Origin of the sequence: Oligoflexus tunisiensis, assembly GCF_001748245.1 — a bacterium.
Lineage (GTDB): Bacteria > Bdellovibrionota_B > Oligoflexia > Oligoflexales > Oligoflexaceae > Oligoflexus > Oligoflexus tunisiensis.
In genome coordinates this window covers 4,284,867-4,341,209 of record NZ_BDFO01000001.1, presented here as the reverse complement: position 1 = coordinate 4,341,209, position 56,343 = coordinate 4,284,867, and the positions used below count along the sequence as shown (strand labels likewise).

At 55.2% G+C, this 56,343-nt stretch carries 56 protein-coding genes (2 of these 56 running past the window's edge); 37 read left to right on the top strand and 19 right to left on the bottom strand.

Features of this window, described 5'->3' with window-relative positions; translation table 11 throughout:
- Positions 1–261 carry the 5' end (the start) of a Hint domain-containing protein gene (locus OLTU_RS17955; RefSeq protein WP_141734141.1) on the bottom strand. Its footprint begins 792 nt before the window's first position, so 261 of the gene's 1,053 nt are visible here — the first part of the coding sequence; it begins with the start codon at positions 259–261; the stop codon falls past the left edge of the window.
- Positions 262–281: 20 nt separating this feature from the next.
- Positions 282–1,730: an internalin gene (locus tag OLTU_RS17950; protein WP_141734140.1), complete on the bottom strand. Its 1,449-nt coding sequence runs from the start codon at positions 1,728–1,730 to the stop codon at positions 282–284.
- A gap of 161 nt (positions 1,731–1,891) precedes the next feature.
- Here OLTU_RS17950 and OLTU_RS31975 point away from each other — a divergent pair, with 161 nt between their 5' ends.
- The 3 genes from OLTU_RS31975 to OLTU_RS17940 all read left to right on the top strand — a co-directional run bounded on the left by OLTU_RS31975 (position 1,892) and on the right by OLTU_RS17940 (position 3,725).
- Complete coding sequence (locus OLTU_RS31975; protein ID WP_176736738.1) at positions 1,892–2,032, top strand: hypothetical protein; 141 nt, start codon at positions 1,892–1,894, stop codon at positions 2,030–2,032.
- 301 nt (positions 2,033–2,333) lie between these two features.
- Complete coding sequence (locus OLTU_RS17945; RefSeq protein ID WP_141734139.1) at positions 2,334–2,681, top strand: hypothetical protein; 348 nt, start codon at positions 2,334–2,336, stop codon at positions 2,679–2,681.
- A 48-nt stretch (positions 2,682–2,729) separates the two neighbouring features.
- Positions 2,730–3,725, top strand: coding sequence for a BON domain-containing protein (locus OLTU_RS17940; protein WP_141734138.1), 996 nt, complete (start codon positions 2,730–2,732; stop codon positions 3,723–3,725).
- 103 nt (positions 3,726–3,828) lie between these two features.
- Here the strand turns inward: OLTU_RS17940 and OLTU_RS17935 are convergent, their stop codons facing one another.
- A complete protein-coding gene (locus tag OLTU_RS17935) occupies positions 3,829–4,446 on the bottom strand; it encodes a hypothetical protein (protein ID WP_141734137.1) in 618 nt (205 codons plus the stop codon).
- Between the two features lie 29 nt (positions 4,447–4,475).
- The gene (locus OLTU_RS17930) at positions 4,476–5,108 is read right to left on the bottom strand and encodes an outer membrane beta-barrel protein (protein WP_176736737.1); all 633 of its coding nucleotides are present in this window, start codon (positions 5,106–5,108) and stop codon (positions 4,476–4,478) included.
- Positions 5,109–5,252: 144 nt separating this feature from the next.
- On the opposite strand from OLTU_RS17930, the gene OLTU_RS17925 reads away from it, so the two are divergent.
- Entirely contained in the window at positions 5,253–6,137 is an 885-nt protein-coding gene (locus tag OLTU_RS17925) for a phospholipase A (RefSeq protein ID WP_176736736.1), read from the top strand.
- Positions 6,138–6,258: 121 nt separating this feature from the next.
- Here the strand turns inward: OLTU_RS17925 and OLTU_RS17920 are convergent, their stop codons facing one another.
- Both OLTU_RS17920 and OLTU_RS17915 read right to left on the bottom strand, forming a co-directional pair.
- Positions 6,259–6,879, bottom strand: a complete 621-nt coding sequence (locus tag OLTU_RS17920; protein WP_218110106.1) for a hypothetical protein — start codon at positions 6,877–6,879, stop codon at positions 6,259–6,261.
- Between the two features lie 27 nt (positions 6,880–6,906).
- Complete coding sequence (locus tag OLTU_RS17915) at positions 6,907–7,437, bottom strand: BON domain-containing protein (RefSeq protein WP_218110105.1); 531 nt, start codon at positions 7,435–7,437, stop codon at positions 6,907–6,909.
- Between the two features lie 229 nt (positions 7,438–7,666).
- On the opposite strand from OLTU_RS17915, the gene OLTU_RS17910 reads away from it, so the two are divergent.
- Positions 7,667–9,091: a sigma-54-dependent transcriptional regulator gene (locus OLTU_RS17910; protein WP_141734134.1), complete on the top strand. Its 1,425-nt coding sequence runs from the start codon at positions 7,667–7,669 to the stop codon at positions 9,089–9,091.
- Positions 9,092–9,196: 105 nt separating this feature from the next.
- Positions 9,197–10,000, top strand: a complete 804-nt coding sequence (locus OLTU_RS17905; RefSeq protein ID WP_141734133.1) for an Hpt domain-containing response regulator — start codon at positions 9,197–9,199, stop codon at positions 9,998–10,000.
- 53 nt (positions 10,001–10,053) lie between these two features.
- Here OLTU_RS17905 and OLTU_RS17900 read toward each other — a convergent pair whose 3' ends face one another.
- Positions 10,054–10,947 (bottom strand): OmpA family protein, encoded by an 894-nt coding sequence (locus tag OLTU_RS17900; protein WP_176736735.1) that lies wholly within the window; start codon positions 10,945–10,947, stop codon positions 10,054–10,056.
- A gap of 267 nt (positions 10,948–11,214) precedes the next feature.
- On the opposite strand from OLTU_RS17900, the gene OLTU_RS17895 reads away from it, so the two are divergent.
- The 5 genes from OLTU_RS17895 to OLTU_RS17880 all read left to right on the top strand — a co-directional run bounded on the left by OLTU_RS17895 (position 11,215) and on the right by OLTU_RS17880 (position 12,782).
- Positions 11,215–11,520 (top strand): hypothetical protein, encoded by a 306-nt coding sequence (locus tag OLTU_RS17895; protein WP_141734131.1) that lies wholly within the window; start codon positions 11,215–11,217, stop codon positions 11,518–11,520.
- A gap of 225 nt (positions 11,521–11,745) precedes the next feature.
- A complete protein-coding gene (locus tag OLTU_RS17890) occupies positions 11,746–11,946 on the top strand; it encodes a hypothetical protein (RefSeq protein ID WP_141734130.1) in 201 nt (66 codons plus the stop codon).
- A 19-nt stretch (positions 11,947–11,965) separates the two neighbouring features.
- The gene (locus OLTU_RS17885; RefSeq protein ID WP_141734129.1) at positions 11,966–12,199 is read left to right on the top strand and encodes a hypothetical protein; all 234 of its coding nucleotides are present in this window, start codon (positions 11,966–11,968) and stop codon (positions 12,197–12,199) included.
- 41 nt (positions 12,200–12,240) lie between these two features.
- Positions 12,241–12,426 carry a hypothetical protein gene (locus tag OLTU_RS32390; RefSeq protein ID WP_218110104.1) on the top strand — a complete coding sequence of 62 codons (186 nt, stop codon included), beginning with the start codon at positions 12,241–12,243 and terminating at the stop codon, positions 12,424–12,426.
- A gap of 212 nt (positions 12,427–12,638) precedes the next feature.
- On the top strand, positions 12,639–12,782 hold the full coding sequence (locus OLTU_RS17880) for a hypothetical protein (RefSeq protein ID WP_218110103.1): 144 nt from the start codon (positions 12,639–12,641) through the stop codon (positions 12,780–12,782).
- A gap of 18 nt (positions 12,783–12,800) precedes the next feature.
- Here the strand turns inward: OLTU_RS17880 and OLTU_RS17875 are convergent, their stop codons facing one another.
- Both OLTU_RS17875 and OLTU_RS17870 read right to left on the bottom strand, forming a co-directional pair.
- Positions 12,801–13,985, bottom strand: coding sequence for a zinc-dependent alcohol dehydrogenase (locus OLTU_RS17875; RefSeq protein ID WP_141734127.1), 1,185 nt, complete (start codon positions 13,983–13,985; stop codon positions 12,801–12,803).
- The gene (locus OLTU_RS17870) at positions 13,982–14,908 is read right to left on the bottom strand and encodes an SRPBCC family protein (RefSeq protein WP_141734126.1); all 927 of its coding nucleotides are present in this window, start codon (positions 14,906–14,908) and stop codon (positions 13,982–13,984) included. The genes OLTU_RS17875 and OLTU_RS17870 overlap by 4 nt, the downstream gene beginning before the upstream one ends.
- Before the next feature lie 223 nt (positions 14,909–15,131).
- On the opposite strand from OLTU_RS17870, the gene fumC reads away from it, so the two are divergent.
- The 6 genes from fumC to OLTU_RS17840 all read left to right on the top strand — a co-directional run bounded on the left by fumC (position 15,132) and on the right by OLTU_RS17840 (position 21,232).
- Positions 15,132–16,523, top strand: coding sequence for a class II fumarate hydratase (fumC, locus tag OLTU_RS17865; RefSeq protein ID WP_141734125.1), 1,392 nt, complete (start codon positions 15,132–15,134; stop codon positions 16,521–16,523).
- Between the two features lie 339 nt (positions 16,524–16,862).
- Positions 16,863–17,081 (top strand): hypothetical protein, encoded by a 219-nt coding sequence (locus tag OLTU_RS17860; protein WP_141734124.1) that lies wholly within the window; start codon positions 16,863–16,865, stop codon positions 17,079–17,081.
- On the top strand, positions 17,078–17,440 hold the full coding sequence (locus OLTU_RS17855) for a phage holin family protein (protein ID WP_141734123.1): 363 nt from the start codon (positions 17,078–17,080) through the stop codon (positions 17,438–17,440). Before OLTU_RS17860 ends, OLTU_RS17855 begins: the two co-directional genes overlap by 4 nt.
- The gene (locus tag OLTU_RS17850) at positions 17,419–17,925 is read left to right on the top strand and encodes a hypothetical protein (protein WP_141734122.1); all 507 of its coding nucleotides are present in this window, start codon (positions 17,419–17,421) and stop codon (positions 17,923–17,925) included. The genes OLTU_RS17855 and OLTU_RS17850 overlap by 22 nt, the downstream gene beginning before the upstream one ends.
- A gap of 133 nt (positions 17,926–18,058) precedes the next feature.
- Positions 18,059–19,849, top strand: a complete 1,791-nt coding sequence (locus OLTU_RS17845; RefSeq protein ID WP_141734121.1) for a methyl-accepting chemotaxis protein — start codon at positions 18,059–18,061, stop codon at positions 19,847–19,849.
- Between the two features lie 159 nt (positions 19,850–20,008).
- A complete protein-coding gene (locus tag OLTU_RS17840) occupies positions 20,009–21,232 on the top strand; it encodes a hypothetical protein (RefSeq protein WP_141734120.1) in 1,224 nt (407 codons plus the stop codon).
- A 3-nt stretch (positions 21,233–21,235) separates the two neighbouring features.
- On the opposite strand, the gene OLTU_RS17835 is transcribed toward OLTU_RS17840, so the two are convergent.
- A complete protein-coding gene (locus OLTU_RS17835; RefSeq protein WP_141734119.1) occupies positions 21,236–21,844 on the bottom strand; it encodes a TetR/AcrR family transcriptional regulator in 609 nt (202 codons plus the stop codon).
- A gap of 188 nt (positions 21,845–22,032) precedes the next feature.
- Between OLTU_RS17835 and OLTU_RS17830 the strand changes: the two genes are divergently transcribed.
- The 8 genes from OLTU_RS17830 (at position 22,033) to OLTU_RS17795 (ending at position 29,626) form a co-directional block, all read left to right on the top strand.
- Complete coding sequence (locus OLTU_RS17830) at positions 22,033–22,854, top strand: metal-dependent hydrolase (protein ID WP_141734118.1); 822 nt, start codon at positions 22,033–22,035, stop codon at positions 22,852–22,854.
- 83 nt (positions 22,855–22,937) lie between these two features.
- Positions 22,938–23,648 (top strand): polysaccharide deacetylase family protein, encoded by a 711-nt coding sequence (locus OLTU_RS17825; protein ID WP_141734117.1) that lies wholly within the window; start codon positions 22,938–22,940, stop codon positions 23,646–23,648.
- 66 nt (positions 23,649–23,714) lie between these two features.
- Positions 23,715–24,314 (top strand): type 1 glutamine amidotransferase domain-containing protein, encoded by a 600-nt coding sequence (locus tag OLTU_RS17820; protein ID WP_141734116.1) that lies wholly within the window; start codon positions 23,715–23,717, stop codon positions 24,312–24,314.
- A 23-nt stretch (positions 24,315–24,337) separates the two neighbouring features.
- Positions 24,338–24,814 carry a YybH family protein gene (locus tag OLTU_RS17815; RefSeq protein WP_141734115.1) on the top strand — a complete coding sequence of 159 codons (477 nt, stop codon included), beginning with the start codon at positions 24,338–24,340 and terminating at the stop codon, positions 24,812–24,814.
- A gap of 203 nt (positions 24,815–25,017) precedes the next feature.
- On the top strand, positions 25,018–25,746 hold the full coding sequence (locus OLTU_RS17810) for a hypothetical protein (RefSeq protein WP_141734114.1): 729 nt from the start codon (positions 25,018–25,020) through the stop codon (positions 25,744–25,746).
- A 180-nt stretch (positions 25,747–25,926) separates the two neighbouring features.
- The gene (locus tag OLTU_RS17805) at positions 25,927–27,510 is read left to right on the top strand and encodes a hypothetical protein (RefSeq protein WP_141734113.1); all 1,584 of its coding nucleotides are present in this window, start codon (positions 25,927–25,929) and stop codon (positions 27,508–27,510) included.
- 55 nt (positions 27,511–27,565) lie between these two features.
- Complete coding sequence (locus OLTU_RS17800; RefSeq protein ID WP_141734112.1) at positions 27,566–28,231, top strand: HAD family hydrolase; 666 nt, start codon at positions 27,566–27,568, stop codon at positions 28,229–28,231.
- 141 nt (positions 28,232–28,372) lie between these two features.
- A complete protein-coding gene (locus OLTU_RS17795) occupies positions 28,373–29,626 on the top strand; it encodes a hypothetical protein (protein WP_141734111.1) in 1,254 nt (417 codons plus the stop codon).
- Positions 29,627–29,668: 42 nt separating this feature from the next.
- Here the strand turns inward: OLTU_RS17795 and OLTU_RS17790 are convergent, their stop codons facing one another.
- Positions 29,669–31,366, bottom strand: coding sequence for an alkaline phosphatase family protein (locus tag OLTU_RS17790; RefSeq protein ID WP_141734110.1), 1,698 nt, complete (start codon positions 31,364–31,366; stop codon positions 29,669–29,671).
- A gap of 193 nt (positions 31,367–31,559) precedes the next feature.
- Between OLTU_RS17790 and OLTU_RS17785 the strand changes: the two genes are divergently transcribed.
- From OLTU_RS17785 to OLTU_RS17775, 3 genes are all read left to right on the top strand, one after another.
- A complete protein-coding gene (locus OLTU_RS17785; protein ID WP_141734109.1) occupies positions 31,560–34,778 on the top strand; it encodes a PAS domain S-box protein in 3,219 nt (1,072 codons plus the stop codon).
- A 128-nt stretch (positions 34,779–34,906) separates the two neighbouring features.
- On the top strand, positions 34,907–35,842 hold the full coding sequence (locus OLTU_RS17780; protein ID WP_141734108.1) for a C-type lectin-like domain-containing protein: 936 nt from the start codon (positions 34,907–34,909) through the stop codon (positions 35,840–35,842).
- A gap of 167 nt (positions 35,843–36,009) precedes the next feature.
- Complete coding sequence (locus OLTU_RS17775) at positions 36,010–36,903, top strand: universal stress protein (RefSeq protein ID WP_176736734.1); 894 nt, start codon at positions 36,010–36,012, stop codon at positions 36,901–36,903.
- 48 nt (positions 36,904–36,951) lie between these two features.
- Here OLTU_RS17775 and OLTU_RS32930 read toward each other — a convergent pair whose 3' ends face one another.
- Positions 36,952–37,083, bottom strand: a complete 132-nt coding sequence (locus tag OLTU_RS32930) for a hypothetical protein (RefSeq protein ID WP_281181240.1) — start codon at positions 37,081–37,083, stop codon at positions 36,952–36,954.
- Positions 37,084–37,159: 76 nt separating this feature from the next.
- On the opposite strand from OLTU_RS32930, the gene OLTU_RS17770 reads away from it, so the two are divergent.
- From OLTU_RS17770 to OLTU_RS17755, 4 genes are all read left to right on the top strand, one after another.
- Entirely contained in the window at positions 37,160–38,614 is a 1,455-nt protein-coding gene (locus tag OLTU_RS17770) for a DUF2868 domain-containing protein (RefSeq protein WP_141734106.1), read from the top strand.
- Positions 38,611–39,984, top strand: coding sequence for a GTPase/DUF3482 domain-containing protein (locus OLTU_RS17765; RefSeq protein ID WP_141734105.1), 1,374 nt, complete (start codon positions 38,611–38,613; stop codon positions 39,982–39,984). Before OLTU_RS17770 ends, OLTU_RS17765 begins: the two co-directional genes overlap by 4 nt.
- A 74-nt stretch (positions 39,985–40,058) precedes the next feature.
- Positions 40,059–41,144, top strand: coding sequence for an SMP-30/gluconolactonase/LRE family protein (locus OLTU_RS17760; protein WP_141734104.1), 1,086 nt, complete (start codon positions 40,059–40,061; stop codon positions 41,142–41,144).
- 129 nt (positions 41,145–41,273) lie between these two features.
- A complete protein-coding gene (locus OLTU_RS17755; RefSeq protein ID WP_141734103.1) occupies positions 41,274–42,176 on the top strand; it encodes a poly(ethylene terephthalate) hydrolase family protein in 903 nt (300 codons plus the stop codon).
- 51 nt (positions 42,177–42,227) lie between these two features.
- On the opposite strand, the gene OLTU_RS17750 is transcribed toward OLTU_RS17755, so the two are convergent.
- Entirely contained in the window at positions 42,228–42,644 is a 417-nt protein-coding gene (locus OLTU_RS17750; RefSeq protein WP_141734102.1) for a hypothetical protein, read from the bottom strand.
- Entirely contained in the window at positions 42,641–43,378 is a 738-nt protein-coding gene (locus tag OLTU_RS17745) for a hypothetical protein (RefSeq protein WP_141734101.1), read from the bottom strand. Before OLTU_RS17745 ends, OLTU_RS17750 begins: the two co-directional genes overlap by 4 nt.
- A 531-nt stretch (positions 43,379–43,909) precedes the next feature.
- On the opposite strand from OLTU_RS17745, the gene OLTU_RS17740 reads away from it, so the two are divergent.
- The 3 genes from OLTU_RS17740 (at position 43,910) to OLTU_RS17730 (ending at position 45,322) form a co-directional block, all read left to right on the top strand.
- Entirely contained in the window at positions 43,910–44,155 is a 246-nt protein-coding gene (locus OLTU_RS17740) for a hypothetical protein (RefSeq protein ID WP_141734100.1), read from the top strand.
- 17 nt (positions 44,156–44,172) lie between these two features.
- Entirely contained in the window at positions 44,173–44,643 is a 471-nt protein-coding gene (locus tag OLTU_RS17735; protein ID WP_141734099.1) for a hypothetical protein, read from the top strand.
- A gap of 121 nt (positions 44,644–44,764) precedes the next feature.
- A complete protein-coding gene (locus tag OLTU_RS17730) occupies positions 44,765–45,322 on the top strand; it encodes a BON domain-containing protein (protein ID WP_176736733.1) in 558 nt (185 codons plus the stop codon).
- Between the two features lie 35 nt (positions 45,323–45,357).
- Here OLTU_RS17730 and OLTU_RS17725 read toward each other — a convergent pair whose 3' ends face one another.
- The 3 genes from OLTU_RS17725 to OLTU_RS17715 form a co-directional block, all read right to left on the bottom strand.
- The gene (locus OLTU_RS17725; RefSeq protein ID WP_176736732.1) at positions 45,358–47,436 is read right to left on the bottom strand and encodes a beta-propeller domain-containing protein; all 2,079 of its coding nucleotides are present in this window, start codon (positions 47,434–47,436) and stop codon (positions 45,358–45,360) included.
- A 142-nt stretch (positions 47,437–47,578) separates the two neighbouring features.
- Positions 47,579–48,061 (bottom strand): SRPBCC family protein, encoded by a 483-nt coding sequence (locus OLTU_RS17720; protein ID WP_141734096.1) that lies wholly within the window; start codon positions 48,059–48,061, stop codon positions 47,579–47,581.
- The gene (locus OLTU_RS17715; RefSeq protein ID WP_141734095.1) at positions 48,058–50,295 is read right to left on the bottom strand and encodes an ATP-binding protein; all 2,238 of its coding nucleotides are present in this window, start codon (positions 50,293–50,295) and stop codon (positions 48,058–48,060) included. Before OLTU_RS17715 ends, OLTU_RS17720 begins: the two co-directional genes overlap by 4 nt.
- A 408-nt stretch (positions 50,296–50,703) precedes the next feature.
- Between OLTU_RS17715 and OLTU_RS17710 the strand changes: the two genes are divergently transcribed.
- A complete protein-coding gene (locus OLTU_RS17710) occupies positions 50,704–52,821 on the top strand; it encodes a PAS domain-containing hybrid sensor histidine kinase/response regulator (protein ID WP_141734094.1) in 2,118 nt (705 codons plus the stop codon).
- Positions 52,822–52,833: 12 nt separating this feature from the next.
- On the opposite strand, the gene OLTU_RS17705 is transcribed toward OLTU_RS17710, so the two are convergent.
- Positions 52,834–54,078 carry a cation:proton antiporter gene (locus OLTU_RS17705; protein ID WP_141734093.1) on the bottom strand — a complete coding sequence of 415 codons (1,245 nt, stop codon included), beginning with the start codon at positions 54,076–54,078 and terminating at the stop codon, positions 52,834–52,836.
- 158 nt (positions 54,079–54,236) lie between these two features.
- On the opposite strand from OLTU_RS17705, the gene OLTU_RS17700 reads away from it, so the two are divergent.
- Positions 54,237–56,069 carry an SLC13 family permease gene (locus OLTU_RS17700; protein WP_141734092.1) on the top strand — a complete coding sequence of 611 codons (1,833 nt, stop codon included), beginning with the start codon at positions 54,237–54,239 and terminating at the stop codon, positions 56,067–56,069.
- Between the two features lie 7 nt (positions 56,070–56,076).
- On the opposite strand, the gene OLTU_RS17695 is transcribed toward OLTU_RS17700, so the two are convergent.
- Positions 56,077–56,343, bottom strand: the end of a protein-coding gene (locus OLTU_RS17695; RefSeq protein WP_218110102.1) for a 7TM diverse intracellular signaling domain-containing protein. 2,907 nt of this gene lie beyond the right edge of the window; only the last 267 of its 3,174 coding nucleotides appear in the window; its start codon lies beyond the right edge, outside the window — the gene reads right to left on this strand; its stop codon occupies positions 56,077–56,079.

Genomic DNA, 56,343 nt, shown 5'->3' with positions numbered 1-56,343 from the left:
GCAGGTTTTCAGCCACTGAAGACGTTCCCATGCTTCAGGTGAAGACAGGTTATCCTGTTCACAGCGATCTTTGATTTTTCCCAGGTTGAGTGGCACCATCGACGCGTAGTTCGTCGTGGGACGAGGCTTCGGGCGACTGCCTGAGATCGGCCCATCAATCGGATCAGGTTGCTCTTTGTGTGGAGGAAAATCCACGGCCCATGCGGTCGAAGTTCCACCAGCTATACACAGAAATACTGTCAGCACGGATGAACATTTCATAGAGACTCCCAACGGGGCGTTCAGACCTTAAAGTAATCACCATAGTACGCAAGAGCTTCTTCACAGGGACCCCAAACCTCGACACCGAGCTCAGGCTTACTGTTATCGAAAAACACCGGAGCATAACCCTTACGCCGATATCCCAAGGACCAGGATTCCGATACCACCTGAGCCGCGACGGCTGCCTTTCGCGCGAGTTCACAGCGATGATAGGCAACGAGCGGTATGGTTTGAATCGAAAGCAGCTTAGGGTCATAGGTTTCGAGCAGCTTCAAGGTATTCTCCGCTTGCTCGAGGCAACCATTGTACGGGTTGTCGTAACAGTAGACGGAAGCATTGGACAAACGCGTGGTATTGCGATTGGCCTTGGCCTCGAGGTCCATGATCTGTTCGTAGAGTTCTTCACTCAACCATTCGCGATACGAATTGATCAGCTTGCGAGCCCGGGAACGATCCATCAACGCCTGTTGAAAGCGGCGATCCAGAGTCTGGCGCGCGTCTTCCACCAGAACCCCGATCGTGGGATAGCCTCCGGGGGGTTGCAGGTTGTAGATACCGGATTCCGTATATTTTTCGGTCGTGTATTTCACGACGTTATACGAATCCAGACTGGTGAATTGTCCCGCCAGATCGTTTTTCGCGTATTTGATAGCCTCGGCAAACACGCTGAAACAAAGGGACGGATTGTCCAGGCTGCAGGTGACCAGATTATCCGGAATGATCTGCAGAAGCTGCAAGGGATCCCCTCCATGCTGCTGCGCTTCCACGGTGATCTTGACTGATTTTTTAACCGTCTGATCCAGATAATCCAGTTTTCCGTCAACCCTCACAACGCCAGCCGTCACGTCCACGGTGAGGTTGCCACCGATGTCACGCTTATCCTGTTCGTTGCGGAATTCCATTTTCAGGGTCACGTTCAGCATCGCCCCATATTCGATGCTGGTGATAAATTCATCACCGCAGCGATCCAGGGCGAAGGCTGGGGTCTTCGCAACTTCCTGACCGAATGCTGACAAACGATAGGTTCCATCCGTGTTGCGTTTCAGCACACGCTTCTTGGGCGTCGCCCGCCAAAAGAAGTTGTAGCTGTTGGCATTCACGCTGGCCGTGTTCTCCGTCGCATACCGTGCTGAGGCTCCTGCACGAATCGTCGGAAAATTGGTGTCCACCGACAGCTTTCCGCCCAACCGATCGATCAAATCATTGAAGCCAAGGTCCTGCTTCAACTCGAATTCGGCTGTGACGTTGCCCAGCTGCTCCGTGACTTCCCCTTCGATACAGGAAACATTCAGCAGCTTGCGTTTGTCGCTGTGATACGCCTGTCCAGGAACGCCGGTATCACTGTGGGTCGATGGAACTTCGCTCATCAGGGTAGCGTCGGTATCGCGAGCGCGGTCCCGACAGTTGGTTAAGAGAGTGGTTGATGCCAAAACAAGAAGGGAGGACCAAAGTCCCAGGCTTTGTTTCATGCTTAAATACCTCGCAACGGATAGGGCAGATGAGGCTAGTTCTGATGCACTAGCGGTTTTTTAACAGAGTGTTCGCAAGCAATCCAGAGAATTTATTTTTGTCTGCACAGGCGGTCGTTTTCTTGCAGGGAAATACGCTTGGCAAAAAGGGAGGTAAACATATGGATGAAAGCATCCTCAGAACTCCGAATGCGCGTTTCATCAATGGAGTGCCGACTGTGGGCTCGATGTCGCCACGCTTTGCCTCCTGTGCGGCCACACAATCTGGGGCTGGTTTAGCTTTACGAATCCGCCTCGGCTGAGCGGGTCGCTGAAGGGTGCTAAATGCTGAGGAATCCAGAAGTTTTTAGCATGGTGAAAGACCCGTAGCCGTCAGTCACCAACAGCCCCTGCATGCAAAATGTTGCACTTTCATGCTGGTAAAAACCAACATTTCCCACGCATCCGCACCTTTCGTTCTGCGTTGAGGCCTGGCAGAGTTCCTGCAATAAGAAGCCCGGCCATGCAAGCCGTCCGTTACAAGACATGAAGAGAAAAACTATGAGTCGCAGACAATCGAAATGTAGACACATTATATTGTTGGAGAGCCGTCGGGGTCGTTTGATGACGGAAATTCCCGAGCCGCCCCAGCATGAACCCATCCCCAAGCGTTCCCCCGACCGGCCGCCAACGACGATTCCGCAGCCCATGGTTCCCGATCCTGGAATCGATCCTGGGTCGCCCAGCACAGCGCCGCATCCCGAGCCCGCTCCCATTGTGATGCGGGGATGCCCTGCTCAGGAAATCAACACCATCCTGCCTCCTTATGCCCGCCGTCGCTTTCGGGGCTGGATTGTCACACGCTTCGATGTACGGCGTGTCCAGCGTTTGATTCCGGTGAAAAGCGAAAGTTTTCGGCTGCGCTATCGGAATCTCAGCTACAAGCGCAAATGGAACCTGGTGTGGTGCTGACCTCCCGAGGGGGCCCACACGATTTTTACGATAACAAAGGAGCACGCTATGTTTGAGCAAGGCTACGAAAACGATGATCGCTATACTCAACAAGGTCGCCGCCCGCAGTCCCCATACTTCGATCGTCGCGGCTCATCGCGCCGTCAGGATGATGATCGCTTTGAAAGCCAGGACCGTTATCGCTATCGCGGTCAGGAGTCCGAGCGTCGCTATACCAGACCCGACTATGACAGCGACCTGGACATCGAACGTCCGGGCCAGCCTCACTTTGCTTCGCGCGGATCTGATTACGGCCGCGACCATGAACAGGAAAGTTCCTGGCAGCGTCCTTACCGTGGTCAACGCCACGGCGACCGCTTTGGTCATGATGGATCGAACCGTTACGATTTCAGCCGCGGTGGCCAGGTGGATTACGGCAGCTATGGCCGCGGCATGGCCGACTGGGGCCGGGGCATGGGAGATTACGGCAGCGCCAGTGGTGGGGGCTATGGCCGGGGCCAGTCCGACTACGGACGTGACTGGAGTTCAGGTGCCGGCATGGGGCATGCCGACTGGAATCGCACGGGTCCCGATGATATGTATCAAGGCTGGGGCCGCCGTTCGTTTGATCAGCAGTCGCAGCAGCCGTTTCATTACAATGAACAAAAGAATCGCTGGCCCAAAAGCTACAAGCGCAGCGATGAACGCATCAAGGATGATATCCATGAGGAATTGATTCGTCATGGACGCATTGATGCTTCGGATATCGAAGTGCAAGTGAAAGATGGTGAAGTGACCCTGACTGGTCAGGTTACGTCCCGTCATGACAAACGCATCGCCGAAGAGCTCGCTGAAAAGGTTCTCGGTGTGCACGACGTGCAAAATCAGCTGCGGGTTCGCAGCGGTCAGATGCAGAATCAGGGCTCGGATCAGCAGGGAAGCATGAGCAGCGGCTCGATGAGCAACAGCCCCAATCTGCCTGGCTCGAACCGCATGTCCGTGGCAGGACAGCAACAGCAAGGTCAGGATCAAAACAAGAGCGCCGTGAACCAAACCAACAAGTAAGTTCTTTGGAGGACGGTGAGGGGGGCCGCTCCGCAAGGGGCGCCCCCTTGTTGCACGACCGAAACGGGGACTGACCTTGTGAACGGCACCGACCCAACCCCCGTCATCTCCTTGTAAAAGGCACCTTCAAGTCCAGCTCGCTCGGCCGATCACTGGCATTATCCTTCGCCAGGAACATGAGGCTTTCCCCCAAATAAAGGTGCCCATCCCGGATATCGTAGCTATCGAACTGCACGCCACCCTTTTGCACCTTCGAGCCTTCACACGCGGCGTTGGTCACATGCACGGGTTCCGCCACGCTCCAGTCGGTGTGACCGCAGAGTTTCATCCGATTCAGATCGTCGAGTATGGTATCCGACGTCACCGTAATATAAGCTTCGTTGACCGTGAAGTTGATCATCTCCAGGTCCGGTTTATCCGGATTGGGACCTTTGGTTTCAACGGTTCCGACCACCTTATAGGTCGCCACCAGATGCTGACAGTTCGGGTCGCTGTAATAACGTTCCAGGCGATCGAAATCACCGATGGCATTGATAACAAATTCGCGTTGACTGCTCACCGCGTTCAGGGTCGTGGTGCTCATGCAGTCCGACAGCCAGGTGCCGCGCAGCTCGGTGGGAGTGCTCCGCAGCTTCTGGCCGGTTTCACTGGTTTTTTCATCACGTTTACAGGCAGGCTGGACAAGTGCCAGCAACGCCATCCATTGCAGGGGTCGCTTCATAATCGTCTCCCTTCCGTGAGAGCCGGGCTTTACATAACATAGGAAAGCGCAACCGAATAATTCATCTGATCAAGGTCGACCGTGCGATCCAGAATGCGGCGATAGCGAACTTCGGCCAGCATATCCATCGAGGTTTGCACGCGGTACATGATGCCCGCGCCGAAATCCGCACCGAGTTCACCTTCGACGTCTTCCGTGTTGCGATCATATTCATCGAATCGATCGGTTAAAGGTTCAACATTGGGATTACGGTTGACCACGTCCACCTGAAAGCGATGGACGGCGAGACCTGCCAGCACGAAGGGGCGCAGACCCTGGGTCATGTCGGGAAAGAAGAAGCGGCCGTGGCTGCCGAGAGCGAGGTCATCCACTTCAACGCTTCGATCCCTGTCGCTCATCGAATCATTCCAGTAGTCGAGGGTCAAACCCAGGGAAAAATTGGGCGTGGTGAAGTAGTCGCCAAAAATTCCAAAGGAAAAGACGTTATTGTCGAGGCTGTTCACATCCGCAGCGGCCAGATTCACGCCGAAGGCCCAGTTGGTGGGTTCGCGCATGATATCGATGCGCTTGTAATCTGTCCCGCTTGAAATCTGTGACCAGGCCGGCCCAGCGAAGCCAAGCAGGCAAGCGCAGGCTATTCCCCTCAGTGATGCATTCAACATAACGGCTCTCCTCATGAAATGAACAGTGCAGTCCCAACTCCATGTTTTGCACTCATCGTGCCAGGAGCGGCGCTCGGGGAGCATGGTCTACAATATGCAACGCTGCTTGAGTACGCTGCTTTCAAAGCAAGAAAGGACTCCATCTTGTTCCAGAAAAATATCGCCAGGTCACGGCTCGCTCCTCTGCTGCTCTTGCTTTCGCTGCCGACGCACGCAAAGGAGTCGGATCCGCCGCCAGGTGCCGCGTCGGAGCCGCTGGAAGACGTCGAGCTGCCGGCGGAAACCCCGACCTCCGGTGCCGCTGTGATGGCCCAGGCGCCGACTCTGCTCCGTAACATCGATCGTGCGGAGGAACAAAACATTTTTCGGCATCGCGATATTTACGCGATCGGTGGCAAGCCCAACACCAAGATCCAACTGAGCTTCAAGCTGCGTCCGATTCTGAGTCTCCCGGCTTACTTTGCGTATAATCAGCAGATGTTTTGGGAGGTCACCAAGGATTCGCGGCCGTTTGAAGACATCGATTTCAATCCGGAATTCTATTACGTTCTGGATCTCGACCAGCCGATGATCAGGGGCCTGAGCCTGGGGGTGGAACACCGGTCCAATGGCAAGGCGGACGCGGAATCACGCTCGCTGGATCGGGTTTTCGCTGAAGTCGACGCTCGCATCGGCCGTGGTGCGTGGCGCATGCATGGGACAGTTCGGCTGTACTGGCTCTACGACATTGATTGGCAGAACAACCCGAATATTCGGCGTTATACCGGCCTCCTGTCCACGCGCATCAGTTTTGAAGGGATCACGGCCGAACTTTTTCCTTCGAAAGGGGAAATGTATTTGTCTTTCCTGCCTGGGGGTGTGGCGGATGTGAAGAAAGGCATGGGAGCGGTGGAATTTACGGTGAAATATCGCTTCGGTCTGTCGGATGTGATGCCCTATGTCATGTTCCAGTATTATTACGGCTATATGGAATCCCTTATTGAATACAATGAGCTGCAAAAATCCTATCGGCTGGGTCTGGCATTTTAGAGGCAGTAAAAATCCTCCCTTCCCAAAGATTCTCGGGAAGGGAGGTTGAAAAGAGATTGGTTCTGCCGTGCTCTGCGAAAGCCCTGAGGCTTTATTGGATCAAGAGACCTATTCTTTGCTTTTACATCATCGACGGTGGTGTCATCGGCGACGAAGGAGGTGTCGTGGTTCTGTCCCGGTCGCGATCCTGGTCGCGGTCGAAATTGACAGTTCGTGGTTCGTCGGACGAGGCTTCATGAGCGGAGGCGATGCCTTCACCGTTCTCAACTTTGAAAATATCCTTGGCGAGCTGAACCCACTTGTCATCATCACAGTGGACCGAAACCAGGATACCACCGTCCTTAACCATACCTTCATAACGCTTGGCTTCATATTCGGGAATGCCGATCCCGATAAGGGCGCCGGTGATTCCGCCCACGGCTCCGCCCACACCCGCTCCGGCCAGCGCGGCCATGATGGGGCCTGCAGCGATAACGGGACCAATACCCGGTATAGCCAACGATCCGATGCCGACGAGCCAACCAAGTGTACCGCCCAGGATGGCGCCGGTTGCCGTTCCCGTCGTAGCCCCTTCAGGAGCCTTGGTAGCTTTTTCATGAGCGAATTCCCGGGAGCTCTCGCGGTCGGGAAAAAGCACCGAAATATCCGAGTGACGGAATCCAGCACGCTTCAGTGCATTGACAGCCCGTTCCACGGAGGCGCGGCTGTTAAAAATGGCAAACGTTGCAGTGTTCTTAGCCATGATCGTAGTCCTTTCCTTGAATGATCATTACCTGGCAACTTCCAATTCACTCCGTACGCGATCAGCTCCAGCGATCCGTCCGGCTTTGCTTTCCACTTCCTGCTTTTCGGCCTCGCTTTTTACGGGTCCTTTCAGGACCACCTGGCCATTTTCAACTATGACTTTGACATTATGTGCATAGGTGGAAAGCTTTTTGTCTTTCACCAGCGCCTGACGAATTTTGGCCGTTAATTTCACATCCGCTTCGGCGTTGCTTGCCTGTTGTGCCGTAATACCGGTTTCACCGTTGGCTCGAGCGTTGGTGGCTGAATTGTCTGGAGCAGCGTCGGATGTGGTCGCTGCTTCCCCTGATGCCGGCTGAGTTTGAGCCTTATCGGGGGTGCCCGCTGCATAACCTACGGATATCGAAATAGGGAGCATCGTGGCTGTAGTTAAAACAATACAGCGCGTCTGCGACGAGAGAGACTTCATGATCATGGACAACTCCTTTAGTGCGATAAAACAAGCGTCCAAGGCAGCTTTGCGGTCTTCGCCCGGATGCGTATCCGTGTATTGCATTTTGTGTGCCTTAGTAATTTCTGCGTTCGTCTCACGCAAAATTTATGGTAAGGTGCCCTCGACTAGGACATCGACATTAATGTCATAATGACTTAGTTGATTTCCGCGGCACTTCTCGTTAGAAGTTCCCGCTGGGTAAGGTATATAGGGATGAGGGATTGAGTTCCTTGCAGAGTGGCCAGGGATTGTGAATCTGGACCATCATTTCTTTTCTTGAGAGAACGTTAATATGATGAACGACTACAAAGGCCGCCTGTTGATCGTGGACGATGATGAGCAAACCTGTGCGTTCTGGAAATTGGCGCTTTCCGAAGCCGGATTCATTGTCGATGTAGCCCACAATTTGGACGAGATGAAAGAAATCGTCCTGCGCTACACGATTGATGTCGTTCTCCTCGACATGAATCTGAAAAATGAAAACGGTTTGGATGGCATTCCGTTTCTGGTCTCCAGAACACCATACTCAAAAGTTTTCATGCTCACGGCCCATGCCTCGATTGAAACTGCAGTGTCTGCGCTTCAGGATGGTGCAACGGGCTATATCACGAAGGATACGGATCCTGGTGTCATAGCTGAAATGATCTGCAAACATCTGCAGACGCAAAGCCGGGATGTCATCGATCCCACTGTGGAAGAATTTGCTCAATTCGGTTTCATCGGCAAGAGCAAGGCCTTTCAGGATCTGTGCATTCGACTGAAGCAGCTGAAAGATGTTGATTCCACGATTCTGCTGCTGGGTGAATCCGGAACCGGTAAGGAAGTGATCGCGCGCGTTCTGCATAAGATTTCCAATCGCGCCTCCGAACGTTTCGAAGCCATCAACTGCGCGGCGATTCCTGAGAACCTTCTGGAATCGGAACTTTTCGGTCACAAACGTGGTGCCTTTACGGATGCCAAAGTCGATCGGAAAGGTATTTTTGAGCTCTGTTCGAAAGGAACCCTCCTTTTGGATGAGATCGGCGACATGCCTCTCTCCCTGCAGGCCAAGCTTCTGCGCGTGCTGCAGGAAAAAGTGGTGGTTCCCATCGGTTCGTCTCTTCCTGTCAAGATCGATACCCGTGTGATTGCGGCCACGCACCGCGATCTGGTCGAAGAGATTGAAAGCGGGCGTTTCCGTGAAGATTTGTACTATCGCCTGTCGGTCGTGCCTCTCTATGTTCCACCTTTGCGCCATCGCAAGGAAGATATTCCCCTGCTGGTGGAATCCTTCATTGCCGAATTCAATACCCGCTTTGGCCGTTCCATCAACAAACCGGCTGAATCGGTGATGAAGCGTCTGGTGGCCTATGATTGGCCCGGCAATATCCGTGAGCTGCGAAATGCTATCGAACGTGCTGTCGTCCTTACCCAGGATGATCATCTGCGCATCGAGGATCTGTTCCACCATCTGCATTCCTCGCATCGCGTGGCGGAACCCAATGTTCCTGTGGATCCCAACAAAGGGGCCAACCAGCTGCCAAGCGGCATCAGCCGTGAGCTGTTCAAACTGCCTTTGACGGAAGCCAAGCAGGTTTTTGAAAAGATCTATCTGGAAACCCAGCTCAGCGAAACCCATGGCAACATTTCTGAAACATCGAAACGAGCCGGACGTTATCGCGCGGATATTTACCGCCTGCTGGAACGCTATGACTTGCAAATCGACAGCTTCCGCTAATCCATGAATTGTCTCTGTTCTGTTGACCCAGATGCGGGAATGCCGCCCGATCTGGGTCGACGTTTGTGATCACCCCTGGGCAGCCCGGAAAAAGGGGAAACTCCTGTGAAACCCAATCCCATTCAAGGAAAATTAGCTGGACTCTCCATCCTGGTCGTCGAGGATGGTGCCGATAACCAACGCATCTTTCGTTATTTTTTGAAGATGGCGGGCGCCGACTTCACCCTGGTGGAGGACGGACCCTCCGCGTTGGAACGTGCGCTGCACGATGAGGCTCTGGACCTCGTGCTGATGGACATTCAGATTCCTGGCATGGACGGCTATGAGGTCACCGAACGGTTGAGACAGGCGGGTTTCACACGCCCTATCGTGGCCGTGACAGCGCATGCCGTGGAAACGGAACAGTCGCGGGGGACCAGGGCCGGGATTACCGATTTTTTGACGAAGCCTTTCCAGATCGAGAACCTAGTCCAAACCATACTCAAACACACCAGGGCGGATGCCGTGCCTGCCTCGTCGGGGCCCACTTTGTCAGGCGGGACGGCGATGGATGAGGGCGCCCACAGTCCGTCCTTCCTTCAGTCCAAATATCATGACAAGCCCATGTATCGGCCCATCATCCTCGACTTCGTGAACACTTTTCAGCAGCGCCTCGAGTCCATGCAAAACCTCATCGATGCCATGGACTGGGAGCAGCTCGCTGGAATCATGCATCAGATGAAGGGTGCCGCCGCCACCTATGGCTACCCTCAGGTTTCCGAAGTCGCCTCCCGACTCGAAATTTCAGCCAAGGAAGCGCGACGTGATGCGTATGCCGTCGACACGATTCGCCAGCAGGCGCAGGAGATGCATCGCATGGGTTTGCGGATGAAAGTGGGACTGGAAGAAGTCGAGAATCGCAGCGTTTGAAACAAAACTAAAAGGAGCCCCAGACAGGGCTCCCTTCACGCGGGAAGATCCGTTCAGCGTTGGGGCTGATCCTGATTTTCCTGGTCCTGGCCTTGCTGAGGATTGGTGTTGGAAGTGATGTAAGCTTCCACACGACGATCAAGCTGCAGCTGAGCCGGACTGCGGTTCACGCGACCTTTGCCGCTCGTTCCTGGCCAGGCGCGAACCTCGATTTGCTCGGGACTCACACCTTTGTCGCGCAGGATGGCAGCCACGGCTTCCGCGCGTTCGCGAGCCAGACGGTCATTCAATTCCTTGTCGCCACGAGGATCCGCATAACCGGACAGCACAACTTTGGACTCCTGATCCTGGGTCAGCGCTCGTGCCAGGTTGTTGATGTTGTCTTCGTAGCGAGGGTCAACATCCGTTGATCCCGAGCTGAAGTAGGCAACGGGGCCGCGCAGTGAAACGTCAGGACCGGTGGGCTGTTGCTCCTGCTGGCCCTGGGCCTGAGTCGTGGCGCTGGCGATCTGCATGTCTCTGTTTTGATCCTGAAGTTGTTTCAGTTGAGCCATTGCATCCTGCCGTTCCTGGATCATCTGGGCGTAACTTTCAATGTTGTTATCCCAGGCTTTGACCTGATCGCCAAGCTGGATGGCCTGTTCGGCCATGGCATTGGCTTCAGCGGCCTGCTCGACGGCTTGTCTTTCGAGCTGGCTGCGTTCCTCTTTTTTCACGTCCCGATCCCTGCTCTTCTTCCAAAGATCCGTAGCGGCTTCCAATTGAGTTTCGGCTTTGTCGAGTGTCGTGGGCAGGTAATCTTCCACATCGCGCTCGTCAGCTCGTTCCAGAGTGGCTTCGGCCGCATGGAACTCCTGAGGTGCTTCGTCGGGGATGCCCACACAACCAATGAGGGAGCATTGTAGGCCGAAAAAGAAAAGTCCTTTTTGAATCGAAAAGTAGCGCATGAAGTCCTCCTTAATCGCATCACACAAATATCGCGTTCTGGTAAGTGCATACGCTGTGCCACGGAATTTCCTATGCAAGTCAGTCGGACCGCCCCTGATCCAAGGAAGATCCACCGAAGGTATTTCAGGACAGGAGATCCCATTCATGTCGCAAACGGTGAAGCCCGGCAATCCTTGATCTTACGTCTGGCACGATCCTTGATAGAGGTGAGGTAGTTGGGAGGATACGACTCCAGTCCATTATTCCGATCACGAGGAAAGGAACACATGATGAGTGATAGACTTGCGCAAGTGACAAACAATGTGAACGACACCAAAGACCAGCTGGTCAATCGCGTGAAAGAGAAAGCAGATGCCGTGGTCGGCCAGACCATTGAAGGTCTTGATCAGCAGATCGAAGTCCTCACCGAGCGCATGGAAGCACTCTCCACAGAAATGCGCCGCCGCTGGCAGAACGTCGACAGCCACATGCATGAAAAACCCTATATGTATCTCCTGGGTGCAGGCCTTGCAGGTCTGGGACTGGGGCTGTTTATGAAATCGAGATCCTCGTCTTCGCGTGATTTTACTTAAGATGAGACCGTAAGCATCGCGAGAATCCTGAGCACCAGACGAGAGTTGTGATGGTATCGTGCATGAATGAATAGAGGGTTGATTGAATGGCAAAGGTTGGGAGGCACGTGCGTCCCAACCTTTTTTTATGCACAGTGCCATGGGCAAATGCCCGTAAATTGGTACATTTCATGAAGGTTGCAGGCAGGATCAGGTGGTGATCCTAATCTTGGGAGGAGCAGAACCATGAACCTGGACAACGACTTTGAATGGGATGATCATGATATAGGCGTGCGGCCCTGGGGCGAATCTCGCGTTCGACTCGTCCTTGCTGGACTGGTTCAGGCTCTCTCTTTAGCATTCCTGTGGGGACAAATCGCCGATATATGGCAGATCGTGCGAACCGTATCCCTGTCCGCGGAAATCCCTGATGACTGGCAATTTTGATGGAAAAGGAGCCAATCCCATGCAAAAAACTTTAGGTGGCAAGCTGTGGTCGCTCGTCCAGTACGGCTGTGTCCTGTACGTAGGACAGAAGATGTGCAGTGCCCTGGCGCGAACAATTCATGCCAAGCGGGAAGAAATTCATTCACGTAGAATGGAATCGGAGAAGGTGGATGTCGCCTCGGAAGATTCCTTCCCGGCCAGTGATCCACCTGCCTGGGGTGGAGGTCATGCCGTCGTCGGACCTATCCACTGATTCCCCGCGCTGCCGTAGATGATAACCTTCGCCTGAAAATCATGCGTAAGTTTAATCTGCAGACCCGGCAGGATCGGGTCTGGGTTGTTGAACCGGGTGGGGACCCGCTTGGGGCGTTCATGCCCGGGCGGGGACGCCTTGGGTTCCGAGGACGGAAGGTCCTGCTTCCTTTGCTGCTGACTGTCCTTCTCCTGAAGGGGCCGGTCCGCGGGCTTTCCCTCGGTTGAGGACGGATTCTCACCAGCCCACGTCGCAGCAGAAATCAGAAATGCTTCATGATATATCCTTGATACAGGCGGCATTTCAGAATATTCAAGCATAGGCGGCTTCCTTCCATCGTAAATGGGACTGAGGAGGTATACGGAAAGCCATGAGAAATATTCAATCAACCGACGGGCTCAATCTTTGTCCCGCTAGGGAAAAGAAAACACAAACCGCCATGAAATCCAAGGGCGAAGCGGGAGAAACAGCTATTTCTGAGATGATCGAGTTTTTATGTAGTCCACATCGGACGGGACGCTATCGACAGTGCAGCCTGGAAAAGGATGTCGAATATCTGCGCTGGTTCCTGGAACGCCCTTAGAGGGCGTTCCGCTTGAGCTTAAGACAGAGGCCGCATGACCACTTTAGTACAATGATCGTCCTTGGTCGCAAACATCTTATAGGCGGACGGGGCTTCGTCCAGCGTAACACGGTGTGAAATGATCATGGTCGGGTCGATTTCCTCCCGATGAATATGTTCCAAAAGAGTCTTCATATAGCGGTGCACATGAGTCTGCCCCGCTCGGATCTGAAGACCCTTGTTGAATATGGCGCCAATGGGGGCGTGATCCATATATCCACCGTAGACACCGGGAATGGAAATCGTTCCCCCTTTGCGGCAGGCTTGAATCATTTCCCGCAACACAACCGGTCGATCCTGCTGCAGTTTCAAGACGGTGCGTAATCCATCATATTGAGCCCATAGGCCTTTGCCATGGGCTTCCAATCCCACCGCATCAATGCAGGCATCCGGCCCGCGTCCGCCGGTGAGATCGCGCAGAGCGATTTGAATGTCGAACTCCTCGAAGTTCAGCGGAATCACGCGGCCCTGTGGAGTCCGGGTCAAGGCCATGTCGAGCCGGTCGGGAATGCGATCGATGATGATCACCCGCTCGGCACCGAGCAGCAGAGCGCTGCGCAGGGCGAACTGCCCAACCGGACCGGCGCCCCAGACGGCAACCGTATCCCCTGGTTTGATCGCGCAGTTTTCCGCCGCCATGTAACCGGTCGGCAGAACATCGCTGAGAAACAGGGCCTGTTCATCACTCATGTGGCCCGGAACCTTAAAGGGCCCGACATCACCATAGGGTACGCGCACAAATTCCGCCTGACCTCCCGGATAACCGCCCATCATGTGAGAGTAACCGAAAATTCCAGCGGGAGCATAACCGTACAACTTCTCGGCCATGGCTGCATTGGGATTGGAGTTATCGCACAGAGCATGCATGGAGTTCTGGCAAAAATAGCAGTGGCCACAGGCGATCGGGAAGGGCACGACGACCCGATCCCCGATCTGCAGATTGCGCACTTCAGAACCGATTTCCACCACCTCGCCCATAAACTCATGGCCGAGGATGTCCCCCACGCGCATCGTGGGAATGCAGTCATCATAGAGGTGCAGGTCGGAACCGCAGATGGCGGTCAAACTTACTTTAACAATGATATCGCTTTGGTGGAGCAGGGTCGGGTCCGGAACCTGCTCGACACGCACGTCCTCCTTTCCATGCCATACGACTGCTTTCATGAAATCCTCCGATTGGCCAGGGATTGCATGGTGCGAACGTGCACGTGCGTGCGGAAACGGTTCTGCCAGCCACCAATGGGATCCTTGATACCAAGCGAGGCGATTCGGCTTTGGCTGGTTGTGATCGTACCCGTTTCCAGGACCTGTTTCAGCCGATGGAGGACCTCATTCAAGGCATCCTGGGAGAAGGGAGTCAGCCACTTCATGAGGGTCGGTCCCAAGATGCCGCCTGGCGGAATCATATGCACGGTGACGGTCAGTTCCGTTTCCTGCTCATGCGGTCTTTCCCGGAACAGCAGAGTGCCGTTCACGCGGAATTGGGATTCGGGGAAAGCGGTCCAGGTGATCTGTTCTCCTTCGGATTCCTGGGTGATCTCGACCGTGACCGGAAAGGAAACGAGTTCGGCCGTATCGGTGAACATCCAGATGCTGCGATGATCATCAATTTTTTTCACCTGCTTGACGGTTGGAAAGCTGCGTGCCATGTGTTCCTGATTCCGACAGAAATCATAGACCTCGTGCACGGGTTTGGCGATGCTGATCGTCTGCCGCAGCTGGATGGGATGGGGATCCGTCAGGCCGCGATGATGCATGCGGCCGTTCGGGGTGGAGTCGATCCCAAAGGCCGAGTAAATCAAGCAATGGCCGGTGAGGCCGCGGGCCACGAGGTAAGCTCCCGTAAGGCTGGACGCCTGCCCCGGGATGGTCCAGAAATTGGGAATCCCGTACATGAGCAAGCCGCCGCCGATTACGCCAGAGGCAATGCGCTCACCTTTGGACACATTATATTTCGAGGTTTCCGGATAGTCCTGCATCGAAGGCTCGGCCGTGGGCAGGATGTCCGTGTCCTGTTCCATATGGACCGCCGCTGAAGACGTCGCGGTATGGGATGGTTTCTTCTTTTGAGCAGAATTCTTCGTCATGATGAACTCCTGAACTGAGATTTAGGGATAACCATTCCGCGGACATTAGCATGATTTCGCCAAGATTCCTTCCCAGGGAAAACCTGTACCGGGCACGCTGCATGCATGGAACATCAGGCTTCCTGAGCGTTCGTGATCCATGGCAGAAAGGCCATGCAGCACTTTGGAGACAGGAGAGTAGGTTTTTTAAGGCAGGGATTTCTCTATGAAAGAGGTGGTCTTCATGAAAATGCGTAGCGAATCTGATTCCCTCGGCGAGGTCTCTTTGCCTGATGAACGATATTACGGAGCCCAAACCCAGAGGGCCCTTGATCATTTTAAAATTGGCCATGAGAAGTTCCCGCGTGAAATCATCAAAGCCTTCGGTCTGGTAAAAAAAGCTGCGGCCTTGACCAACGCCGATCTGAATTTGCTGCCGTCCTTCAAAGCTGAAGCAATCGTAGCCGTCTGTGACGAAGTCATCCGAGGCGATCTGGATGCAGAATTTCCTTTGCTGATCTGGCAATCGGGGAGTGGCACTCAATCGAACATGAACGCCAATGAAGTGATCGCCAACCGGGCCAATGTCCTGCTCGGCTCCAGCAAAGGCAGCAAGAAGCCCATTCATCCGAATGATGACATCAATCTCTCGCAATCATCAAACGATGTGTTTCCCACCGTCATGCATCTGGCGGCTTTGGATCAGCTGCAGAATAAACTTCTGCCTGCTCTCTTATGCATGGAGAACGAGCTGAGCGCGAAAGCCGATCAGTTCGACAAAGTTTATAAAATCGGGCGCACGCATCTCATGGATGCGACCCCGATGACCCTGGGCCAGGAGTTCAGCGAATTCGCGGCTGAAATCAGTTTTTGTCGCCAGCAGATTGCCGATGCACGCAAGCCGCTTTACGAAATCGCTCTGGGTGGAAGTGCGGTCGGCACCGGTTTGAATACCCATCCCGCCTATGCGGAAAAAGTTGCGGAAACCCTGGCGTCCCTGACAGGATTTCCCTTGATAACGGCACGTAATAAATTCTCTGCACTGGCTTCGCATGATGCGCTGGTGCATGCCAGCGGCTGCTTGCGCACACTGGCCACCGATTGCATGAAGATCGCCAACGACGTGCGCTGGCTCGGCAGTGGACCGCGTTGTGGTTTGGCGGAATTGCAACTGCCTGGGAACGAGCCTGGCAGTTCGATCATGCCGGGCAAGGTCAACCCCACCCAGGCGGAAGCCTTGACCATGGTGGTGGCACGGGTGCTGGGGAACGATGTGACGATCGGCTTTGCCGGCAGCCAGGGCAACCTGCAGCTGAATGTCTTCAAGCCCATCATCATCTACGCGCTTTTGGAATCGATCACGCTGCTGGCGGACGGCTGCATGAGTTTCACCGAACATTGTCTGCGCGGCATCGAACCCCGCGTCGAAGTCATGAAGCGTTATCTGGAAAGCTCTCTCATGCTGGTCACCGCTTTGTCGCCAATCATCGGTTATGATCGCGCGGCGCAGGCGGTAAAAACCGCTCAGGAAACGCGGCGGAGTTTGCGCGACATTGTGATTGAACAAGGTTATCTATCGGCAGAAAAATATGATGCCGTGGTCGATCCTGAAGCCATGACAAGGCCTGGGCTGTAAGGCATACGTCGCCTGCTGCCGACAGCATTTCTTGGTGTTCTTAACTATTTACTTCCGGAGGCGGGAGGCTTATCACGAACTCATTAGATCGTGCAGCCGTCTGGAAGCTTTTTTCGCCCAAAAGTTTCCTGATGTCCAGCCTTCCCCATCAGCTCAGCCTGAAGAAGAAGTCGAAGAAGAACCCCAGACCGTGAACGATTCCCCCAGCTGAACACCATCTGTATCCAGGCTGACTGTTCCGAGAGGGCCCCCCGCGGGCCCTCTCGCCGTTTGGGGCCATTGACCTGGCACAAAGACTGCAATCCCCCGATGGATGAGTTTCATCCGGGAGGAGGTTCCATGTTAAATAGCGAAGAAACCATACAGCCCAGCGTTGTGAAAACCAGTCGCCTTCGTGCCATGTTCCATCCAGGCCATGCGTCCCATGAGGTTGATCCCAATGCGCCAACCCTCAAGGATCAAGCCAGCCAGTGGATGGATGCCCATCCGTGGGGTGCTCTGGGACTGGCCTTTGGCGTGGCGGGGCTCCTGGGCTATAGCCTCGGTGTACGGTCATGAAAATGCAAAACGCGGAGCGCGTGAAAGAGGAATTTCAGGATCTGGGACGGCTTCACGTGACCTTTATCCGGGAACAGGTGAAAAGCTCAAGCTCCCGTCTGAAGCTGGGCATTCCGCTGCTGCTCCTTGGTCTGCCGCTGGCGATCTTCGGCATCGTGCGACTCTTCGATGGACTGGCGGTCCGCATGGTCGGTGATGGTTCGGGATCTGCTCAATTTTTAAGCGGGGGTCTTTTGATCGTCGTGTCCTTGATTCTGCTCTTCGTGGGGGCGGGTTCATTGAAACAGATTAAACAATACGTGGGACAAGTATTCCGCGAAATTCGTGAGGACATTACATGGATGAAAAGCTTGCTGTAAACACGTCGGAAATCCAGGAAGCCATGGCTGCCAAGCGCGCGTCGTTGCGGGAAAACATTTATCACCTGGAAAAGGAAGCCGAGAAGAAAGTTCTCGATACCCTTGACCAAGTCCAGCACAAGGTACTCGCAGCAACCGATGAAGTCACTCGAAAAGTGACGCGGCCTGTTCATGTGGTGCAGGAAAAAATCGAAGGCGTGCCGCGGGCTCTGCACAGCCAGCCCATGAAAACCCTCCTGACGGTAGCTGCTGTGGGTGTCACGCTTGGATTCCTCATCGGTCGTCGTGGACGTCACCGGCACCACATGACGCGTGCGCTTTTGGCGACAGCGTCCCCACGCGCGGTGGAAAAAATTAAGAAGCCGAAAAAAGCAGTGGATAAAAAAACCAAGCTCTCACGCGGGTTTTTTGCATCAGTTGCTTCGGAAGCGGCTCATCAAATCTTTATGAATTCTCTCACCGGATTCCTGCGCCGCAGGGCCTGAACGCAATTCATGCGTTCTTTTCAGCTTTCCTGATATTGACAGAAGAGTCTTCTCTATTTAGTAGATAGGAGGACTCATCCACTGACACCCGCCTTTGATTTCAATACCGACGCGTGAGTAAAAGGAGAGATTCATGAGTGGTTTAAATTGGTCGAAATTGCCGGGACTTATCTGTGCAGTTTTTTTGCACCTGCTTGGGGTATTTTTCTTAGTTAAGGCGACCAATCTTGATTGTAATTCGATTGGCCGGGCCGCGGCTCTGCAAAGGCAATTGGAGGGTTCGGACTATCGTTTCGATCCAGCCATTCGTGAACGCGAGGTGAAATGCAATCAGAACATGACGATCCATATCTGGGCGTCCATGGGGTGCTGGTTCTTCTCGCTGGCAGGCCTGGCTCACACCATGGTCCTTCTGCATCGTCGCAATAAACTACAGGTTCCTGTCGGAGCGGCTCTGGCGAAAGCGCAGGATGCGAAGAAGCCTTTGACCGACCCTGACATTGGACTTCTGCATTCCTTGAAGGATGGCCTGGCGGAATTGGAAAGCGCCCTGAGGCAGCAGTCGGCGCCGGTTGCAGCCGGCATTTCGCTGCAGATCCATCAGCATAATATCAAAATGCTGCAGTCGCAGACCTCGCAGACCTGCCAGATTCTGATGAATAGTCATAGTCTTTTGGGCAAGGGTCTCTCGCGGGTCCAGGCGCTGGTCGCGATGTGCCGGGAGAGCGCGAACTTCACAGCGTCCAACCGTATCGAATGGAAGAAGAATAACCTTTCTGGAGTGCTCTCGCAGATTCGGCAGAACCATGATCAGCTGCTGGATCGTTCGAAGAGTATCGCCAGTATGCACGCTTCGACCATGCGCCTTCTGCATGAGGCCATTCTGAGTGAAAAGATCATTCATCAGAAGGTGAATCGGATCGAAGAGAAACTGAAGGAGGTCCAGAGCGGTTCCTTCTCGGTGCACAAGACCATCGAAAAAATGGTGGAAGCCATCAGCGAATCGCGCGAGGACGTGCACAGCGCCAGCAAGCTGGTGAACAGCTATAAGCAGAAATCGGAAAACATGGGTGTGGTGATCTCGCGAATCGACGAACTGGTCGAGAAAATGAATCGCCACATGATGCAACTCTCGCTCGAATACGCACGGCACGCCGATGGTCAGGGTGACTACTTCAGCGTGAGTTCCGATATTCGCAGCCTGGCGGTGGAATTCCATAATTACACCATCCAGCTGAAAGAATACGTGGATGTCGGACAGCCTGAACTCGACAAGGCGCAGCACTTCCTTTTGGAAGCGGGCCAGAAATCGGAGCATGCCTTCGTCTCCGTCAAGCGGATTGAGGAAGCCTATCGCAACGACGTCGCCGCCGCGAAGTATGCCATCTCTGATCTTTCGCTACTGAGCAGTGAAGTCCATATTCACATGACCAAATTGAATGAGACCCGCGATCTGGGCGATGACACTTCGCGCATCTCGCAGGAGATCCTGGTGCTGCTCGATGCGGTGGGTTCCATGCATCGGCGCTTCAATGAGGAGAGTGGGAACATCACGCTGCAGTGTGAGAAGCTGTCGAACCTTTTGACCAAGCAGCATTTCGAGCTGGGACACTGTGAAAAACTTCTGATGGAGAGCACGCAGGCGGTGGCCTCGGCGATCCGTCATGCCAATGAAACCAAGCAAAATGCAGCGACCTGGGTGGTGAGCATGAACCAGACCTCAATCCAGGAGCCGCGTGAGCCTAACCCTCATCATGAAAACCAGATTCCAGCGGTCGAGGAAGTGATCGTTCACAAGATCGCTGATTTCAAGAAAATGTTTGCCCGGCTCGAGGAAAATTTCGAGTCCCACGAACCTGAGGTCAAGCCCCAGCAGAATCCGAACCGGGTTCCCAAGGTCACCCTGGCTTCGGTTGGACAATAAGTCGCAGGTGAGGCAGCTTCGTCCGCACGGGCTGCCTCACCCCCCGCTCCTTTCTTCTTTCGCAATATTGTCTTCCCAAAAAATTGAATCCCTGCGATATCTGGAACAGAATTAGCAATATGTTCGTGGATATTTTTATGCGCCGCAGGGAGTATGGCCATGAGACAGTCATGTTTATGGATCATCACGCTTCTTATGCTGGGCTGTGCGCCGCAGCCGTCCGCCGAGTCGACGCTTGATTTCAATTCGGGTGAGCACGTTATCCTCGGTGATCTCGGCTATCGCACCGCCTGCGACACCGCCGGTTCCTGTGCGCCGCGGATTGTGCGGGCGGATGGTCAGATGAGTTTTACCTATGGAGAACTCGTGGCCTTCAGCGGGGATTTTTATGCGACTCCGGAGGATATCTACCTGGAAAAGGTGGAGCCCCTATGGAAATGGCATCGGAACGATCCGCATGACGTCAAAAAGCTTTTCCAGAAGGAAGTGGAGACGATCGAAAATTTCCTGCACGGGCATTCGGACGAGGCCTATCCTGACTTCAGTCTGGCCTTTGCCTGGAATTATCCGGATTATCTGAGCCTCGTTCTGGCGAATGAATCCCACTTTGGCTTTTACAATATGCTCGCCTATGTGAAGTATCACAGCCGGGCCCTGGCGCTGGCCCTGCAGGCGCACGATCATGCCGCCACGAATCCCGTCCGGGCGCGCACACTCTTCACCCAGGCCCTCTTTGTGAATGGCTTCGCCGATCATTTCCTTACCGATGGCTTTGCCGCAGGGCATGTGCGGGCGCCGCGGGCCCAGATACTCAAATGGGCGGGTTTCGTCCAGTTGAATGAACGTGCGGCGGGCACTCTGGCCAAGGTCATTCATGATAGCGACGGTGAAGTTCGCGAGTCCGGCGAACACGGACTGAACGTCCGCAATGCGCGCGGGGATCGCTGGCTCACCCGTTGTGATGCGCAGCTTTTCTGGGAAAATTCCCTGGTTGATCCTGCCATTCAGCTGCCGGCTCAGGCGGTCGCGGCTTCCGTGCGAGAGATTCTGGACGCCTATGAACACGGGACGACCATCGCGGGTGTCTTTGCCGCCACGGAACTTGTTCCCTTTCCGGCCGCGGGGGAGCGCCCTCTGATCGAAATCCTTCCGGCGGATATGCCCGATGCCGCTTACGATGCCATCATCCGGCAGATGCCGTTTTACATGCAGATCAAAGTTTTCTCGGGCGTGGATAAAAACGTCCTGAAGCAGTTGACCGCAGCGCTGCCCGGGATCATGCAGGACTTCCGCCGTGATGTCGAGGTCGCGATCGATCAGCATCCTGAGCTGAGCCAGCGTCTGCCGCAGGCCTATCAGGATGCCTATCGGTTGATTGAATAGTCATTATTCCACAAAGAGATAACAGCAGAAGAGTTCGGCCAGCTCCTTTTTCACCGTGTCCACGACCTCATCCGCGCTGTCGTCCTGGACCAGATCCTCCAGAACACCGTGCACGCAGCCGACGATCAGACGGGCGGCGGTCTGGGGCGATCGCTTCGGAATGTGGCTGGAAAATTCCTGAAGAACCATTTCAATTTCACGACGGAAGCGCTGGCGGGATTGTACCAGAAATTCCAGGGCACCGAGCTGCGGCGCATGGCTATAGAGCACCATCACGAGCTTACGGCGTTTCATCACCAGGTCAACGATGGCCGCGACCACAGGTTCCACCCGCTCCCGCGGGGGCAAAGGGCGCACGGACTGCAGGGCCTCGCGCAGCTGGTCCCGATGATTTTCCTCGACCCTTTGGATCAGGGAAATAAAGATGGCTTCCTTGTTAGGAAAATAGCGGTACAGGGAACCAATGCTGACGCCGGCCAGTTCCGCGATCTTGTTGGTCGTCGCGCGATCAAAACCAAAGTCGGGAATCAATTTCGCGGTCGCTTCCATGACATCATCCACGAGACTCTGCGAACGTTTTTGCTTGGGAGCTTTGCGAAAGGCTGTGGTCATATTAACGCTCCATGAAACCGGAGTAATCCCATCCCGGGCCCGGACTCTGGTTGGGGATGCGTCCTGATTTCATAATGATTCCGGTTGCATACCTTCATGCATGAGCCGGAGTTGAACGCGAGTATGAGACCAGGGCTTACCATTATATACTGGCCTTATGGAGAAAATGAAATACCGAGGTCTTGCCCATGCATACAGAGCTGACGATTCATCCCGTACCCGTGCGTGCCATGAACCTGCCAAAGCTTTGGTATCAGAACAATCCAGTGAAAACGCACTTCTTCAATGCGCTTTCCACCCTGTTCCCGCAAGGTGAAAATTTTTTCATATCCTCCATTCGGAATTTTGAACATTGCGCCCGTTCGCCGGCGCTGAAGCAACAGATTCTGGATTTTGTCACGCAGGAAAAAAATCACGCGGCCATTCACAAGGCCTATAACCGTTGCCTCGCTCGTGCCGGTTATGATGTGGCCTGGATGGAAACCCTTCTGCACGACAAGATCAGTTTCGGCCAAAAGCATGTCCCGCCGCTCGTCCTGCTTGCCGTCACGGTCGCCACCGAGCATATCACCGCCGTTCTGGGCGAAAAGGTCTTGCAGGGCGACCTGGTTCCCGAGGGCATCGATCCCGAACTCCGCAAGATCTGGATCTGGCATGCGCTGGAAGAGGTCGATCACAAGGCGGTGGCCATGGATCTCTTTGTGGAGGCGGGCGGTACCTACTGGCAACGCGTCCGGGCCATGCTGTATTCGGCCACCGGAATTTGTTGGGATACTTCGATTCGCATGTTTCACATGTTGAAACGTGATGGACTCCTGTTCAAGTGGAAAACCTGGTGGCAGCTTGCCGAACTTATGTTTGGCAAAAAGGGTCTGGTTCCGCTGGTCACCTGGGACATCCTGCGTTTTTTCGCTCCCGGATTTCACCCGGCTCGCCATAACAACTACGGACTCGTGGATCATGGCCGTCGTTTACTGGGATTGGAAGCTGCCGCCGGACATTTCCCGTGACCTTGACTGAAGGGATAGCGCCCGCTTCGATGGGAGGCGGGCGTGTTTTTTTTTTGGAACGTCAGCGTCATCCAGGAGTCAGCATGAAGCGAGCGAGGAAGGTTTTCATCGGCGTGGCCGTTGCCATGCTGCTGTTCACCGCCTTCTGGCAGATCAGCAAAGCACGGAGTTTTCAATTTTTCGGAGATCTTCATCAACGTGGAACCACCACGGAGAAGCTGATCGCGCTCACCTTTGATGATGGCCCGACGCCGCATAATACAGGACCGCTCCTGGAGCTTCTGCAGAGGCATGATGCCAAGGCCACATTTTTCATGATGGGCCGATCCATTGAGCAGCATCCTGAAATGGGGCAAAAGGTTGTGGCCGCCGGGCATCAGCTCGGCAACCATTCCTACAGCCACCGGCGTATGCTGTTCAAGACGCCAGGCTGGACTCATGAGGAGCTGAATCGCACGGATGCCTTGATCCGTAGCCTTGGCTTTGAAGGTGAAATCATGTTTCGGGCACCCTATGGCAAAAAGTTCCTGATCCTGCCCTATGTCCTTTGGCAGACGGGTCGTCGGCATATTACGTGGGATGTGGAATCGACGGATACGGAGACACAGGAGATCCCGGTCCTGGAAGCCCAAACCCTGCCTCATATCCAGCCCGGTTCCATCGTCATCTTCCACGATGGGGGACCACCCAAACCCGGAACGCTCGCGGCCGTGGAAAGCATCCTGCAAAAGTTTTCAGCAGAAGGTTACCGCTTTGTGCGCGTCGATGCTCTGCTCCGGAGCCCCGCAAGTTGAGCGTGCATGCTGGCCCTGGAATTGCAAGTCTCCCGGGTTGAATGCCAACTCCAGGAGGATGAAAGTATGGCAAGTCAACATTTGAAGGGGCAACGTGTCGCTATTCTTACAACGGATGGCTTTGAACAATCGGAACTTCTGGAACCCAGAAAAGCGCTCGAAGCCGCCGGTGCCCAGGTGGACGTCGTCGCGCCCAAGGGCGGTTCGGTCAAGGGCTGGAATCATACCGACTGGGGCGAAACGGTAAAAGTGGATGTGGAATTGTCCGAGGCTCACGCGGATGAGTATGCGGCTCTTATGCTGCCTGGTGGTGTGATGAACCCGGATCGACTGCGCATGGATGAAGAGGCCGTGCAATTCGTGCAAAGTTTTGTGGACGCGCGCAAACCCATCGCTGCGATCTGCCATGGGCCCCAGATACTCATTGAAACCGGCGTGGTCAAAGGTCGGCAGATGACGTCGTGGCCCTCTCTGAAAACCGATCTCATCAATGCCGGAGCCCAGTGGATGGACCAGGAGGTCGTCACTGATCAGGGCCTTGTCACCAGCCGGAAACCCGCTGATATACCCGCTTTCAACAGAAAGATGATCGAGGAGTTCGCTGAAGGCGTTCATGATCGATCCGCACGTCGGAATCGTTCGGCATCCGCAGAAAGCCAGGTCTGAGGCACCCAAGGAGGATTCAAATCATGGATACGGAAGCAATCGTCCCGGAGTTCTTCAAGGAACATTCGTCGCAAGCCGAAGCGGAAATCCGGGCATTGGAATATGAACTGGCGAAGGCAGTTCGCGAAGGCGATCTGCGCAAGATCATGTCCTTCTATAATAACGACGTGCGGGCCTTTGATATGATGCCGCCTTCCGAGTTTATTAATAAAAGCTCCTATCAGAAAGAGGCCTGGGAGGAATGCTTCACGGATGTGTTTGATTTCCCCGTGGAGTTTGAACAGCATGACCTGCGCGTCCATGCCGATGGTGATGTGGCCTATAGTCACTGTCTCATCCATATGAAAGGCATGACCATCGACGGCCAGTTGCTGGAAGCGTGGACTCGCAATACCACCGGCTGGCAGAAAATTGGTGGCCATTGGATGATCGTGCATGAGCATAATTCGGTGCCACTTGATAAGGAAAATGGCGTCGGGCTGATGAGCCTCGCACCCTAGAGGTTCCTTCATTCGGGCCTTTTCCATCTTCAGGCAGCGCGATCTTAAGGTGTACGCACGCTCCAGGATCGGCTGCTCCCACAAGCCACGCCCACCGCGAAAAAATAGGACGCTCTCCTGACGGCCTACAGAGTCAATTGCATCTGTGAGAAAAATAAGATAGAAGTGTTTTTAATGCAGCGTCATAGAAGAGGGAGCATCACTTGATGGACGGCCTCGACAATTATGGCAGCGAATACCTGCGTATTCGCTTCCAGTCGGTTGTGCTTGAAAAAGTCGCCAGACTGGAAAAGAACGCTCAACATCTGTTTCAACAGGACCTGTCGCGCACGTCGTTTATGGAGAAAAACGCTCTCCTGGTGGGACGTTTCATGCTCGGCGTGCAAAATCTTCTGGCCGTGACCAGTGAAGAAAAAAATGATTTCGTGCCCTGGACGAATTGTTTATCCAACAAGGATTTTGCAATTTTGCTCTGGGAATTTTATCAAGCCTCAACTGATTTTGATAAAATTCAAATCCTCAGCCAATGTCTGGATGATTGGAAGGCGGGGCACCCCTATCTCTCGCCAGCCGCCTTGCGCAGCGTGAGTGCGCTGGCTCGGCTGCTGGATCCGGCCGGCTGGGGTTATACAACCTGGCGGACGTTGGGCTGTCTCGGTTTTGAATCCATGACGGAGTTGAAAAAACTGCGTCTGCATTCCACACCTGCTTTCATTCAACAGGAATTCGCCCAGCTCCGGGTGCAGGATGTCGTGAACGCCACGAGACGGATGCGTCAGCTCATAAGCGAAGACCTGCCGACTGCAGCCAGTGTTGCCGCGGCCTTGCATTGCATCAGTCTGGATATTTGGCAGTTTGAATCGCCCTTTGAACGACAGGATCCTCTCGCTGTCATGCCGGATCCGGCCTGGTCCTCTATCGTTTTGGGCTAGACTCTGGGACTCACCGATTGTAAGGTGCTGCGCTGTCAGGAACATGACAGTTGTCAGCGGTTTTGCCCGCCTGCCTTCCTCGAATATCCTGAAATTATTAAGAAATGAGAATGAACACCTTTTTGCAAAAAGGAGGGTCCTGTGGTCCCGGTTCATCTCTTATTGTTTAGGATGCTGTTCATGATGAAGAAACTGCTTGCCCCCGGTCTTGTCGTGCTTGCTTCCTGTTTGTATGCGTGTTCACAAGAGTCCAGTCAGTTGAAGGATGAGAAGGCAGGCGCCGTCCATCGCTATGTGCATTGGAACATCAAGGAAATCGATAGCACCAAAATCGATGCCTATGAAAAATCCTTGACCGGAACACCTTCCGAAGATCGAAACGCGGCGAGCAAGGCCTTGCAGGTGAAATCCGCACTGCAACTCCTCAATGAATTGAAGCCGGAATTCCTTTCGCTGAATGAAATCCAGTATGATGTGGATAAGATGGAAACGGAAACGGCCAGCCTTGCCTGTGATTTTTCCCAGGTGGTGGCTGAGCGCAAGCGCCTGGCGATCGTCCAGAACCACGATTTTATTTTGAGCCGCATACCCGGCACGACCTGGGATTCCACCTTCTGTCCGGCCAACACCGGTGCTCTTGCTCAGCGGGATGGCGACCGCTTTCTGAGCGAGCGTCCCTACGATAGCGATCCGGATTTTGCCCGCAAGGACGCTCTGATGGACAAGGTGAACTTCGGCTGGACTCCGGGTCAGTATTCAACCGTCTTTGCCAGTTCCACGCCCATTCAAAAGCGCTGGGTCAACGCCGGCCTTACCTGGTTCGACTGGGATCCGGAACTCGATATCACCGGCTTTGACCTTGGTTATACCAACATCAATTACCGTGATGCGAGCCTCACCGATGAAGCGATCCAGGCCATGGCCCGGGCGGCGAACCTGGAAGGCGAGCGTTACAAGAAATATCCGCTCTTCGATAAGAATTTCAATGTCAGCTGGGTGACGATCGAGGGTCGCGACGTGGCCATGATCACCTTCCATACGGTGCCGGCTTTTGGTTTCGATCGGGAAGGCAAAAGCGTCAATCCCAATCCCGAGCGCAACAAAGCGCAGATCGAATTTCTGGAATGGTACCTGCTCGGTCGTTGCGATCCCAATTCGAAAAGTCGCGTGCGCAGCTGTCAAACTGAGATTCGTCCCCTGGGTGCAGGCGCGTCCTTCATCGCGGCCGGCGACCTGAATGTGGCCATCGATTCCCCCATCTATCCCGGTTCGCAGGCTCTGCAGCGCATCCTGACCCATACCGGAACCGCCAACTCCCGACTAACAGATCGCAAGTTTGGTCTGCCCATCATCGCCAAGGAAAACATGCCGGCTGAAGTTCTGGCGAAAGCCGAAGCCGGCCCGCTCCGTCCCGAGGACTTTGGTGGCTTCCATGACTATACGACCTTCATTCCTTTCGGTTTTGACTTCAAAGGTCGCGGTCGCAGCAAGACCGAGCAGCTGGATTACATCATCGCGTCGCAGGATATCGACATCAAGCGCCTCGAAATCTATTTCGTGAATCCGGAGTTCAAGGATCACGGTTGCATCGCCGATGCGGCCGCCGCGGATGCGGTGATTGCGGCGGAAAAAGCCAACAACCGGGCTCTGGATATTTACAAAAATAAATCAGGGACCTGTATCAAATCCGGTGCAGCCGCCTATGGCACGCTGCGGGAAGGTAGCGATCACCTGCCGTTGATTCTTGAATTCAGTTTTCGTTAAGATCGCCTTGTGATATCACCTCTTTCGAGGCAGGGATGCCGCGAAAGGGGGTTGCATGAAAAATCATGCGCTTATATTTGACTGTGACGGTACCTTAATGGATTCCCTGGACGCCGCCGTGGAATCCTACCACTACGCCCTGCAGCAAATGGGTGAAAAACCGCGAACCATCGCTGAAATCAAGAGCCATTTTGGTTTGGCAGCCGACCGCGTTCTCCTGCATCTGCTCGGTGATGGCGCGCGTGCACGCGAAGCCTACATCTACTACAAAGAGTATCAGAAAAAAGTTGCACCCAGGACGCAGGTTTATCCCGGCATTCGCGAGCTGCTGGACCAGGCCCACGCCGCGGACGTGCCCATGGCCATTGTCACCGGACGCCATCGGGATGATCTGAATATTCTGCTCGAACCTCATGGTCTTTTGGATGATTTCCAGGCCATCGTCACTGACGATGAACTGGGCAGTCCCAAGCCGGATCCGGAAGGACTTCTGCGGGCCGCTTTTCAATTGGGCATCCCGCCCTCACACGTATGCTATGTCGGCGATTCACCGAGCGATATCCGAGCGGCGCGAGCGGCCGGAGCCATGGCCGTGGCCGCCCTGTGGAACGTGGACGTGGACCGCAGCATCATGAAGGACACGGAACCGGATGTCCTGGCCGAACACCCGGATGAGGTCTGGCGCGCGTTTCGACGATTCACGCGGCGTGGTGAGGCTTGACTCCAGAGGAAATTCTCCGATTTTTGGGCGAAGTGAAAGGGCGTGGTTCGCTCGGGCGAGTGCGTACATAGTTTACTTTAAGGAATTTTGATAAAGTTGAGAGAGTGGAATACCTGAAATGGTTAGTGAAAGGATTGGACTATGCTCTCTCCCTGGACGGTCGGGTTACTGGCCTTTGGTCTTCTCTTCGCGTGCAGCAAGAAGGAAGAATCCGATGATGAACAGAAGATTACGGTGCAACCTCAAATTCTGCGTTTTCCCTTATCTGAAACGGCTGGGTTGAAGAAAAATCCAGGGACACGGTTGATTGATCCGAGCGAGGACACCTCGCTGATGCAGAGCTTCACCCCGACGTCCATTCGGCTTTCCATCAAGGACATTTCCATTTCCAGCGGGGATCCCAACGATTGGAGTTCCCAGGGTTATAATATTTATAATTGTGAAGGTTCCACCAATGCCGACTGCATGGTCGAGGTCTCCAATCTTCAGGAATTCGAAGACGCTCTGAATGCGGCTCCGGTTGAATTGGCTCCCGACACCTACACCAAGGTCCGGGTCGGCATGTGTGCGGAAATCGGTGGCAAGCAGACGGTGGAAGTCACCGGATCGGCAACCCTGAATGGTGTCACCTACATCACGGATACCGCGGCTGGCATCGTCGCCGGTGCGGTTGCGGATGCCAAACCCGTGACGTTTGAATTCTCGGGCTGTGGGGTTCAAATCCCTCTGGCCCAGGCGATTACAGCGGAATTGACCGAAGAGCAAATCGCTGAGGCCGAGGCGGAAGACTGCACGGAGTGCGCGCCATCGGTTTCAGCCACTGTGGGTTTGCGCCTGCTGTTTGACTCCTACAATTTCGCCGCCATGGGGAATATGCTGAACAACGCCACCAAGGAGCTGGTTGCGTATGGTGCGGACGCTTTGGATGCGAAAGCTTTCAATCAGGCTGATGCGGATTGCAAAGGGGACAAGGCTGGGCTCTTTCTTTGCACGCAAAGGACCGCGCTTTATGCAACCGATGATCGCGCGCCCCAAATCAAGCGCTTTGCCATTGCGCTGAATGATGAAGCGAACGGCAGTCGTCCTCTCGTGGCCACACCGGATCCTACGGTTTACACCGGTCTGATGCTCCGCAGTGATGGTGTGCTGCTGGCGGCCTATACCCGGCGTTCCGTTAACGAAGGGGCGGCTTTCAATCTTCAGCTCAAAGGTGATGAAAACTTCTGGCTGATGGAAACGAACGCCGATGGTTCCTTTAAGCTGACGGAAGGGGCTGCGCCTGATCCAACCGTCAATCCAACCTACAGTGCCTTCAAGGCGGAAAACCACACCGGCGAGCGTTTGAAGTTGAACGGCATCGACCTCGTGCCTTATACCGCGACGCTGATTCCTTAAGGTATCGCGCTGCGCCTTCATGAGGCGCAGCTTTCAGGCCGTTCACTTCCGCACCTCACTCCGAAGAATCTCATGCAACACCCGACCTTCGCTCCCTGAGGGCGGCGTGGTGCCGGCAAAGAAAGCCAGCGTCGGTGCGATGTCGATGATCTCGGCTTTCTGACCGTAAACCCCAGGCTTGACCTGGGGGCCGGCGATGACGAGGGGGACCATCCGATCATACGAATAAGCGCTCATATGCTCGGCCGTGGACCCGGGCATCACATAATGCGGCTTCAGGATCATCAATACATCCCCGCTGCGACCCGCCGTGTAAGTCTGTGTGATCAGCTTCTGCAAAAGACCAGGAGGCAACGTGTTCTGCCGCACATCCTCCGCCGTGATCACATGCAGGATCGCCTCCCGCCCGTTGGCCTCCTCCTGAAAGAATTTCTTCAGCCTCTGCAGAACCGCGTCCCGCTCCAGTTTGTGCTGCCGGAGGACGGCCGGATTCAAAAAGAAATTGAAGTTGGACGAGTAGGCCAGCCAGGAACCATCCTGAGCCGCGCCGAAGGTTTTCACAAGAAAAGCCTCCGCCTGCTGCTGAAGACCCGCTTCATCCACGCGTCCGGCATCCATTTTTTGGGCCCGCAACCACTCGGCACTCGGCATACCGCCGTGGTCGCCGGTGAGCACGATCACGGTTTCATCGAGTCCCACCGTTTTTTGAACAGCCTGCAGGAGGCGCGCAATTTCCCGATCCTCGACCAGCATGAGTTCCTCCAGCTGACGACTGTTGGGGCCATAGCTGTGCGAGAGACCATCGTGACTCGAAAAACTCACAGCCAGCAGGTCAGTGGCCTGCCCGCGACCGAGCTTGAGGCTCTGCAAAGCCTTGACAGCAGCATCCACGGTCCAGACCGTTCCTTCCGGATAATTCACGGCCTGCGCATGGCGGCCCGATGTTCGATGCGGAAAATCACGGCCCATCGCTTCGGTGGTTTTGGATAGCGTCACATGCTCATTGCTCGTCCATGAGGTGCCGCTGCCAGCGCCCGCGGGCTTCGCCCAATGCAGCTGGTCCTTTTGGTTTTTGCGCAAGGAGGCATTCAGTTCCTGAACCCAGGTCGGCAACTCACCTTGCGGCAGATAATAACGGCTGGAAACCCAATGCTGCCCGTCACGATCAAACCAAAGAGCCAGGTCAGCCCGCGCGCCGCCGAGGAGAATAGCGGAGCGATCCTTCAGTGCAATTGTCACCACGCGAGTCGGATAACCCGAGTTTTTTAATTCATCGCCCAGGGTGCTGCCCCGCAGATTGCGTGGCGAGACGCCGCGAACCTGGGAAGGATCCGCCACACCCACCTGGAGACTGGCGGGATCCTCAACGCAGTAAATTTTTTTCCCGCTCGCGGCATCATACCAGATGTTAATCGGTATGCCGTGCTGATAGGCGTGGGCTCCCGTCAGGATCGTCGCATGGCCGGGACAGGTCATGTTTTGCAGAAGACCGAATTCCGCAAAAGGATAATAGGCCCCCCGCTCCGTCAGATACCGAAAACCCCCGGCTTCACCCCGGGCGCCCTGCGCTGGCAAAAGGCGGCTGTGAAAACGGGCCAGCTGATCGACGCGGAACTGATCCACCACCAGAGTGAGGATCAGTTTGGGTTTCTTTAAACGGGCGAGCTGGGCCCAGGCCGGGTTTGCCGTCAGCGCCAGGCAGATCAGGGAAAGCAAAAACAGAGGGATCAGACGAATCATCTCACGCGTTCCTTTTACAATCTGTAGAATCTGCGGAGCTTGCCATCAAACGCCTGGTCTTGTCGAGAGCTTCCGGGTCATTATGCCTAGCCCTGCCAGGTTGCCAAGTGCCGCAGAATTCGGATATTTTGTGACAGAATTTTAGCTGTTCGTTATACTCCGCCCCTGAATCATTCCGTTCCAGTGGGGTTCTATGGACAAGGTTGCCTGGCTTATCCTGCTCGCGATGGGGCTCGGCGCAAGCGTGCTGCTTGCGCAGGGGACGTCCATCCTTGCCGGACTTGTCATCCTTGCGTCTGGCGCCTGGCTGCTGCATGAACGACGCCTGCGCCTCAAGGTGGAAGAAAAAGAGCGCCTGCTGCGTGATACCTTTGAACAGGCTCAGGTGGGAATTGCTCATGTAAAAGAGGATGGACACTGGGTCCGTCTGAATCCTTATTTCTGCCGAATTCTCGGTTATACCCTTGAAGAGCTGGCCGGTCGTACCTTTCAGGAACTCACGCATCCCGATGATTTGAATGGCGACCTGGAGCTGGCGCGCAAGCTTTGGAGGAAGGAAATCCCAACCTATAGCCTGGAAAAACGCTACATCCGCAAGGATGGAAGCCAGGTATGGGTTTTGCTCTCGGTTTCCCTGTCACTTGCAAAGGATGGCACGCCTCAGTTTTATATCTCGACGGTCAAGAACATTTCCGCCCGCAAGCAGGCGGAAGCGGCCCTGACGGAGTCATCCCTGCAGCTGCGCCTTGCAACCGAAGCGGCCCAGCTTGGCATCTGGGAGTATGACGTCACCACCTGTGTCAACCGCGGCTGTGGCAGGCTCTGGGACCAATTGTGTTTGAAGCCGAATCTGCAGGATTACTCCGTTGCGGATTTATACGAGCTGGTACATCCCGATGATCGGATCGACGTGATGATGAAGTTCAGGGCTGCGGCCAACACCCAAAGCGATTATGTCTGCGAATACCGCATGCGCACCGGCACAGGCGATCTGGTTTGGCTGGAAGTCATGGGGAGTCCGGTTCGCGATGACAAGGGTCAACTCCAGCGCTTTGTTGGAGTCGCGCGTGACATCACCGACCGCAAGCTGGCTCAGCTTGATTTTCAACGCAGCGTGGATGTGTCGCCCGCCATCCTTTGGATTACGGAAAAGGATGGGGTCTGCACCTACCTCAGCCAGAAATGGTATGATCTGACCGGTCAGATGCGCAGCGAAGCTTTGGGTTTCGGCTGGTTGCAGGCCGTGCATGAAGAGGATCGGGACCACACGCGACAGGCCTTTCTCACGGCCAATGGCAACCGTAAATCCTTTTATGCCGAATATCGATTGCGGACCAGGTCGGGTGACTATCGCTGGGCCGTGGATGCGGGCAATCCGCGCTATGATAGCGACGGCAACTTCCTGGGTTTCGCGGGCACGATGTACGATATCCACGATCGAAAGCTGGCCCAAGCCCAGCTTGAGGAAACGGCTCAGCTCTTCAAGGTCCTGGCCAATTCCATTCCGCAAATGGCCTGGATGGCCCGGCCGACGGGCGAGATGTCCTGGTATAATGATCGATGGTTCACCTATACCGGCATGAAGCCGGAGGAGATCACCACGCAGGCCTGGAGGAACTGTCATCATCCCGATCATATGGAACGCGTGGTGAAAAAGTTTCAACAGTGTCTGGCCCGCGGTGAAATCTGGGAGGATACCTTTCCCCTGCGCAGCGCCTCTGGAGAATGGCGCTGGTTTTTATCAAGGGCCGTTCCCCTGGCCAATGAAACGGGCAAAATCGAACAGTGGTTTGGCACCAACACGGATATCACGGAACTCCGCGAATTTCAGCAGGCCCTGGTGGAATCGGAGGCCAGATTCCGCGATCTGGCGAACTCCATGCCGCAGCTGGTCTGGACCGCGGGACCGGACGGTCATGTCGATTACTATAATGATCGCGCCCAGGAATATGATGGCTTTATGCGAAGCCAGAGTGGGAACTGGGACTGGCAGCCCACCCTTCATCCGGACGATTTGCATCCCACCATCGAAACCTGGCGCGAGGCGGTCGCTCAGGAAAAAACCTACGTCTGCGAGCATCGCGTGCGCATGCAGGACGGCAGCTATTGCTGGCACCTGAGTCGAGCCAATCCTGTGAAACAGGCGGATGGCAAGGTCAAGAAATGGTACGGGACAGCCACCAATATTCATGAATACAAGCTTGCGCTGCAGGAACTGGCCAAGGCCAAGGAAACGGCGGAAGAAGCGAACAAGGCCAAGAGCCGCTTTCTGGCCAACATGAGCCATGAAATACGCTCGCCGATGAGTTCCGTGCTGGGCTATGCCGATCTGCTTTTGGAACGCGGTTTGCCGGAAGGGGACCGCATGGCTTATGCCACCAGCATCAAGGCGAGCGGGGGGCATCTTCTGGCCATCATCGATGATATTCTGGATCTTTCCGCAGTGGAATCCGGGGAATTCAAAATCGACCGTCATGCGTTTGCGGTGCTCGATCTGATCGCCGAAAGCGTGAATTCGATGGCTGTGCTGGCGCAAAGGAAAGGTCTCGACCTTCAGGTGAAGTTTGAATCGGCCGTGCCCGAGTACCTGGAATCCGATCCCTTGCGCTTGCGCCAGATTCTGCTGAATCTCCTGTCGAACGCGATCAAATTCACCGAACGGGGCCATATTCTGATCCGCCTTCGTTATCAGTATGAATTCCTGCACCTGGAAGTGGAGGACAGCGGACTCGGCATCGAGGCCGGCAAGGCTGATAAACTCTTCCGGGCCTTTTCCCAGGTGGATTCCGGCATCAGTCGGAAGTTTGGAGGCACGGGCCTTGGACTGCATCTGTCGCGGCGCTTGGCGCAGGCCTTGGAAGGGGATCTCCGGTTGAACTGGAGCGAACCGGGTCGCGGCTCCTCGTTCATGCTGAACGTGGCGGCACCGCATGCGGCAGGCACACCCTTCCTTTCCTCATTCCAGGATGCTCTTCGGCAGTCCGCCCGCACCAGTTCCCTGGCGCCAACGGCGGGAGAGTACACGGTGCTGCTGGCTGAGGATTCGCCGGACAATCAGATTCTGATCAAAATCTTTCTGAAAAAACTCGGGGCCCGGGTGGATGTCGCCGTCAACGGTGAGGAAGCCATTCAGCTCGCCACGAAGAGAAGTTACGATATCATTCTGATGGACATGATGATGCCGATTATGGATGGTCTGGAAGCCACGCGGCGCCTGCGGGCTCTGGGCTATCGCAAACCCATCGTGGCTCTGACCGCCCACGCGCTGAAAGAGGAAGTGGAAAAAACGATCGCGGCCGGCTGCGATCTCCATCTCTCCAAGCCCATTCAAATGGATGTCCTGCGCCGGACACTGGATCGCGTGTTGAATCAGCGTCCTTCCGATCCCGCCTGGGAAGCGGGCCTGCATTAAAGTGCGTCTCAAGGCACGGATTTCAAAGTCAGGTTGCCGATATCTAACGAAAGACCTGCGTGATTCCGATAGTTCCTGAGAACAAAATCGCACTGGGGCATACTATGTTTCTTACGTGGAATCTTACCATGCTTCCTCTCGTCGTGGCTCTTTGGGCCTGCAATGCCAATCCCGCGTTGGATCGGGCACCGGATAGTACGGAAGGGCAGCCCCCCCCAGCTGAAATCCGCGACTTTGCACCGACGGCGGATTCGATCGCGACTCCCGCAGAAACACCGGCCACCATCACCGAGAGTGAAGAGGATGCCGTGGCGCTGGAACCAATAGCCATCGGCGGCGCATTTCTTGCCTGTCGTTATCCTGACAATCAAAAACAAGGTGAAGCCGCCTATCGCATGGATTGTACGCTGACACCGGAAGAACCGATCACCGTCACGAGCGTGAGTGCCTCCTTTCGCAAAATCGATGGGCAGGGCCAGTCCTATAATCTAACCGTGACCAGCCAGAACATGGCGGAATTGAGCTGGGTGCTGTCCGAAACACCCGACACACTTTTCTATCGTATCGTCGAAGCCACCATCAGTGTGAACGGCAGCGCGCCCACAGTCTTCCGCGCCGAACTCAACAGCACGATGACCATGCAGCGCGTGGCCACCTACTGGCTCGGCGGAGAACCCAACAACGAACTGGGACCGAATGGTGAGGATGAAGACTGCGCGGAATACGAAAATCTCGCCGGCAAAAACAATCATGCCAGCGTCACCGGTCTGTCGAGCGGTCCTCTGGGACGCTTCAATGATACGATCTGCACGCTGACGGATCGCAATTTCCTTTGCAAGAATATCACCGATCGCGTGCGCCCCAAATGGGCGGTCAGCGCGGGTCAGGGACCGTTCTCAGCCAATGTCAACGCCTGCCCGCAAGGCTATCGCTTTGCGTTGCCGATGAGCGAGGCGGAGATGATGGAAGTCAATACGCTGATCGATCAACGCCCCGGGCTTTTGAAAATGTGGGTGCCGCTCTCGGACGCCGTCAAGGAAGGTGATTTCCGCATCAGCTTTTAAGGAACCGTCCGAATTGCCCTTTGCGACGGCATTACGACACGTGCCGTCCCGCTCGCCTCTTCTTCGCTTCTGACAAAGATTTTACTCCACAATTGCGATTTGTCTTTCCCCGCAGAATCAATCTGAATATGTCTGGAGAGAGAACCTTCGAGGGAAAGGATGCAAGAATGAAAGCTGTCGTCGGAATCGATGTCACCCAGGAATCTCTGCATGCGGTCGGACTCCTCGGACACCTGGGGTTCACCGCCCCCCAGTTGCAGCTCGTCCATGTAATCGAACGCCTGTCGCCCGAGGAATGGGCCAACCGGCCTCGCAACGCCAACGATCTTCTGACCCAGTTTCTTCACATGCAGGAAAAGGAGGGACAGGAATGGCTGGACAAGGCAGCCGCATTGGCCCGGGAATATCAGCTTCCTGCCGAGACATCCATGAAATATGGCAACACGGTGGCCAATCAATTGCTGGAGACGGCGCAAGAATACCAGGCTGATCTGGTGGCCATCGGGTCCCGTGATGAAAGTGCCCTCGGAAAATTGCTCATCGGTTCCGTGGGTCGCAAGCTGGCCACCAATTCCCCGCTGAGCCTTTGCATCTGTCGTCATGATATGCCAACCAGCGTTCAAACGATTGATGCTGTTTTTGCAACCGATCATTCCGAATATGCGTCCCGCTGTGTGGATACGCTGGTGCAACTGGCGCCACGCGGGATCCGTCGGCTCACCTTGATGACCGCTTATCCCAAGCAGATGGTGAAGACGCTGCGCAATTTCCAGCCGCATGTGCCGGCGGATGTTTCCAAGTGGATTGAAGTGCATCTGGAACAGGAAAACAGCAGGATTCGCGATCGTCTGAGCCCTCTGGGCTGCGATATTCAGAGCCGGATCATGATCAGTGATCCGGATGAGGCGATCGACGCCACGATGCGGCAAACGGGTTCCCAGCTCCTGATCATGGGTGCCCAGGGCCGTGGTTTTCTGGAGCGTTTGACGACGGGCAGTCATACCTTCCGTCAGGCCGTGACCGGCAAGCATTCCCTTCTGATTCTGCGCGCGCCGCACTGAGTCCTGGGGTCCTGATCCCGTCTCCTGGAGGAGGTGGGATCAGACGGCTTAAAAGGACTTCCGGTCTTCTTCAGACAGCGTATCCTTCACAAAAGCACCAGTCTTGTGAAAATCCCGGGCCCGGCGACCGTCGTGATGGTCGTGGCTGTGGCGATCGTCTTTTTCTGCCCGTTGGGCCATGTTTTGAGATATAAAGATTTAATGAAAAGCTGGCATCATAAGTGCATGGAATCGCATGGTATTTTGAGGAGGAGGCATGGCAGGTCAACCGGAAAGGTCGTTTACGCTGGCGGATTTAATCGACTACGAGCTGCAGCTGGCGCTCGACAGTCGGGCCCGTCCTGAGGACCTTGCGCAGCGGGATAAGGGACTTCAGCTGGATGCTGCGGTCCTGAGGCAGGGCAAGGCGGCCGCTCTCAAAACCTGGCTCGTGAAGATGCGCGGTCCTTATGGGGAACGCTTTCTTCAGCTGCGTCAGCTCGTGAATCTTGGCCTTGTCACGGTGGGAGCTCTGCTCGGCTGGGGAACCGTGCGAGGGCTTTTGACCTATGATGGACATCATCCGGTGAATGTTCTGCCGTTTCTTTCCCTCTTTGTGCTGGTGCCGCTGCTTTTTCTTCTCGTTCTATTTGCAAAAGGGCTTCTGGCGCAGCTGTTCGGAAAATTGCCGGGGGGCTGGGTCACGTCTTCGAGTCTTTGGATACTGTCCCGCGTGATGAAGAAGAATCAGGCCGACCTGCCGGTGCTCGATGTCTGGCATCGTTTAAAAGCGCTGCATCCGCGGGTTTTTGCGTGGCAGGCCTGGATACTCTCGCAGAGTTTTGCGCTCGCTTTTTATCTGACCGCGCTGATCTCCTTTCTCTTTTATGTAACGGTCCATGACTATGCTTTTGCCTGGCAGACCACTCTGCGCCTGGGACCTGACGCTTTGGGAAATCTCGTCCGCGGCGTCGCCTGGCCCTTTGCCTGGCTGGGGCCTCCCCTGGTGCCGGACCAGGCGCTGATTCAAGCCACCCAGTATGATCGTTTTGCGGCGCGATATCTCAGCAGCGCCGGCCAGCAGCTGGCTGCGGACTGGTGGCCCTTTCTTGCGATGCTGATGGTGAGCTATGGGGTGCTGCCGCGTCTTCTTCTGCTGATTTATTTCAAGGTCCGCTTGAATCGTCATCTGCATCGCATGGCCTTTGATGATTTCGCCAGCGAGGAAGTCTGGCTGCGTTTGCAAGGTCATGGCCTTGGCTGGGAGGCCGCTCCGGGCACGAAGGAACTGGTCGCTCCGGCTGAAGCGGAGCCTTTGCGCGCGCGAAAGGATCAGCCGCTGATGGTGGTGCGGTGGCGGCAGGCTCCATTTCCGGATGATCAGCTGCGCAGCTATTTTGAGGAACGTGGTTATGTGGTGCAATCCATTCGGAACGCCGAGGGGCGGGACAGTGAACTTCAGGGTATCCTCGAAGCCTTGAAAGAAGGGCAGGCCCTGGCCCTGGTCTGCGATCCCTGGGAATTGCCCGGGGAAGCCTTCAATCGCTTGCGACTCGCTGTGCGGGAACGTCTGCCGACGCGGACGCCGATCTTCCTGGTGCCGCTGCAGCAGGGAAACGAAGCGGGCGGGATTCATGTGGCTCGGGAGGATCGGCCTCTGTGGGAGGCCAGTCTGAAGACCTTCCGTGATCCTTATATCGGGCTTTTGCATGAAGGGAAAGGAGCGCCATGAAATTCGCTGTGGTTGGACGTTCGAATAAAGGCAAGTCGAGTATCGTGGCCACGCTGGTGGAAAACGATGAAATTCTGATCGCGCCCACACCGCGAACGACTCAGATCAGTCAGGAGTTCGCTCTGAAAGTTGGCGAGCGCACGCTCTTCAGCCTGATCGATACACCCGGCTTCGAGGAAGCGCCGGCGGCCCTCGAATGGTTGAAACAGGAACCGGTGCCCGCTCATCAGCGGCGCCAGCGGGTGCAGGCGTTCTATGATACCTTTCAGGGTTCGCCGCGCTTCACCTTTGAATGCGAACTTCTGAAACCGATTTTGGAAGGCGCCGCGATCCTTTACGTGGTGGATGCCAGTCATCCCTATCGTCCCAACTTCGAGGCCGAGTTTGAAATTCTGCAGTGGACCGGCGAACCCTCGCTGGCCCTGCTGAATCAAACCGGAGATGGACGCTATGTTGCCGACTGGCAGGCCGCGCTCGGGCAGTACTTTCGTAAAACTCTGATTTTCAATGCGCACACCGCGCGCTTTGAAGAGCGCATGCGCATTCTGGAGGAACTCCGTTTTCTGTCCGATGCCGCGCGACCGATCCTCGATGAGGCCATGGAACTTTTGAAGACGCAGCATCAATCCCGGCTGCGCGCCGCATCCTTTATTCTGGCTGAATTTATCTGTGAGGCCATCCTCTACCGCAAAAAAGTGCCGGTCAAGGATGAGTCCGGTGTCAGCGAGCAGGACAAGGAACGTCTTCTGCAGGAATTTCAGGATCACATCCGCAAAATGGAACGCGAAAGTCGGCGGGCGCTGGCGCAGGTTTTTCAATTCAAGGGACTGGACAGTGAGGAGGCCGAGCTGAATCCCAAGGCGCAGCCTGATGATCTTTTTGGGCGGGAAACCTGGGAGTTTCTCGGCCTCTCCCGCGGGGAACTGATCATCACCGGAACCGCCGCGGGGGCTCTGGCGGGCGGGACCATTGATGCCTCGGTGGGCGGCGCCTCCTTTATGGTGGGCACCGGAGTCGGGGCCATGCTGGGCAGCCTGGGAACGGGATACCTGGCATTCTCCGATCCGCAGTTGGCTGGATTTAAACTCGCGCGCCGGATGCTTACGATTGGGCCGCTGAAAAGCCCCAACTTTCCGTGGATTCTGCTCGATCGAGGGCTGCTCTTCATGATCAGCATTCTGAATCGCACGCATGCGCAGCGGGGACGCCTTTTGGTTGATGAAAAACACGGTGGACCCACAGCGCGACTCTCCAAAACGGATAAGCGCATGATCGCCTGGGTGTTTCAGAAAGTGCGATGGATGGGTCGCACGGAAGGTTCCACCAGCCGCCTCGCCACTGAAATCCGCAAAGCCATGGAGCAGCTCTAAATCCGGCGAGAGTCCTTGACTTGCAGCGGCAGGGGTTCTAAGAATTCCTGCATACACATCGTGGAGGACTCTGCATGAAATCCGCTTGCCAACCGATACTTCTCGTTTTGGCCCTGACTTTGGGCATAGTGTCTCTTCGCGCGCACGCGCAGAAAATCGATCCCGTCCCGTTTCATCCGCAAAAGGCCCCAGGCCTGGTCGGTTCCTATGAACCCAATGAATACCTGTTCACTGCAGAAAGACTGGGCGCCGGGCAATTGCAGGGGCCTGAGGATATCGCCATCGACGCCGATGGATTTATCTACACCGGCACAGCGGATGGGACGATCAAGAAAATCTCCCGTTCCGGTGAAGTCAGCACCTATGCGCGCACCGGCGGACATCCTCTGGGTCTGGATTTCGATGCGGCCGGCAATCTTTTGGTGGCGGAACCGTACTCTGGACTTTTGATTGTCAACACCCAGGGTGTGATGACGCCACTTGTCACGCAATTCGAGGGCGAAAAGCTTGGACTCCTGGATGATGTGAAGGTGGCTCGCGACGGCAGCATTTATTTTACCGAAGCCAGCCGCAAGTATCGTCTGGATCAATATCAGCTCGATTTTCTGGAGGGAAGGCCGAACGGACGTCTCTTCCGCTATGATCCCCTCACGGCCACAACCGAAGTGATCATGGATGAGCTTTATTTTGCCAACGGCATCGCGTTATCGGCCGAGCAGGATTTTCTGTTGGTGGCGGAAACCTCGCGCTATCGCATCACCCGTTACTGGCTGAGTGGCCCTCGCACGGGAGAACGGGAAATCTTCCTCGACAATCTTCCTGGACTGCCGGATACGATGTCATCCAATGGGGAAGGAACCTTCTGGGTGGCCTTTTTCTCGGTTCGCGATCGCCTGATCGATGGGGTGCAGCCGTATCCCTGGTTGAAAGGTCTCCTGGCCAGGCTTCCGACGGAATTTCTGCCGAAGCCCAAAGCCTATAGTCTGGTGGCGGCTTATGATGAAAACGGCGAGGTGCTGGTGTCACTGCATGATCCCAGCGGAAAGAATTTGGGTAATATCACGTCGGTGGAGGAGCATGACGGCGAACTTTATATGGGAACTTTGACCGGAGATGCCATCGGCATTGCGCCCCTCAAAGAGCCGGAAGCCATTCTATAAAAGCTTTTCCCGCCCCTCAGTACCCGGGTGTTTTTCATTTTTGTGAATGTGTCCGGGCCAGCATCCTGACTAGATTCAATCCCAGCCCATGCATCCATAAAATCTAAAAATTTCTGAGGGGGATTTCTTATGCGAATCGGGAAAGTCTTATGGCTGACATTCGGAATCACGGCCTGTGGCGCAGCTCATGTGGACGAGGTGTCCGTGCCGCGAGCGGCCCATCACGCGGCCACCTGGGAGGAGCGCTGGACGGTCCAGGACCCCGGCAAGGTGGGGCCCTATGGAGTGCTATCCTATAAACCCCAGGTCAGTACGTCGGGCTATAAATCGGCGATCGTGTATTATCCCGAGGATGATGCCGGTGTCATGCTACCCGCACTCACCCTGTCCGGTGGTTTTACCAACACCAAGGAGCAGATGTCCTGGCTTGGTTTGCATCTCGCGAGCCACGGGATAGTGACGATCGTTTTTACACCCACCAGCAATATGGTCGGCAATGCGCAGATCTGGGCGAATGGTCATAAGGCCTCGCTGGAAACTCTGGTGAAGGAAAACAGTCTCACGTCCAGCCCCTTGTATGGACGCATTCACCTGCAGGGCATGGGGGTTTCGGGCTATTCCTATGGCGGCGCCGGAGCCATCCTGGCTGCAAATCAGGCGCCGGACCTCGTGGCGGCTGCGATTCCGCTCTTCGCCTATCAACCGTCGCGCCCCACCACAGCGATACCTTATCTTTTCCTCACCGGCACGGCCGATGGGGTCGCCTCGCCGACGGCCATCCTGAATGTCTTCAAAAATACCAGCACTGGGGAACCCAAAGCGTTTGCGCGATTCAAAGGAGTGACGCATTTCGATATCATGAATGGAGGACGCGCGCACGAAACCATGGCCCGCTATGTCACGGCCTGGGGTCTGCGTTTCCTGGGCGGAAATGGCGATTACGGAACGTATCTGAATGGCGACATTGCGAAGAAGAACGCCCTGGATACTTCCATGTTTGCGAGTGCGGCTGACTATATTTATGAGGAATAGGCTGGTTCTGCCTGGGAAAACAGCGGCCCCTAAGGGCCGCCCTAATAACGTTTATGGCCGCGTTCCCGCGCGAATAAGGAGTCGTCTGTCGACGAGCAACAGGGTTCCATTTTGCTGGCCATCCAGCACGCGATAGGATCGCGTGACACCTTCCCGATTGATGACATTAACGGGATGTTCCTTGGTTTCCAATTTCTGGAAATCCTCCGCTGCGATCGGCAGCGCATCGTCCGCAGGTGAGCCTTTGGTCAGTAGAATGGCCGGTACCAGAGACTTGTCGATGCCCAAACCATAGGTTTGTTCATCCCACACGAAAAGCGCCGCGCGACCGGGTTGTGTTTCGAGCATTTGCTCCAGCATTTTCTTGCTGGGAGGGCCGCCGCCACCGGCGAGGCCACCCGCCAGGACAACCGATGTCATGGACAGTGCAGGAATGATTATCGAGCCAAGTATCGGAACTATTTTCATGATGGACCCTTCTCCCCAACGATGCCACAGGCAAGGTTAAAAATCATCAAATCCGGCCCGCGATAGTCCGGGTTTTCAAGGATGGAACAGAGTTCGTGCGATGCCTGGGCGATGGTGTTGTAGGCTTTACGCAAGCCTTCCTTGTTCACCCCACGGTGAAAACTCCGCATCAGAGAGCCGGCATCGGCAAGATCGATCATATCCACGTGAAGATGCGCCATCCTTTTGATGAGGGTGTCCGGAGCGTTGGCCACAACGCTGAGAGTGCCTTGGAACGTCCCGTCGGCGCCGAGTTTGAGAGCCTGCTTGGCCAGAAGTTCATCGAGGGTTTTTAAACCGCTCCGACCATACTCCAGACCAATCTTCTCCCGATTGACTCCGGGCGTTTCCGAGGCGAACAGGTAAACCTGGTAGCGCAGCTCCGATGAAAGAAGAAACTCCAAAGCTTCCATTCGATCGTCCAGATCCTGCTGTGTAAAGCCGGAATCCGTGAGGTCACGAACTTCTTCTGGGAAGTACTCCTCCAGAATCTGCTTGAACCGATCGGGTTCAACAAAGCGGGCAATGCGTCGCGCATCGAAGAATGACAACGAACGCAGGTCACCAGATTCAAGCCGGTAAAGCTTCTGATAATCCACATTCGTTTGCTTCGATAGCCAGCGAATGCTCTCACCACTCTGGCTTAACACAGCTTTCACCCGCTCACGCAGGTGAACGCAGACTGGATGCACCATCGACCACTCCTAGGTTTTTCCATCATGACTTTTGCATTCACGATAGTGGGGGGTCTTCAGGATGTCAACATTCTCTCGCTCACCGTGAAGAATAAAGCATCGTCACACGCTTAGGTTGCGGCATACACCAGGATTTTTAAAATTAAAAATTGCACAGGTCGACGGGCCGGTCACGAATGCCAGGATTTTAAATTTCATAACGGCGCAAACTCATATGGGTTGCTTCTTCCCCGGTAAAAACCGCCATTTCCCCTGGTTTTTATCTTTCAAAATTAAAAAATTTTTGGGGCTATGCATCAGAACAACTTGCTCACATATGGCAGGCACTGTTATTCCAAAATTATTCGTTTGATGAAGGAGCAAAGTTTTCCGCATCGGAAGACGCAATCCTGAACGTGTTTTTGCTGATTTCCGGTTAAACCACTTCTCGGGTCGCGGGCTGCTGCTCGCGATCCAATTTCACCTGAAGACCAAGTGAATTGAGTTGCACAGCTGCAAAACAGGATGTTTTGCATTGAGGAGGTTTTTGTCATGAGTGTCAAAGCATTGCTCAAACAGTTATCCAAGGAAGGATTTTCCATCGTCCGCACGGCGAATGGATACAAGGTCATGCGCAACCAACTGCTGGGTTCCTTCAGCGCCGTGAACGGGCGTCCGGTGAATCTTTACACCATCAATTCACGTATTCCCAGCGAATACTGCGAGGGTTATCAACCCGGCACCTACCATTATAGCTGCACCCGTTTTATCGCAGCTCTCAAACAACAAGCTGTTTGAGAAGGGAGACGGGCCCTATGTTGTTGGATTCAAGAAGGCCTCGGCTTTTTGCTGTGCCCAAGGAAGGGCCGGCGGTAAAAGTCCTGTGGAAATCCGAATTTTCTGACCAGCGCCTTGCACCCTGCGACCTTTACGAGAGAGCTTTGGATATTGAAGCGGCCGACCATCTGCCCATCTCCTTTCGGAAAGAGGACGACGGCACATTTATCGCCGCCATTTATCAAAAGACGGACGATCCGGACGAGGAGCCCAAAGTTCTTTACCTGATCCTTGACCTGAGCCACGAGCAAAAACTTTGCCTGGAAGATTTTTCGATCTTCGTACGGCAATCACGGTCGATGATCAAAACGGTTCGCATGCGTTCCTTTCACTCCATCTCGAAAGTTCGCATCTGGAGGACGCTGAGCCATTCCACAGGCTGGGAATGCCTCAATACCTCGGAGATGGATGTGATCGATGCCCTGCACTCACGGGCGAAGATTTCCTAGTTTTATAATTCAGGCTGCAGTCAGGACGCGACAGCGTCCACTCGACGCGTATTCTCCTGTTGTGTCTGGATCAGAGATTGCAAGGTCGGCCGAAGGACAAATTTTACCAAGGAGGCAAGCTATGAAATTGCTATCAGTGTTAACATCGGCCGGCATTGGAGCCGCTCTCGTGTATTTATTCGATCCGGACAGCGGCAATCGCCGGCGCGCTCTCATACGCGAGCGGGCCAACCGTACCGTGCATGACGCACAGAGATTTCTTGATGTCGCCAGCCGCGATCTTCAGAATCGCTCGAGGGGTGTCGTGGAAGGAATGCGCTCCCGCCTGGTGGGGCAGACTGTGGATGATGATCGCCTGGTGCGCCGCGTCGCCGCTCGATTGGGCCATCATATGTCCCGGGCCAAGGCCGTTGGCATAACCGCTGAAAACGGCGTCGTGACTCTGCAGGGACCGGTCCTTAGCTCCGAAGTCGACAGTGTGGTGCGGGCGATCAGCCGTGTTCCAGGCGTGAAAGAGCTGCGGAATGAACTTCAGGTGCATGAAAGCCCGGATACTCCTGAAATGCATAAGACCCAGCGCAAACGCTGGACCCCCGGCCGCCGTTTGGCTGTTGGTTCCGCGGGATTGATTCTGGCTGCTTCCACGCGTTCCCTGATGCGAGGACGGCGTCGCGCGTGAGGATCAGACGGACGCGTGGCGTCCGCCTTCTTTATTCAGTAGATCGATGTGTGACACGAGGCTTCCTGATGGGGAAAACTGAGAGCCACAGTGGGTTCACTCCACTGTCCCGTTCGGTAAGCCTTCAGACCCCAGCGCGAGAGCGTGATGATCTGGTCACCCAGACGATAGACGCGGTTGATATCCAGCGAGGGCCGGGTATCCTGCCACCAGCGCCAGTCATCCAGTTCCTTGCGGCAGACCTCAGCCACCCACTCGACATGCGTGAAGCGGGCTTCCTCGACCATGCTGGGACCGTCCAGCTTCAGCATGATGGCTCCGCTGAAGTCGCGCTCCGTGCCCCATTCTCCGACGCTGCGCAGAGCGATAACCGGAATGCCGACCAGACCGGACTGCGAATCAAAGAAGAAGGCTTTGGGATCGGTGGCCACTTCGGAACTCGAACCGCGGACGCCATAGACGAGCGGCGCCTGCAGCTCATTGATTTCGGTTGGGTCAGCAATGCCAAAGAGCGAAATTTTTATCCCTTGAAACAGCGCGAAATCCCCTTGATCGACCGTATCAAAACCCACCCCGATCAAGCGTCCATCCCCCAGCGGATGCATATAGGTGGAAAAGCCTGGGATCTTGAGTTCACTGAGGAGGCGTGGATGTTCGGGATCACGCAAGTCGAAGGCGAAGAGCGGGTCGGTTTTTTCAAAGGTGACGATGTATGCATAGTCGCCGATGTAGCGAACCGAGCGGATATCCTCCTTGGGCGCGAAATTTTCAATTGAGGCGCGTTTCACGAGCTGCCTCTTGCCATCCGGTGCCACAATAAAAAGATGATTCAGGGCCGGCTCTCCGCCCCAGCCACCCAAAAATCCGGTGGTGGTCGCAATCGCCAGGTAACGGCCTTCCTTCAGCTCACGAATCGACCAACGATCCTTGATGCGACCCGAAACCTGGCCGGCCGATCGCGGTTGAAGAAAGCCATTTTCCAGACTGACCTGCTGGATGCGCAGACGTTCGTCCTGGGCCGTGGCCGGTATCGTGTCGACGATGTCGCCTTTGCCCCACCAGACGGGAGTGAACCACTGCACCTGCTGCTTCAGGACATAGAGATTGCGGGTTGTCACATAAAGCTCATCAGCGGAACCGATCATGCCGAGCGCCTCGGGGAGTTGGCCGCTCACCAGAGCCTTTTCATCCCGAATATTGATCAAATAAGTTTTGCTCAACTGCAGATCCCAGTCGCGCACCGGGCGGCGAATGTAACGTTCACAGGCAACGCCCTGGATCATGCCGTCGCGAATCGGCGGCAGGATGCGGCGGTACAATTGATCGCGCATTTCATAAAGCCGACGCCGCTTTTCGGCATTCGGAAACCAGGACTCCTCTTGAAATTCCCGCACCGGCACCGGAACCCGCAGATCAGGAATCGCATCGCGGACCATGAGCAGCAGCTGATCCCCGAGCAGACGGCTGGTGAAAAAGCTGCCGAGGTAGCGTTGTTCCGCCAGGAGCACCGGGAAATCCTTGGGTGACGTTGAGTAGACGCGCACAATTGTAAGGTCCTGGCCGGGTTTCGTGTTCACCTGGCCGAGAACGATCAAACGTCCGGCGGCTGTCAGCAGTTGGGTTTGGGTTAAACCGGGAAGATAAAGACTGCCCATGGAACGGAATGAGGCGCGGTCGAGGATCTGGACATGCTCGTCCGAACTCAGAGCAAAGATTTGATTGTCACCGACACGGAAACGATCCGCTTCATCCACACCTTTTTCCTGGACGTTGGTGGCACCTTCCACGCCGGCATCCTCGGCCGCCTCGGCCGTCGGCTGCGCACCTTCCTCGCCCTTGCCTGCACCCCAAATGGGATTGTCGATACCGATCGCTGCCGAGATCCAGGCTTTATCCTGCAGCCACATCTCATCAAAGCTGGCCTTGAGATCCGCTCGCAGCGCGGCACAACTCGGATAAAAGCTGACACCGGTGAATTCCTGAGGCTTTTGTTTCAGGGCTTTTTCCAGTGCCTCCTGCGCGGATTCCGCTGCACTCGTATTTCCATGCAGCAGGAGGGGCGCGCAAAACAGCAGATACACACTTAATCGCATGATTCGATTTGCATATCGCATAAGAAAGCTCCTTGGTTCCATTCAATTGTTCATGACGTTTCTTCAAGCGTTGTCATACGCTTCCTGCAGAATGATTCAATGAAGATTTGGTGAGATGAGAGGAGGGCGGGCAGACCCTGAGGTCTGCGGTTGGTTCGCGCGATCAGGACTCGGATTGAATTTCCTTGGGAAAGCGATCGGCGACCAGGTTGAGCTGAATGCCGTGCTCGAGCCAGGCTTTCAAGCCGGCAAGAACGAGGTGGAAGCCACCTGTGGTATCGGCCACTTGGTCAGAAATCTCCTCAGGCGTACCTTGAAATCCATAACTGTTGATGTGAACGAAGGTGCCCTTGGCTCCGAGATCCTGAAAGATCCATTCCACGGTATTGCGCTCACGTCCTTCGCCCCAGTCGAGAACGATTTTCTGGTTGGGTTCGATGTTCCTGACCCAAACGGGAACCTTGAGATCATACATGTCCCAAAACCATTCACGATACTGTCCTGCTTCCAGCGACCCGCTGCTGCGCGTAAACCAAAAGCGGGTGGTAATCAGCGGATCGATGAACGCATCGTAAACCTCCCGCACGGGTTTGCGGATCAGCATGCCGCTGCGTGATGTGGGACGTTTGCCGGTTTCCTGATTCATGGGCGAACTCCTATTTCAGTCAGAATGGTGGCCGCCAACTCGCGTAAACCGGCGGGTTTTGCGAGGTGCGCGGTGAAGCCGGCGGCCAGAATTTCCAAACGATCGTTTTCTGTGGCATAGGCGGTCAGAGCAATGGCCGGAATGGGCGACCGCTGGCGAGACGCTTCCTGGGAACGCCAGGTTTTGATCAGGTCAAAACCATTGACATCGGGCATGCCGATATCACTGATCAGGATATCAAACACAAGCGACTCCAGATGCCTCCAGGCATTTTCCGCGGTGTTGGCTGTCATAACCTGGGCCCCAAGCCGTTCCAGCGAACGCTTGAGCAGAGAGGCGGCTTCCATTTGATCATCGACCACCAGAATTCGGCAATCCGCGAGCTGGACGGTGTTATCTTCCGCCGGGAGCATGGATTCAGGTTCCGGCGTGCTTGCCCGCGACACCTGAAGATTATCCACCAGCGCGACGACCGGAATGGATAGCACGAAGGTGGAGCCCCGATCCTTGCCAGCGCTCTCGGCACGTACCGTGCCCCCGTGCAGTTCCGCGATGTGTCGCACGATCGCAAGGCCGAGCCCAAGACCACCATACTTGCGACTCCTGGACCCGTCCTCCTGGTGGAAGCGGTCGAAGACATACGGCAGAAATTCGGGACTGATGCCCTGACCGTGGTCGATGACACGAAATTCGATACTGGATTTGCTACGCCGCACCTGAATGATGACCTGGCCGCCGGCCTTGGAGAATTTCACGGCATTGGCCAGATAATTCCATAGGGCCTGCTGAATCCGGCCCCGATCCCCGTTGATCATCCCACAGGGCTGCTGGATATCACAGACCAGAGCGATGGATCGTGCATCCGCCGCATACTGAATGGCCTGAATCGCATCGGTGATGATCTCCTGGGGATCGGAAACCGTGATGTCCAGCATCATCTTGCCGGCAATGATGCGCGACACATCCAGCATGTCCGCAATCAGTTGCGTTTGCAGCTTCGCGCTGCGCTCAATGGCATCGAGTGAGTCTTCAAATTCGGGTGTGCCCGGTTCCTCGAAACGCAGAAGTTCGGTATGGCCCTGAATGATGTTCAAAGGTGAACGCAGCTCATGAGACAGTGTCGCCAGAAACTCATCCTTGCGCTGCGAGGCTTCGGCCAGCTGTTCGGATTGAATGCGCAGCTGATCCTCGATCCTGCGGCGTTCGGAGATATCCACGACCACGCCGGTGAGCAGAGGCTTTTTGCTGATGGGATCGATCACCAGACGACCCCGTGACTCCACCCAGCGCAGCGGAAACTCCGGTGCCTGGATGCGGAATTCGATCTCAACCGCTGTCGGCGTGTGGCGCGCCTCGTCCAAGGCCCTGCACACTCGAGTACGGTCATCGGGGTGAATGGCGTTCACATAATGGTCGAGCGCGTGGCCCGGCGCCGCGTCCGGACTCACACCGAAAAGCCGGGCGAGATTCCTATCGGCATGCACCATTCGGGTTTCATAGTCCCAGAGCCAGGTGGCAATGTCCCCGACGCTCAAGGCGGTTTCCATGCGGAGCTGAATGTCGTTCAAGCGCTGGCTGGTCTCCTGCAGATTTTTCAGATTGTGCAGCGTCAGCACCGCGGTCGCGGCAAATTTGGAAAGGCTCTGCATCAGACGCAGGTCCTCGCTATCAAATTGCTTGGAATTATCGTGCGCGACCACCCATAGGGTGCCGGTAAAGTCAGGACCGCTTTGAAATGGAACCAGCAGAACCTCGTGCAGATCGGTTTGCAGGGTTTCGATGAGTGGGTAGTGCCGGGAGGGATGCTGCATCAGCTGGGGAGCCTGTCGCCGCAGCACTTCCCCACAGGGGCTGGAATGGCGAGGCATCGTGCCCCCTAAAAAAGGTGCGAGGTGTCCGCTGATCGCATGCCATCGGAAAATGGGTTGACCGCTTTCCTCTTCGGCGAGGCTGATTCCTGCGGAATGGGCCTGGCACAGGCGCTGCGCGCAAGTGACCAGCTGATTTAGAACATTGTGCGAAGCGTCAGCCAGAGTTGCGGCCAGGAGGACGAGCGCTTCGTTTTCCGCCTTGTAATCCGGTTCCCGCCAGGGTCGCGTGTCCAGGACTTCATTGGCGATGATCGTTTCGAGGGGAGCGTCTCCTGGTTTGAACACGATACGGGGCGTCGATTGGGGCTGATATGCGGCCGGGCTGTGGGTTTCTGACCATTCCATCCGTATACCTCGATTCACCAAGTCTTTCCTCGCTTCTTCACGTCATAGCATCGGAAACCTATGAAGGACATGGTTTTTTTGGATGGACAGCGATGGGAGGGCGAGCGTTTTTCGAGCCCGCTGGCAGGAAAGGGCCGTTCGCTGCGAACGGGAAACCCAGAGTTGTCACAGTTTTTGCATAGCTGCAGCGAACTTGAGAAGGGACTCTGACGGGGCTGATATGCGTCATTATTGATATGACTTCGCCCCGATGCTGTGAAATGGACGTGGAATGGCTGTGCTGTGCTGAAATTGCTCTTACATAAAGCTTATAATTCCTCACAAGTTCGGGTAAAGAAATTTTGAGAGCTGCTGGTGCACTGATGGTATGGCCTGTGTTCGATATTCGTGGACTTCCCATGACGACAACTCATCCGAGACTGAGACATGACTGCGAAAAAAAAAGAAACGAATGACGGCCAGGAACGCTTTAGTTTGTTTGTCGATGCCGTTCAGGATTATGCCATGTTCCTGTTGGATCCTTGCGGCTACGTGCTGACCTGGAATTCAGGAGCGGAGCGCATCAAGGGCTACAAGGCTGACGAGATTATCGGCAAGCACTTTTCCATATTCTATCCCCCGGAACTGTTGGCCAGGAATCATCCGCAGTACGAACTGGACATTGCAGCCCGCGAAGGTCGCTATGAGGAGGAAGGTCAGCGCCTGCGCCAGGACGGGACCTTGTTCTGGGCCGCTGTGACCATCACGGCGCTCAAGAATAGTGACGGCACGGTCAGCGGCTATGCGAAGATCACACGCGATATTACCGATCGGAAAAAGAGCGAACAGCAGCTGCGCGAAAGCGAAGAACGCATGCGTCTGCTGGTCGAAGCGGTCAAGGATTATGCGATCTTCATGGTCGACCTGGACGGCCGGATCATGAGCTGGAATTCCGGTGCGGCGCGCATGAATGGTTATACAGCGGACGAAGTGATCGGCCAGCCTCTTTCCATCTTTTATACCCCCGAATCGATTGCGGCCAGTTATCCGGAATGTGAACTGAAGGCTGCCCGGGAAAATGGGCATTTTGAAGAAGTGGGGATTCGCAAACGCAAGGATGGATCCACCTACTGGGCCAATGTGATTCTGACTTCCCTTTATGATGACGCGGGCAATTTGCAAGGTTTTGCCAAGGTTACGCGGGACATCACCGAACGCATCCAGGCGGAGCAGGCGCTGAAGAATGCGCACAGTGAGCTTGAGCAGCGCGTGGAACAAAGAACGGCGGAACTCCAAGCGGCGGTGGATAGCCTGCAAAGGGAGATCCAGGAGAGAAAGCAGGTTGAAAAGGAACTGCTGAAAGCCAAGGAAGCGGCGCTGGCGTCCAGCGTGGCCAAGAGCGCATTCCTCGCGAACATGAGCCATGAGATTCGAACGCCGCTCGGTGCGGTTCTGGGTTTTTCGGAGCTCCTTTTGCAGCCCGATCTCACGGAAGAGGAACGGAACCTGTACCTCGACACGCTCAAGCGAAACAGCAATCTTCTGCTCACGATTATCAACGATATCCTCGATCTTTCGAAAGTGGAATCCGGAACGTTTCAGATCCATCGCAGCACGGTGGAACTCAATGAATTCCTGAGCGAAGCGGTGGCGGTTTTGGGTATGCAGGCCGATGAAAAGGCCCTGGATTTTAGTGTGGAAGCGGAAGGCTCCGTACCGCGAACCATTGAAACGGATCCGGTGCGCCTCAAGCAAATCCTGTTTAATATCGTCGGCAATGCCATCAAATTTACCGATAAAGGTGGCGTTAAGGTGACCGTAAAAACGGTGTCGCAGCTCCGCGGTGGACCACAGCTGGCCATTGATGTGACCGATACCGGACCAGGAATCACGCACGAAAACGCCCAAAGACTGTTTGAACCGTTCATGCAGGTCGATTCCTCGCTGACCAGGCAGTTCGGTGGCACCGGACTGGGTCTGGCCTTGTCGCGGCGTCTGGCTCAGGCTTTGGGTGGGAATGTGATCCTGACGGAATCGACTCCGGGCAAAGGCAGCACATTCACCATCACAATCGAATGCGGACAGCTTCCAAAACGCACGCTCCTGTTTCAGAATTCGCGGTCGGATTCCGGATCCTCCGACTGTGATAAGCCGGAACTGCATCTGGTGCCGAATCTGAAGCGGACCAAGGTCTTGCTCGTGGAGGACCTGCCGGATAACCGGGTGCTGATCTGCAGCATTTTGAGAAAGCTGGGCGCGGAAGTCGATTGGGCCGAAAACGGCTGTGAAGGTCTTCAAAAGGCGCTGAAGGGTGATTATGATGTGATCCTGATGGACCTCCAGATGCCGGTGATGGATGGTTATGAGGCCACGCTGGAACTCCGCAAGCGCGGTTATGGCAAGCCTATCGTCGCGGTCACAGCGCATGCCATGAATGATGATAAGGAGCGGGTGATGCAATCGGGTTTTCCCGCGCACCTGACCAAGCCGATCGATCAGCATGCGCTTTGGAGCAGTCTCGTGAATCTAAGAGGAACTGTGAGCGCTGAAAGCACCGTTCATTGAAGAGGGAGCCCGTCAGGCCCCCTGGGATCCCGCCATACGTTTGATCGTAAGACCCTGCACCAAAATCGAGAAGACCACCACACAGTAGGTTGCGACTAGCAGGGCGTCGCGCTGTGGCGAGGTGGGGATTTGCAGAGCCAATGCCACCGACACACCCCCACGCAGGCCACCCCACCAGAGGATGCGTCGCACGCGTGGCGAAAAATCCCGGAACCGCTGCATCAGAGTGATGGGCACGGCAACGGAGACCCAACGCGCAAGCAGCACGACCGGGATGGCGGCAAAACCGAAGAGGAGCGAGATGCCGGAGAAGGTGAGCACCATGAGTTCCAGTCCGATGAGGACAAAGAGCATGGCATTGATCAATTCGTCCAGAAGTTCCCAGAAATCCTCGAGACGTTGTATGGAAATATCGGACATTGCGAGCTTCTTGCCGTGATTGCCGATCAATAGGCCTGCCACGACCACGGCCAAGGGACCGGAGGTGTGGAAAACGGTGGAGAGCGCGTTCAGGCCCGTGACCAAAGCCAAAGTCATAAGGATTTCCACGCGGTAATCATCGACTTTGCGCAGCAGCAGAAACACGCCATATCCTGCGGCCAGACCCATCATGATGCCGCCGACCACTTCCGTCAGAACCAGTTTCGTGATCATGCCGGCGTCCGCATGGGCTGGAGCCGCAATGTAACCGAGGATGGCGAGGAAGATGACGATGCCGGCGCCATCATTAAATAGCGATTCGCCCGTGATTTTGATTTCGATGCTGCGGCTGACGTTGGCGGATTTCAAAATACTGAGCACGGCAACCGGATCGGTGGGTGAAATCAAAGAGCCAAAGAGAAGAGCGTAGGCCAGGGGAATGTCGAGGCCGACGACCAAGCCCACACCGTAAATAAGAAATCCCACGATCGCGGTGGAAAGCGCCACACCCACGGTGGCCAGCACGGCGATCGGCAGGCGTTCCGCTTTGAGGTCCTCAATTTCCACATGCAAAGCACCCGCGAAGAGCAGAAAGCACAGCATGCCCTGCATGACCGTCGTTGAAAAATTGATCTCATGGAGCATTTTTACGGTGGCTTCCGCAAACTCATGGCCCAGGCCGAAATTGTTCAGGAGCAGCAGAATAAGGGAAAAAGCCACCGATAACGCCATCAGGCCGACAGCCATGGGAAGCTTGATATAACGCTGATTGAGAAAAGCGAATGCAGCGGCCGTGCTGGTGAGGATGGCTATCAGGTTGAAAAGATCCTTGGTCATGCGGGCCCCTCTTCGCCTTCATGCGAGGTCAAGACCTACCGTTTTATCAAATTTTGCCTGGAATTGCGAAAGGAATTGCTTTTATGCCCTGATATTTTTAGATTACTGTCCTATGGGAAGGCTTGAATCACTGTCGTGGCACAGGAACGGCTCTTCGAATGAATATTGAATTGGGACTGATCCTGGGGCTGCTCGTGATCGCGATCGCCCTCTTTATCCTGAACCGTCCACGCATGGATGTCGTGGGAGTCATGGCGTTGGTGGCGCTGCCGCTCACCGGCGTGCTGACGGTTTCGGAAACGCTTTCCGGCTTGAGTGATCCGAATGTTGTGCTGATTGCCGCGTTATTCGTGGTCGGAGATGGGCTGGTACGCACCGGCGTCGCCCACAAGGTCGGGGATTGGCTCCTCACGCAGGCGGGAACCAGCGAATCGAAGTTGATCATTCTGCTGATGTCAGCCGTGGCGCTCCTGGGTTCCACCATGAGTTCCACCGGAGTGGTCGCCATTTTTATCCCGGTCGTCCTCCGCATCGCCTACCGGACTCACATCGCGCCGAGCCGCCTGATGATGCCGCTCAGCTTCGCCGGCTTGATCAGTGGCATGCTGACTCTGGTTGGGACCGCGCCGAATCTGGTTGTCAACGGGGAGCTGGTTCGTTCCGGTTTTCCGGGCTTTTCCTTCTTCAGCTTTACGCCACTGGGCGTGCCGATTCTTGTTCTGGGCATCGGCTACATGCTGTTTGCGCGGCGCTGGCTGCCGCAGCAGAATCAGGAAAAAAATTCCAAACGACCGCCGATCACGCTGCTCGATTTTATCAACAAATATCATCTGCATGAGCGCCTGTTTCAAATGAGGATCCTGCCGCATTCGCCGTGGATTGGACACAGCCTCGTCGATCTGAAGCTGCGTACCAGCCAGCGCATCAGTGTGCTCGCCTTTGAAAAAATGCAGACGAAAAACCGAAAAACCTTGAGTCTGGATCAATCCGCGCCCCTGGCGGCGGGTGATATCCTGCTGATCGAGTTTCTCGATAAGGATATGGATAGGGAGGAAACCTGTCAAAGGTTTCATCTTGAAAAACTGCCCTTTACCGGGGCCTACTTTTCCCAGCATGCCCAGGATATCGGGATGGCGGAACTCCTTCTGCCACCGGGTTCGGAGCTGGTGGGACAAACCATTGTGGAAGCGGCCTTTCGTTCGCGTTATGAAATCACGGTGGTCGGCATACGTCGAAATCTCGGCGCGTTCAGCCATGGCCTCGTGGACGAAAAGCTGGAGCCTGGTGACTGCCTTCTGGTGGTGGGGCCCTGGAAAACGATCAAGGCGCTGGGAGCGGATCGGCAGGATTATGTGGTGCTGAACCTGCCTGCGGAATTATCGGACTATACACCGGTGGCTCGCAAGGCGCCGCACGCGATAGCCTGTGTTCTTGTGATGGTGGCTCTTATGATCTCGGGTGTGGTGCCCAATGTGCTGGCCGCCTTTATCGCCTGCCTGGCCATGGGAGCCTTTGGCTGTATCAACGTCGAGAGCGCCTATCGATCCATTCATTGGCCCAGTCTTCTTTTGATTTCGGGAATGATGCCCTTTGCGATCGCCCTGCAAAAGACGGGAGGCGTGGATCTGGCGGCGTCCAGTCTTGTGACTCTGGTGGAAAGGGGCAGTCTCCATATTCCGTTGGCGCTCCTCTTTATCGCGACTGTTCTGGTCGGCCTTTTCGTTTCCAATACGGCGACCGCTGTTCTGATGGCACCGATGGCCATCAGCATGGCTCAAAAATTCGACGCCTCGCCTTATCCTTTCGCGATGATCGTGGCCCTGGCTGCTTCCACAGCTTTTAATACCCCGGTGTCGTCACCGGTGAATACGCTGGTGGTCGAACCCGGACGCTATCGCTTCCATGATTTCGTGCGGCTCGGCGCACCGTTTTCTTTCTTAATTATGATTATCAGTGTGATCCTGGTGCCCTTGTTCTTCCCATTTTCTTGACGTCGGGCTAGGAGGCAACTCTGAACTTTCCAGGTCTGCGAATTTTCGAGAGCGGAACGTCCCCAGGAATGCCTTTCAGTTTGAAGCTCCCGGCCGTTTCCCAGCTCTCCGCGGGCAAATATTCGCGGATCGCGGTGGAGATATAAATCGTCCCCGGCTCGGCGACCGATTCAATACGGGAAGCAAGGTTGACCGCAGGTCCAATAACCGTGTAATCGGTTCGTTCCGCACTGCCAAAGGCTCCGACGGTCACCGTTCCGATATGCACACCGAT

What these genes read in the sequence shown, in the direction of transcription:
- OLTU_RS17950 (WP_141734140.1), bottom strand. Translation starts at nt 1,730, where the DNA reads ATGAAACAAAGCCTGGGACTTTGGTCCTCCCTTCTTGTTTTGGCATCA.
- OLTU_RS31975 (WP_176736738.1), top strand. Translation starts at nt 1,892, where the DNA reads ATGGATGAAAGCATCCTCAGAACTCCGAATGCGCGTTTCATCAATGGA.
- OLTU_RS17945 (WP_141734139.1), top strand. Translation starts at nt 2,334, where the DNA reads ATGACGGAAATTCCCGAGCCGCCCCAGCATGAACCCATCCCCAAGCGT.
- OLTU_RS17940 (WP_141734138.1), top strand. Translation starts at nt 2,730, where the DNA reads ATGTTTGAGCAAGGCTACGAAAACGATGATCGCTATACTCAACAAGGT.
- OLTU_RS17935 (WP_141734137.1), bottom strand. Translation starts at nt 4,446, where the DNA reads ATGAAGCGACCCCTGCAATGGATGGCGTTGCTGGCACTTGTCCAGCCT.
- OLTU_RS17930 (WP_176736737.1), bottom strand. Translation starts at nt 5,108, where the DNA reads ATGTTGAATGCATCACTGAGGGGAATAGCCTGCGCTTGCCTGCTTGGC.
- OLTU_RS17920 (WP_218110106.1), bottom strand. Translation starts at nt 6,879, where the DNA reads ATGGCTAAGAACACTGCAACGTTTGCCATTTTTAACAGCCGCGCCTCC.
- OLTU_RS17915 (WP_218110105.1), bottom strand. Translation starts at nt 7,437, where the DNA reads ATGCAATACACGGATACGCATCCGGGCGAAGACCGCAAAGCTGCCTTG.
- OLTU_RS17910 (WP_141734134.1), top strand. Translation starts at nt 7,667, where the DNA reads ATGATGAACGACTACAAAGGCCGCCTGTTGATCGTGGACGATGATGAG.
- OLTU_RS17900 (WP_176736735.1), bottom strand. Translation starts at nt 10,947, where the DNA reads ATGCGCTACTTTTCGATTCAAAAAGGACTTTTCTTTTTCGGCCTACAA.
- OLTU_RS17895 (WP_141734131.1), top strand. Translation starts at nt 11,215, where the DNA reads ATGATGAGTGATAGACTTGCGCAAGTGACAAACAATGTGAACGACACC.
- OLTU_RS17890 (WP_141734130.1), top strand. Translation starts at nt 11,746, where the DNA reads ATGAACCTGGACAACGACTTTGAATGGGATGATCATGATATAGGCGTG.
- OLTU_RS17885 (WP_141734129.1), top strand. Translation starts at nt 11,966, where the DNA reads ATGCAAAAAACTTTAGGTGGCAAGCTGTGGTCGCTCGTCCAGTACGGC.
- OLTU_RS32390 (WP_218110104.1), top strand. Translation starts at nt 12,241, where the DNA reads ATGCGTAAGTTTAATCTGCAGACCCGGCAGGATCGGGTCTGGGTTGTT.
- OLTU_RS17880 (WP_218110103.1), top strand. Translation starts at nt 12,639, where the DNA reads ATGAAATCCAAGGGCGAAGCGGGAGAAACAGCTATTTCTGAGATGATC.
- OLTU_RS17875 (WP_141734127.1), bottom strand. Translation starts at nt 13,985, where the DNA reads ATGAAAGCAGTCGTATGGCATGGAAAGGAGGACGTGCGTGTCGAGCAG.
- OLTU_RS17870 (WP_141734126.1), bottom strand. Translation starts at nt 14,908, where the DNA reads ATGACGAAGAATTCTGCTCAAAAGAAGAAACCATCCCATACCGCGACG.
- fumC (WP_141734125.1), top strand. Translation starts at nt 15,132, where the DNA reads ATGAAAATGCGTAGCGAATCTGATTCCCTCGGCGAGGTCTCTTTGCCT.
- OLTU_RS17860 (WP_141734124.1), top strand. Translation starts at nt 16,863, where the DNA reads ATGTTAAATAGCGAAGAAACCATACAGCCCAGCGTTGTGAAAACCAGT.
- OLTU_RS17855 (WP_141734123.1), top strand. Translation starts at nt 17,078, where the DNA reads ATGAAAATGCAAAACGCGGAGCGCGTGAAAGAGGAATTTCAGGATCTG.
- OLTU_RS17850 (WP_141734122.1), top strand. Translation starts at nt 17,419, where the DNA reads ATGGATGAAAAGCTTGCTGTAAACACGTCGGAAATCCAGGAAGCCATG.
- OLTU_RS17845 (WP_141734121.1), top strand. Translation starts at nt 18,059, where the DNA reads ATGAGTGGTTTAAATTGGTCGAAATTGCCGGGACTTATCTGTGCAGTT.
- OLTU_RS17840 (WP_141734120.1), top strand. Translation starts at nt 20,009, where the DNA reads ATGAGACAGTCATGTTTATGGATCATCACGCTTCTTATGCTGGGCTGT.
- OLTU_RS17835 (WP_141734119.1), bottom strand. Translation starts at nt 21,844, where the DNA reads ATGACCACAGCCTTTCGCAAAGCTCCCAAGCAAAAACGTTCGCAGAGT.
- OLTU_RS17830 (WP_141734118.1), top strand. Translation starts at nt 22,033, where the DNA reads ATGCATACAGAGCTGACGATTCATCCCGTACCCGTGCGTGCCATGAAC.
- OLTU_RS17825 (WP_141734117.1), top strand. Translation starts at nt 22,938, where the DNA reads ATGAAGCGAGCGAGGAAGGTTTTCATCGGCGTGGCCGTTGCCATGCTG.
- OLTU_RS17820 (WP_141734116.1), top strand. Translation starts at nt 23,715, where the DNA reads ATGGCAAGTCAACATTTGAAGGGGCAACGTGTCGCTATTCTTACAACG.
- OLTU_RS17815 (WP_141734115.1), top strand. Translation starts at nt 24,338, where the DNA reads ATGGATACGGAAGCAATCGTCCCGGAGTTCTTCAAGGAACATTCGTCG.
- OLTU_RS17805 (WP_141734113.1), top strand. Translation starts at nt 25,927, where the DNA reads ATGATGAAGAAACTGCTTGCCCCCGGTCTTGTCGTGCTTGCTTCCTGT.
- OLTU_RS17800 (WP_141734112.1), top strand. Translation starts at nt 27,566, where the DNA reads ATGAAAAATCATGCGCTTATATTTGACTGTGACGGTACCTTAATGGAT.
- OLTU_RS17795 (WP_141734111.1), top strand. Translation starts at nt 28,373, where the DNA reads ATGCTCTCTCCCTGGACGGTCGGGTTACTGGCCTTTGGTCTTCTCTTC.
- OLTU_RS17790 (WP_141734110.1), bottom strand. Translation starts at nt 31,366, where the DNA reads ATGATTCGTCTGATCCCTCTGTTTTTGCTTTCCCTGATCTGCCTGGCG.
- OLTU_RS17785 (WP_141734109.1), top strand. Translation starts at nt 31,560, where the DNA reads ATGGACAAGGTTGCCTGGCTTATCCTGCTCGCGATGGGGCTCGGCGCA.
- OLTU_RS17780 (WP_141734108.1), top strand. Translation starts at nt 34,907, where the DNA reads ATGCTTCCTCTCGTCGTGGCTCTTTGGGCCTGCAATGCCAATCCCGCG.
- OLTU_RS17775 (WP_176736734.1), top strand. Translation starts at nt 36,010, where the DNA reads ATGAAAGCTGTCGTCGGAATCGATGTCACCCAGGAATCTCTGCATGCG.
- OLTU_RS32930 (WP_281181240.1), bottom strand. Translation starts at nt 37,083, where the DNA reads ATGGCCCAACGGGCAGAAAAAGACGATCGCCACAGCCACGACCATCAC.
- OLTU_RS17770 (WP_141734106.1), top strand. Translation starts at nt 37,160, where the DNA reads ATGGCAGGTCAACCGGAAAGGTCGTTTACGCTGGCGGATTTAATCGAC.
- OLTU_RS17765 (WP_141734105.1), top strand. Translation starts at nt 38,611, where the DNA reads ATGAAATTCGCTGTGGTTGGACGTTCGAATAAAGGCAAGTCGAGTATC.
- OLTU_RS17760 (WP_141734104.1), top strand. Translation starts at nt 40,059, where the DNA reads ATGAAATCCGCTTGCCAACCGATACTTCTCGTTTTGGCCCTGACTTTG.
- OLTU_RS17755 (WP_141734103.1), top strand. Translation starts at nt 41,274, where the DNA reads ATGCGAATCGGGAAAGTCTTATGGCTGACATTCGGAATCACGGCCTGT.
- OLTU_RS17750 (WP_141734102.1), bottom strand. Translation starts at nt 42,644, where the DNA reads ATGAAAATAGTTCCGATACTTGGCTCGATAATCATTCCTGCACTGTCC.
- OLTU_RS17745 (WP_141734101.1), bottom strand. Translation starts at nt 43,378, where the DNA reads ATGGTGCATCCAGTCTGCGTTCACCTGCGTGAGCGGGTGAAAGCTGTG.
- OLTU_RS17740 (WP_141734100.1), top strand. Translation starts at nt 43,910, where the DNA reads ATGAGTGTCAAAGCATTGCTCAAACAGTTATCCAAGGAAGGATTTTCC.
- OLTU_RS17735 (WP_141734099.1), top strand. Translation starts at nt 44,173, where the DNA reads ATGTTGTTGGATTCAAGAAGGCCTCGGCTTTTTGCTGTGCCCAAGGAA.
- OLTU_RS17730 (WP_176736733.1), top strand. Translation starts at nt 44,765, where the DNA reads ATGAAATTGCTATCAGTGTTAACATCGGCCGGCATTGGAGCCGCTCTC.
- OLTU_RS17725 (WP_176736732.1), bottom strand. Translation starts at nt 47,436, where the DNA reads ATGCGATATGCAAATCGAATCATGCGATTAAGTGTGTATCTGCTGTTT.
- OLTU_RS17720 (WP_141734096.1), bottom strand. Translation starts at nt 48,061, where the DNA reads ATGAATCAGGAAACCGGCAAACGTCCCACATCACGCAGCGGCATGCTG.
- OLTU_RS17710 (WP_141734094.1), top strand. Translation starts at nt 50,704, where the DNA reads ATGACTGCGAAAAAAAAAGAAACGAATGACGGCCAGGAACGCTTTAGT.
- OLTU_RS17705 (WP_141734093.1), bottom strand. Translation starts at nt 54,078, where the DNA reads ATGACCAAGGATCTTTTCAACCTGATAGCCATCCTCACCAGCACGGCC.
- OLTU_RS17700 (WP_141734092.1), top strand. Translation starts at nt 54,237, where the DNA reads ATGAATATTGAATTGGGACTGATCCTGGGGCTGCTCGTGATCGCGATC.